This is a genomic window from Variovorax monticola (assembly GCF_051216855.1).
GTDB lineage: Bacteria > Pseudomonadota > Gammaproteobacteria > Burkholderiales > Burkholderiaceae_C > Variovorax.
Genome location: NZ_JBPJZP010000004.1, coordinates 559,950 through 616,728 on the forward strand (window position 1 = coordinate 559,950; position 56,779 = coordinate 616,728).

Annotated in this window: 50 protein-coding genes and 2 riboswitches (1 of these 52 running past the window's edge); of the genes, 15 read left to right on the forward strand and 35 right to left on the reverse strand. The window is 65.5% G+C overall.

What is annotated here, in order from left to right; genetic code table 11:
• The first annotated feature begins 606 nt into the window (after positions 1–606).
• Positions 607–2,211: a hypothetical protein gene (locus ACSFA5_RS17205; RefSeq protein ID WP_435445252.1), complete on the forward strand. Its 1,605-nt coding sequence runs from the start codon at positions 607–609 to the stop codon at positions 2,209–2,211.
• A gap of 155 nt (positions 2,212–2,366) precedes the next feature.
• Here ACSFA5_RS17205 and ACSFA5_RS17210 read toward each other — a convergent pair whose 3' ends face one another.
• The 4 genes from ACSFA5_RS17210 to ACSFA5_RS17225 all read right to left on the reverse strand — a co-directional run bounded on the left by ACSFA5_RS17210 (position 2,367) and on the right by ACSFA5_RS17225 (position 6,233).
• Positions 2,367–3,272: a class I SAM-dependent methyltransferase gene (locus tag ACSFA5_RS17210; protein WP_435445253.1), complete on the reverse strand. Its 906-nt coding sequence runs from the start codon at positions 3,270–3,272 to the stop codon at positions 2,367–2,369.
• Between the two features lie 172 nt (positions 3,273–3,444).
• Entirely contained in the window at positions 3,445–4,095 is a 651-nt protein-coding gene (slmA, locus tag ACSFA5_RS17215) for a nucleoid occlusion factor SlmA (RefSeq protein WP_435445254.1), read from the reverse strand.
• An 87-nt stretch (positions 4,096–4,182) separates the two neighbouring features.
• Positions 4,183–5,076 (reverse strand): acetylglutamate kinase, encoded by an 894-nt coding sequence (gene argB / locus ACSFA5_RS17220; protein ID WP_435445255.1) that lies wholly within the window; start codon positions 5,074–5,076, stop codon positions 4,183–4,185.
• Between the two features lie 59 nt (positions 5,077–5,135).
• Complete coding sequence (locus ACSFA5_RS17225) at positions 5,136–6,233, reverse strand: glycosyltransferase family 4 protein (RefSeq protein WP_435445256.1); 1,098 nt, start codon at positions 6,231–6,233, stop codon at positions 5,136–5,138.
• Positions 6,234–6,278: 45 nt separating this feature from the next.
• Between ACSFA5_RS17225 and ACSFA5_RS17230 the strand changes: the two genes are divergently transcribed.
• Positions 6,279–7,037: a galactosyltransferase-related protein gene (locus ACSFA5_RS17230; protein ID WP_435445257.1), complete on the forward strand. Its 759-nt coding sequence runs from the start codon at positions 6,279–6,281 to the stop codon at positions 7,035–7,037.
• On the opposite strand, the gene ACSFA5_RS17235 is transcribed toward ACSFA5_RS17230, so the two are convergent.
• Positions 7,038–8,021 (reverse strand): glycosyltransferase family 2 protein, encoded by a 984-nt coding sequence (locus ACSFA5_RS17235; RefSeq protein ID WP_435445258.1) that lies wholly within the window; start codon positions 8,019–8,021, stop codon positions 7,038–7,040.
• The gene (locus tag ACSFA5_RS17240) at positions 8,021–9,883 is read right to left on the reverse strand and encodes a glycosyltransferase family 2 protein (protein ID WP_435445259.1); all 1,863 of its coding nucleotides are present in this window, start codon (positions 9,881–9,883) and stop codon (positions 8,021–8,023) included. The genes ACSFA5_RS17235 and ACSFA5_RS17240 overlap by 1 nt, the downstream gene beginning before the upstream one ends.
• Before the next feature lie 207 nt (positions 9,884–10,090).
• Between ACSFA5_RS17240 and ACSFA5_RS17245 the strand changes: the two genes are divergently transcribed.
• From ACSFA5_RS17245 to ACSFA5_RS17255, 3 genes are read left to right on the forward strand one after another with little or no spacing between them, the layout of a single operon-like run.
• Entirely contained in the window at positions 10,091–11,509 is a 1,419-nt protein-coding gene (locus ACSFA5_RS17245) for a mannose-1-phosphate guanylyltransferase/mannose-6-phosphate isomerase (RefSeq protein WP_435445260.1), read from the forward strand.
• Positions 11,506–12,309, forward strand: a complete 804-nt coding sequence (locus tag ACSFA5_RS17250; RefSeq protein WP_435445261.1) for an ABC transporter permease — start codon at positions 11,506–11,508, stop codon at positions 12,307–12,309. Before ACSFA5_RS17245 ends, ACSFA5_RS17250 begins: the two co-directional genes overlap by 4 nt.
• Positions 12,310–12,312: 3 nt before the next feature.
• On the forward strand, positions 12,313–13,017 hold the full coding sequence (locus ACSFA5_RS17255; RefSeq protein ID WP_435445262.1) for an ABC transporter ATP-binding protein: 705 nt from the start codon (positions 12,313–12,315) through the stop codon (positions 13,015–13,017).
• 15 nt (positions 13,018–13,032) lie between these two features.
• On the opposite strand, the gene ACSFA5_RS17260 is transcribed toward ACSFA5_RS17255, so the two are convergent.
• From ACSFA5_RS17260 to ACSFA5_RS17315, 12 genes are all read right to left on the reverse strand, one after another.
• Positions 13,033–16,923: a glycosyltransferase gene (locus ACSFA5_RS17260; protein WP_435445263.1), complete on the reverse strand. Its 3,891-nt coding sequence runs from the start codon at positions 16,921–16,923 to the stop codon at positions 13,033–13,035.
• A gap of 145 nt (positions 16,924–17,068) precedes the next feature.
• Positions 17,069–19,609: a glycosyltransferase gene (locus ACSFA5_RS17265; RefSeq protein ID WP_435445264.1), complete on the reverse strand. Its 2,541-nt coding sequence runs from the start codon at positions 19,607–19,609 to the stop codon at positions 17,069–17,071.
• Positions 19,610–19,688: 79 nt separating this feature from the next.
• The gene (gene gmd, locus ACSFA5_RS17270) at positions 19,689–20,726 is read right to left on the reverse strand and encodes a GDP-mannose 4,6-dehydratase (protein WP_435445265.1); all 1,038 of its coding nucleotides are present in this window, start codon (positions 20,724–20,726) and stop codon (positions 19,689–19,691) included.
• Positions 20,727–20,867: 141 nt separating this feature from the next.
• Positions 20,868–22,010, reverse strand: a complete 1,143-nt coding sequence (rffA, locus tag ACSFA5_RS17275) for a dTDP-4-amino-4,6-dideoxygalactose transaminase (protein ID WP_435445266.1) — start codon at positions 22,008–22,010, stop codon at positions 20,868–20,870.
• 28 nt (positions 22,011–22,038) lie between these two features.
• Complete coding sequence (locus ACSFA5_RS17280) at positions 22,039–22,494, reverse strand: GtrA family protein (RefSeq protein WP_435445267.1); 456 nt, start codon at positions 22,492–22,494, stop codon at positions 22,039–22,041.
• Positions 22,445–23,368 carry a hypothetical protein gene (locus tag ACSFA5_RS17285; RefSeq protein ID WP_435445268.1) on the reverse strand — a complete coding sequence of 308 codons (924 nt, stop codon included), beginning with the start codon at positions 23,366–23,368 and terminating at the stop codon, positions 22,445–22,447. The genes ACSFA5_RS17280 and ACSFA5_RS17285 overlap by 50 nt, the downstream gene beginning before the upstream one ends.
• Positions 23,365–24,036 carry an acetyltransferase gene (locus ACSFA5_RS17290; RefSeq protein ID WP_435445269.1) on the reverse strand — a complete coding sequence of 224 codons (672 nt, stop codon included), beginning with the start codon at positions 24,034–24,036 and terminating at the stop codon, positions 23,365–23,367. Before ACSFA5_RS17290 ends, ACSFA5_RS17285 begins: the two co-directional genes overlap by 4 nt.
• A complete protein-coding gene (locus ACSFA5_RS17295; RefSeq protein ID WP_435445270.1) occupies positions 24,033–24,671 on the reverse strand; it encodes a class I SAM-dependent methyltransferase in 639 nt (212 codons plus the stop codon). The genes ACSFA5_RS17290 and ACSFA5_RS17295 overlap by 4 nt, the downstream gene beginning before the upstream one ends.
• Positions 24,668–25,465 (reverse strand): class I SAM-dependent methyltransferase, encoded by a 798-nt coding sequence (locus ACSFA5_RS17300; protein WP_435445271.1) that lies wholly within the window; start codon positions 25,463–25,465, stop codon positions 24,668–24,670. The genes ACSFA5_RS17295 and ACSFA5_RS17300 overlap by 4 nt, the downstream gene beginning before the upstream one ends.
• Positions 25,466–25,487: 22 nt before the next feature.
• On the reverse strand, positions 25,488–26,324 hold the full coding sequence (locus ACSFA5_RS17305; RefSeq protein ID WP_435445272.1) for a phytanoyl-CoA dioxygenase family protein: 837 nt from the start codon (positions 26,322–26,324) through the stop codon (positions 25,488–25,490).
• The gene (locus tag ACSFA5_RS17310) at positions 26,321–27,265 is read right to left on the reverse strand and encodes a glycosyltransferase family 2 protein (protein ID WP_435445273.1); all 945 of its coding nucleotides are present in this window, start codon (positions 27,263–27,265) and stop codon (positions 26,321–26,323) included. The genes ACSFA5_RS17305 and ACSFA5_RS17310 overlap by 4 nt, the downstream gene beginning before the upstream one ends.
• Positions 27,262–27,957 (reverse strand): WbqC family protein, encoded by a 696-nt coding sequence (locus tag ACSFA5_RS17315; RefSeq protein ID WP_435445274.1) that lies wholly within the window; start codon positions 27,955–27,957, stop codon positions 27,262–27,264. The genes ACSFA5_RS17310 and ACSFA5_RS17315 overlap by 4 nt, the downstream gene beginning before the upstream one ends.
• Here ACSFA5_RS17315 and ACSFA5_RS17320 point away from each other — a divergent pair.
• The 4 genes from ACSFA5_RS17320 (at position 27,957) to ACSFA5_RS17335 (ending at position 33,674) form a co-directional block, all read left to right on the forward strand.
• Entirely contained in the window at positions 27,957–30,044 is a 2,088-nt protein-coding gene (locus tag ACSFA5_RS17320) for a hypothetical protein (protein ID WP_435445275.1), read from the forward strand. The two genes, ACSFA5_RS17315 and ACSFA5_RS17320, sit on opposite strands and share 1 nt — an antisense overlap.
• Positions 30,045–30,107: 63 nt before the next feature.
• Positions 30,108–31,091 carry a class I SAM-dependent methyltransferase gene (locus ACSFA5_RS17325; RefSeq protein ID WP_435445276.1) on the forward strand — a complete coding sequence of 328 codons (984 nt, stop codon included), beginning with the start codon at positions 30,108–30,110 and terminating at the stop codon, positions 31,089–31,091.
• Positions 31,092–31,099: 8 nt separating this feature from the next.
• Positions 31,100–32,518 carry an MBOAT family O-acyltransferase gene (locus ACSFA5_RS17330; RefSeq protein WP_435445277.1) on the forward strand — a complete coding sequence of 473 codons (1,419 nt, stop codon included), beginning with the start codon at positions 31,100–31,102 and terminating at the stop codon, positions 32,516–32,518.
• Between the two features lies 1 nt (position 32,519).
• Positions 32,520–33,674, forward strand: a complete 1,155-nt coding sequence (locus ACSFA5_RS17335; protein WP_435445278.1) for an alginate O-acetyltransferase AlgX-related protein — start codon at positions 32,520–32,522, stop codon at positions 33,672–33,674.
• 9 nt (positions 33,675–33,683) lie between these two features.
• Here the strand turns inward: ACSFA5_RS17335 and ACSFA5_RS17340 are convergent, their stop codons facing one another.
• The 14 genes from ACSFA5_RS17340 to rfbB all read right to left on the reverse strand — a co-directional run bounded on the left by ACSFA5_RS17340 (position 33,684) and on the right by rfbB (position 47,008).
• A complete protein-coding gene (locus ACSFA5_RS17340) occupies positions 33,684–34,451 on the reverse strand; it encodes a PIG-L deacetylase family protein (RefSeq protein ID WP_435445279.1) in 768 nt (255 codons plus the stop codon).
• Positions 34,452–34,468: 17 nt separating this feature from the next.
• Positions 34,469–35,815, reverse strand: coding sequence for an ANL family adenylate-forming protein (locus ACSFA5_RS17345; protein ID WP_435445280.1), 1,347 nt, complete (start codon positions 35,813–35,815; stop codon positions 34,469–34,471).
• A gap of 10 nt (positions 35,816–35,825) precedes the next feature.
• Complete coding sequence (locus ACSFA5_RS17350) at positions 35,826–36,848, reverse strand: 3-oxoacyl-ACP synthase III family protein (protein WP_435445281.1); 1,023 nt, start codon at positions 36,846–36,848, stop codon at positions 35,826–35,828.
• The gene (locus ACSFA5_RS17355; protein WP_435445282.1) at positions 36,838–37,500 is read right to left on the reverse strand and encodes an MBL fold metallo-hydrolase; all 663 of its coding nucleotides are present in this window, start codon (positions 37,498–37,500) and stop codon (positions 36,838–36,840) included. The genes ACSFA5_RS17350 and ACSFA5_RS17355 overlap by 11 nt, the downstream gene beginning before the upstream one ends.
• Positions 37,500–38,201: an SDR family NAD(P)-dependent oxidoreductase gene (locus ACSFA5_RS17360; RefSeq protein WP_435445364.1), complete on the reverse strand. Its 702-nt coding sequence runs from the start codon at positions 38,199–38,201 to the stop codon at positions 37,500–37,502. The genes ACSFA5_RS17355 and ACSFA5_RS17360 overlap by 1 nt, the downstream gene beginning before the upstream one ends.
• Before the next feature lie 2 nt (positions 38,202–38,203).
• Entirely contained in the window at positions 38,204–38,491 is a 288-nt protein-coding gene (locus tag ACSFA5_RS17365) for a hypothetical protein (protein WP_126469368.1), read from the reverse strand.
• Positions 38,492–38,506: 15 nt separating this feature from the next.
• On the reverse strand, positions 38,507–39,664 hold the full coding sequence (locus ACSFA5_RS17370) for a hypothetical protein (protein ID WP_435445283.1): 1,158 nt from the start codon (positions 39,662–39,664) through the stop codon (positions 38,507–38,509).
• The gene (locus ACSFA5_RS17375; RefSeq protein ID WP_435445284.1) at positions 39,601–39,945 is read right to left on the reverse strand and encodes a hypothetical protein; all 345 of its coding nucleotides are present in this window, start codon (positions 39,943–39,945) and stop codon (positions 39,601–39,603) included. Before ACSFA5_RS17375 ends, ACSFA5_RS17370 begins: the two co-directional genes overlap by 64 nt.
• Positions 39,946–40,004: 59 nt before the next feature.
• Positions 40,005–41,003: a glycosyltransferase family 2 protein gene (locus ACSFA5_RS17380; protein ID WP_435445285.1), complete on the reverse strand. Its 999-nt coding sequence runs from the start codon at positions 41,001–41,003 to the stop codon at positions 40,005–40,007.
• Positions 41,000–43,423 carry a hypothetical protein gene (locus ACSFA5_RS17385; protein ID WP_435445286.1) on the reverse strand — a complete coding sequence of 808 codons (2,424 nt, stop codon included), beginning with the start codon at positions 43,421–43,423 and terminating at the stop codon, positions 41,000–41,002. The genes ACSFA5_RS17380 and ACSFA5_RS17385 overlap by 4 nt, the downstream gene beginning before the upstream one ends.
• Positions 43,424–43,581: 158 nt before the next feature.
• Positions 43,582–44,130, reverse strand: a complete 549-nt coding sequence (gene rfbC, locus ACSFA5_RS17390; RefSeq protein ID WP_435445287.1) for a dTDP-4-dehydrorhamnose 3,5-epimerase — start codon at positions 44,128–44,130, stop codon at positions 43,582–43,584.
• A complete protein-coding gene (gene rfbA, locus ACSFA5_RS17395; protein ID WP_435445288.1) occupies positions 44,127–45,023 on the reverse strand; it encodes a glucose-1-phosphate thymidylyltransferase RfbA in 897 nt (298 codons plus the stop codon). Before rfbA ends, rfbC begins: the two co-directional genes overlap by 4 nt.
• Before the next feature lie 27 nt (positions 45,024–45,050).
• The gene (gene rfbD, locus ACSFA5_RS17400) at positions 45,051–45,941 is read right to left on the reverse strand and encodes a dTDP-4-dehydrorhamnose reductase (protein ID WP_435445289.1); all 891 of its coding nucleotides are present in this window, start codon (positions 45,939–45,941) and stop codon (positions 45,051–45,053) included.
• Positions 45,938–47,008 carry a dTDP-glucose 4,6-dehydratase gene (gene rfbB / locus ACSFA5_RS17405; RefSeq protein WP_435445290.1) on the reverse strand — a complete coding sequence of 357 codons (1,071 nt, stop codon included), beginning with the start codon at positions 47,006–47,008 and terminating at the stop codon, positions 45,938–45,940. The genes rfbD and rfbB overlap by 4 nt, the downstream gene beginning before the upstream one ends.
• 117 nt (positions 47,009–47,125) lie before the next feature.
• A riboswitch (glycine riboswitch) is annotated at positions 47,126–47,223 on the forward strand.
• Between the two features lie 30 nt (positions 47,224–47,253).
• Positions 47,254–47,370, forward strand: a riboswitch (glycine riboswitch).
• 92 nt (positions 47,371–47,462) lie between these two features.
• Here rfbB and ACSFA5_RS17410 point away from each other — a divergent pair.
• Positions 47,463–48,767, forward strand: a complete 1,305-nt coding sequence (locus ACSFA5_RS17410) for a D-amino acid dehydrogenase (protein ID WP_435445291.1) — start codon at positions 47,463–47,465, stop codon at positions 48,765–48,767.
• Positions 48,768–48,776: 9 nt separating this feature from the next.
• Here ACSFA5_RS17410 and ACSFA5_RS17415 read toward each other — a convergent pair whose 3' ends face one another.
• The 3 genes from ACSFA5_RS17415 to ACSFA5_RS17425 all read right to left on the reverse strand — a co-directional run bounded on the left by ACSFA5_RS17415 (position 48,777) and on the right by ACSFA5_RS17425 (position 52,375).
• Entirely contained in the window at positions 48,777–50,057 is a 1,281-nt protein-coding gene (locus ACSFA5_RS17415) for an FIST signal transduction protein (RefSeq protein ID WP_435445292.1), read from the reverse strand.
• A gap of 45 nt (positions 50,058–50,102) precedes the next feature.
• Complete coding sequence (locus tag ACSFA5_RS17420; RefSeq protein ID WP_435445293.1) at positions 50,103–50,861, reverse strand: PhaM family polyhydroxyalkanoate granule multifunctional regulatory protein; 759 nt, start codon at positions 50,859–50,861, stop codon at positions 50,103–50,105.
• A 68-nt stretch (positions 50,862–50,929) separates the two neighbouring features.
• Positions 50,930–52,375 (reverse strand): aminotransferase-like domain-containing protein, encoded by a 1,446-nt coding sequence (locus ACSFA5_RS17425; protein ID WP_435445294.1) that lies wholly within the window; start codon positions 52,373–52,375, stop codon positions 50,930–50,932.
• Positions 52,376–52,509: 134 nt separating this feature from the next.
• On the opposite strand from ACSFA5_RS17425, the gene ACSFA5_RS17430 reads away from it, so the two are divergent.
• The 5 genes in view from ACSFA5_RS17430 to ACSFA5_RS17450 are tightly spaced (at most 51 nt apart) and all read left to right on the forward strand, a layout consistent with a single transcriptional unit that may run on beyond the window.
• Complete coding sequence (locus ACSFA5_RS17430) at positions 52,510–53,109, forward strand: LysE family translocator (RefSeq protein WP_435445295.1); 600 nt, start codon at positions 52,510–52,512, stop codon at positions 53,107–53,109.
• Positions 53,106–54,089 (forward strand): DMT family transporter, encoded by a 984-nt coding sequence (locus tag ACSFA5_RS17435; RefSeq protein WP_435445296.1) that lies wholly within the window; start codon positions 53,106–53,108, stop codon positions 54,087–54,089. The genes ACSFA5_RS17430 and ACSFA5_RS17435 overlap by 4 nt, the downstream gene beginning before the upstream one ends.
• Positions 54,090–54,140: 51 nt before the next feature.
• Entirely contained in the window at positions 54,141–55,370 is a 1,230-nt protein-coding gene (locus ACSFA5_RS17440) for an aminotransferase-like domain-containing protein (RefSeq protein ID WP_435445297.1), read from the forward strand.
• 34 nt (positions 55,371–55,404) lie between these two features.
• Entirely contained in the window at positions 55,405–56,043 is a 639-nt protein-coding gene (locus tag ACSFA5_RS17445) for a LysE family translocator (RefSeq protein WP_435445298.1), read from the forward strand.
• A gap of 13 nt (positions 56,044–56,056) precedes the next feature.
• A protein-coding gene (locus ACSFA5_RS17450; protein ID WP_435445299.1) for a PhzF family phenazine biosynthesis protein crosses the window boundary here: on the forward strand, positions 56,057–56,779 show its 5' portion. Its footprint extends 111 nt past the window's final position; 723 of the gene's 834 nt are visible here — the first part of the coding sequence; it begins with the start codon at positions 56,057–56,059; the stop codon falls past the right edge of the window.

Consider the following 56,779-nt stretch of genomic DNA (forward strand, 5'->3'; position numbering starts at 1 on the left):
CCACGCTCCTCGGTCAAAGCGTCGAGCAACTTATTTCAGGAATCCCACACTCGCCCAGCCGGAGTCTGCTGCACCAGCTTTGGGACGGGCGGCAGCGCCACCTGGAGAATCTTCGGGATCGACCCGGGCATCACGACGCGAAGTATCCAGTGACCGCGGGTCAGGACGCCTCTGTCTCTGCCTGATCCGTCGAGAGACACGTGGTACAGCACCACCACAAGCGCACCCCATCCGCGCAGGCCATCGAGGAAGTGCAGTCGGGACGTCTGGAGCGGCTTTCATTCACGTATTGTGCGCGGCCCGCGGTGGCCCGAATCACAGCCTCCAGCGAGAACGCGGAGGGTGATGGCTAGCAGTAGCAGGACGTTGCGACGGTAGATGACCCCCAAGCGGCAGCCCGTGGTCGACCGGACCCGACCATCTCTTCATGGAAGGCTTCGCCGCACCTCGGCTTCGGGCGGACCCGGCGCTTGGCGCGTTTGGACGGTTACCATCCCCCCGCGCCCAACCTCGGCGGATTGCTCGCAACCGCCCCTCGATGCGCGCGCTGCATGGCGTCAACCCATGCCATTCTGTTTTTTGACTACATCACTGCGGAAATTTTTCATGGCTAGTTCAGCTCGGAATGACAGCGACGATTCGAGCTGGAAGGATCTTGCGATCGCGCTGATCACAGCCGGGACAACGCTCATCCTGTTGTGCTGGCTCGCCGCCCCACGGTGGCAGACGAACGACGACGCATTCATGTCCATGGTGGCGCACGGCTATGGCGTCGTCTCTGGTGGCTCACCACCCAACCTCATGTTCTCAAACCTGCTGTGGGGCTACTTCGTCCGCAGCTTGCCGACACTGAACGGCACACCGGGATACTCACTTGCTACGATGGCAGCGCTGCTGGTTTCAGGTTCGGCGATCGGCTTCGCGTTGCTGCGATTGCGAGTGAGCCTTGCGGTTTGCGCCGCAGTGGTCGTTTTCGTTTTCACGGGACCAATCCTGTTTCCGCAGTTCACGGTGAACGCTGGCTTGCTCATGGTCGCGTCCATCATGCTCTTGCGCGTGTATGCCAGAGACGGAAAGGCCAGTCTCTTGGCCGCCGCTTGCCTGCTTGCCTTTGCCAGCTACCTCATCCGCTCGCAGGAGTTTTTGTTTGTCTGCGCAGCGGGCTTGCCCTTCCTTCCAGTCGGCCAATTTCTCAGGGACCGACGGGCGCTGGTTGGGGCCGGCGCTCTGGCTTGCGCCGTCGTCGCAAGTGCCGTTGTCGACTACCAGGCCTACCGAACACCGGAATGGCGCGATTTCAACGCCCTCAATCCCGTCCGTGCGCTGATGACGGATTTCGGCGCCGCTGAGCCCGTCAAAGCGCGTCCCGACGTGCTGTCCAGGCACAGCTTCAGCCTGAATGACGTCACGTTGATCGAAGGTTGGTTCTTCGTCGATCCGAAAGTGGCGAATCCTCCAGCACTTCAAGCGATGATCTTGGAAGCAGGCGGAAGCCCGATACAAGAGCACAAGTTCATCAACGCAGTGCTTGGCATCAAAGCTTTGGGTCAGCCATCCATCTGGCTGCTCACCTTGGTCGCGCTTGGGGTTTCCGCGATTGGTGCCAGACGCTCAACACTATGTGCTTGGGCGATTTTTCTCGTTGGCATCGCCGCGATGGGATACCTCGGCCGACCTGGCGTTCTTCGCGTTTACGTTCCCGTGCTCGCCTTGCTCATCGTCGCGCCGTTGCCGGAATTCCGTTGGCGCCAACGATACAACGCCCTGTTCGCCATCGTGCTCGGCGTCGCAGCCGTGGTCAATATGGTCAACCTCGTTACTGAATCAAGAGCGTTCAGGAGCGCCGATGCGCAAGTTCGCGAACAGGTCAGCGGCGTTGACGGTCAACCCGTCGTCCTGTGGGCCTCCAGCTTCCCGTTCGAAGCGGTCTACCCCGTGCTCGGAATTTCCGAGCGCGCAATGACGTACAGGCTGTACGGGCTTGGCGTGTCGACGTTGGCACCTTTCGCGGTATCGCGATCGGAGAGCCTTGCCGGGCGCGACATGATTGTTCGCTTGCGCAGTCCGGAAGGCGTGCCCATCTTTGCCACCAGCGTTCAGATCAAGCTGCTGGAGGCCTACTGCCGTGAACACTTCGCTGGGCGGCTCGAGGAGATCTCCACGCCACCCGCCGGATCGATCGCACCATCGTCGTATCGATGCAGCGCCTGACAGCATCGCAGGCCGAACGATAAACCTCCCCAGCCCGACCGACGGCTTCGCTTGGTCAGCCGATCCATCCGGATGTCTCGGTTAATTCGGTCGAAGAATTTTCAGATCAAGGTCAGCTACCACGCGCAGCTCAATGCTGCGACGGCTGTGCCTGATCACGCCCGCGTGGAAGGCTTCCTGGCCTCGAAGATCAGCGCGCCGGGGCCGATGATGCCGTGCGTCGGCTGGTCCAGGTCCCATTGCGTGGCCTCGAAACCGAGCGCTCGCAGGCGGTCGAGCATGTTCAGGCCGAAGATCGTCCAGACCAGCACGCCTTCGTCGGGCCGCACCGGGTCGCCGTGGAAAGCCTTCTCTTCGAGATAGACGATTTCGCCGTCGACGATCTTGGCGCGGACCTGGTCCTCGGCCAGCAGCGGGCTGTAGGGGACCGTGAAGATGTGGCGCCCGCCAGGCTTGAGCACGCGAAAGATTTCCGCATGCGCGGCGTAGGGCTCGGGCATGTGCTCCATCACGTCGCTCGACATCACGAGGTCGAGCGAAGCGTCGGCGAAAGACAGTGCCTGAAGGTCTTCATGGCGACGCCCGTCGACCATCTCGCCGGAGGCGTACTGGTCGCCGAAGTACTCCGAGCACACATAGCCGGGCAGTTCGACCAGCTGCAGGTGCAGCGCGCCCGTGGTCTCGGTGTTGTAGGTCACGAAGCCGGAGGGAAAGTGCCAGCTGCCGTCGTTCGGCAAGCCGCACTGCTGCCGAATCAGATAGGCCATCTGCCGCTGGCGGTTGAACGACTGGCAATTCGAGCACCGGCCCGATTCGCGCGGGTTGTCGGTGAAGCCGGCAAACCGGCTCTGCGTGCCGCAGACAGGGCAGACGCCTGAAAACACGGGGCCTTCATCCACGGGCTCGGCCATGACGGGCGACTCTATCGGCTCGATGACCGGTGCCGGCGTTGCGGAAGGTGGCGGCACTGCCGACAGCGTCGGTGTCGGCGACTCGCGTCGCGTGTGCCAACTCGATGCGGCCAGGCGCAATTTGCGCAAAGCCCTTTTCACGATGCTCATGTCCCTCGCTCCAAATTTTTATGTGAGAACAGCGCAGTTTAAGTCGCAGCGCGCAGCTTCGGTACGGGGAAAAAGCGCGTCGTTGCCCTCGACGCTCTCCGGGTGGGCATGCCATCACGGCCCGGCTGCCGGTTGGTCTTAAGCAGGCCGGCGACGCCCTGCGAGAAACCGCTCAGACGAGCAGCGCGATCGTCGCTTCGAGGTGTTCTGAAGGCGCGCGTCGGAAGCCCGAACGCGCAAAGCGCTGCAGCTGCCCCACCACGAACGCTGTGAGCGCTGCGGCGCGCACCTGCGCATCGACGCTGGGCGTGGCCGAGCCTTCGGCGGCGGCCGCGCCGCGCAGCACCTGGCGCAAGGTGGCTTCGATCTTGTCGAAGAACTGGTTCATGCGCTGCTGCAGGCGCTCGTTCTCGTAGACCAGCGCGTCGCCCACCATGACGCGGGTCATGCCGGGGTTGCGCTCGGCGAACTGGACCAGCAGCGTGAGAATGCGGCCGGCCTGCTGGGCGCCGGTGGCACCCTCGCGCTCGAGGATCTGGTTGACCAGCGTGAAGACGCTCTGCTCGATGAAGTCGATGAGCCCCTCGAACATCTGGGCCTTGCTGGCGAAATGGCGGTACAGCGCCGCCTCGCTCACCTCGAGCCGCGCGGCCAGGGCCGCGGTGGTGACACGCTCGGCGCCGGGCTGCTCGAGCATGGCGGCCAGCGCCTGCAGGATCTGCACGCGCCGCTCACCCGGCTTCGGGCGCTTGCGCGCCGGGGGGGTGGGCGGGTCTGCAGGGGTCTCTACGCCGGAAGCACTGGTCGTCTCTTCGTTCTGCATGGGAGCGCGTGCAAAGATGTAATCAATTGATTCTCGCACAGCGCAGTGAGCACGCGCCCTCTACGCTGCTTGCACGCGGCCTGGGGGTCAGCGGGCGCGGATCATCGTGCCGTAGGCCTGGTCGGTCAGGATCTCGAGCAGCATCGCGTGCGGCACGCGGCCGTCGATGATGTGCACCGCGTTCACGCCGCTCTTGGCCGCGTCCAGGGCGCCTTCGATCTTGGGCAGCATGCCGCCCGAGATGGTGCCGTCGGCGAACAGGTCGTCGATTTCGCGCGCGCTCAGGTTGGTGAGCAGCTTGCCGGTCTTGTCGAGCACGCCGGGCGTGTTGGTCAGCAGCATGAGCTTCTCGGCCTTGAGCACGATGGCCAGCTTGCCGGCCACGACGTCGGCATTGATGTTGTAGCTCTCGTTGTCCTCGCCGAAGCCGATGGGGCTGACGACGGGAATGAAGGCGTCGTCCTGCAGCGCCTTCACCACGCTGGGGTCGATGGAGACGATGTCGCCGACCTGGCCCACGTCGTGGTGCACGCTGGGGTCGTTGCGGTCGGCCAGCTTGAGCTTCTGCGCGCGAATGAGGCCGCCGTCGCGCCCTGTCAGGCCCACGGCCTTGCCGCCGGCCTGGTTGATCAGGCCCACGATGTCCTGCTGCACCTCGCCGGCCAGCACCCATTCGACGACCTCCATGGTCTCGGCGTCGGTCACGCGCATGCCCTGGATGAAGCTGCCCTTCTTGCCCAGCTTGTTCAGCGCCGCCTCGATCTGCGGGCCGCCGCCGTGCACCACCACCGGGTTCATGCCGACCAGCTTGAGCAGCACCACGTCTTCGGCGAAGTCGGCCTGCAGCGCGGGGTCGGTCATGGCATTGCCGCCGTACTTGATGACGATGGTCTTGCCGTGGAACTTGCGGATGTACGGCAGCGCCTGGGCCAGGATCTCGGCCTTGTCGCGCGGGGGAATGTTGAGGACGGGGTCGGTCATGGGCGGTCAGGCTCCGAAGCGTTGGACGATGAGGGGAAATTCTCGCAAGACAGTGGCTGTCACGGACGCAGCCAGCGGGGCACCTTGAAGCGCACGATCATGAGGTACGCACCCACATAAGTCGTGACGAACAGCAGGCAGAAGAACATCAGCACGGGTGTGTTGTTCCAGAACAGCACGGCCGGCACCACCGACATGGCGGCGAACATCCAGAGGTACGGCGATGTGCGGTTGTTGCGCGCCAGCAGCTGGCGGGCCTCGTCGTCGGCCAGCGCCACGCGCACGATGCGCCGGAAGATCAGCTGGTGGAAATGCAGCGCGTCGGCCGTGCCGGGCGACTGGCCGCGCGCCAGCTTGCGGTAGATGGAGAACAGCGTCTCCCACACCGGGTAAATGAGCAGCAGCATCGGGAACCAGGGCGAGACCACGCGGTGGCGCTGCACCAGCATGACCACGGCCACGGCGATCACCATGCCCCAGACGTAGGCGCCGCCGTCGCCGGCGAAGATCTTGCCGCGCGGGTAGTTCCACACCAGGAACCCCATGGTGGCGCCGACCAGGCAGACCATCATGGCCGCCAGTTGCCGGTCGCCCACCTGCAGCGCCACGTGCGAGATGGCCAGGCACACCAGCACGGCGACCGTGCCCGCCAGGCCGTTGTAGCCGTCGATGATGTTGAAGGCGTGCGGCAGGCCGCCGATGGCGAGCACCGCGAACAGCACGGTGGCGAAGGGAATCATCACCAGCCAGCCGTCGACGATCTCGAAGCCGGTGCGCGCGACGCCCAGCCCCAGCAGCCAGCACACCAGCAGCGCCGAGCCGATGGTCAGCCCGAGCCGGTAGCGGACCTTGACCTTCTGGGTGACGTCTTCGACGATGCCGCCCAGCACGGCCGGCAGGATGCACAGCAGCGTGAGCATCGAGGTCTTCGCGGGCCACGACACGTTGAACGGGTCGGTGCCGGTGATGCCGGCCGCCAGCCAGGCCACCCCCATGCCCAGCAGGATGCCCGCACCGCCCAGGCGCGGCACATGGCCCTTGTGGAAGCGTTGGGGCATGTCGGCGCCGTAGACACGGGCATGCCTGCGCGCGCGGCGCATGAACACCTGGACCGAGAAGGCGGCGACGAAGAAACTGATGACGATCAGAGCAATCATGTGTGGGGGTTGGGGAACCCTAGAATTCCCGAGCGAAATTAGACCATGTCCACGCCCCCCTCCCCCTTCCCCCGTCCGTTTCCCCCGATCACGATTTCAATCGTCAGCCACGGCCAGCTCGCGCTGGTGCTGCCGCTGCTCGATCAACTGGACCGGCACTGCCGCGCCGCGATCGCCAAGGTCTTGCTCACGCTGAACATTCCGGAGCCTGACCTGCTCTCGGGGCGGAACTGGGGCTTCGAGGTGGAGCGCATCACGAACGCAAGCCCCAAGGGCTTCGGCGCCAATCACAACCAGGCCTTCGAGCGCTGCGCCAGCCCGTGGTTTTTGGTGCTCAACCCCGACATCCGCCTCGACGGCGACGTGCTGACGCCGCTGCTCGCGCAGGCCGCGGCCGACGCCGGGCTGCTGACGCCGCGCATCCTGGAGCCCGGCAAGGCCGAGCCGGAGCCGCACCGGGCGCTGCTCACGCCGTTCGAGATCGTCGAGCGCAAGAAGCCCGGCTACGTGCGGCCCCGGGTGCCGGCATGGATTCCGGGGCTGTTCATGCTGTTTCGCAGCGAAGCCTACCGGCAGGTCGGCGGCTTCGACGAGCGCTTCTTCATGTACGGCGAAGATTTCGACATCTGCGCGCGCACCCGGCTCGCGGGCTGGAAACTGCAGGTCGGCGAAGACCTGGTGGCCCGGCACGATGCGCAACGCGACAGCCACCGGAGCAAGAAATACCTGTACTGGCACGTGACCAGTCTGCTGAAGGTGTGGCTGTCGGGGACGTTCTGGCGGTACTGGCGGCTGCGCAGATAGCTAGCCGCGTTCGAGCAGGTCCTGCGCAATCGCATGGCCGCCGCGGCCGAAGCGCGCATACCGACCGCTGGCCGCCTCACGCAGGATGGACAGCAGGCGCAAGGGCCGTGCCGCCGGAAGCTGCGCCCTGAAGCGCTGGTGCGCGACCTTGGCTTGCTGTGCGTCCAGGTACCTGGCCGGCACACGCGCACCGAGCTGCCGCAGGCGCTGCAGCAGGGCCTCGGCCCGGCGCAGGCGAGCCACATGCTTGTCGCCGCGTTCGGCAAAGGCCTTGGCCACCTTCTCGGACAGCGTGAGCCGCCGCGCACCGATCTGGTTGCTGGCGTGCTGCCGGTAGTCGATGGTCGGCTCGGGCAGCACGTCGATGTGCCCGATGGCCGACGCCACCGCGGCCAGCCATTCGTCGTGCACCCACTCGGGCGCGAACGGCAGCGCCGCTTCGAGCAAGGTCTTGCGAAACACCGTGGTGGCGCCCGTCACGAGGTTGCGCCGCAGCAGCACGCCGAAGGCCTCTCCGCCGGCGATGGCCGCCAGCTCGGCGGGTTGCACCTCCAGCGCATGGAACAGCGTGGAGCCCAGCGGTTTCAGTTCGGCGTCGACCAGGCGCGCATCGGTGTGCAGCAGCAACAGGTCGGGCCGCGCCTCGAACTGCGCCACCATGCGCGCGAGCCGGCCGGGGTGCCAGACGTCGTCCTGGTCGCACAGGGCGATGAGTTCATGGCTGCAGGCGCTCACGGCCTGCTCGAAATTGCGCGTGACGCCCAGCGGCGGCACGTTGCTGAACACGCGCAGCGCGACCTGGTCGGCCACGCCGCACTGCGCGAGGGTGTGGCGCACCACGTCCACGGTGCCGTCGGTGGAGCCGTCGTCGGACAGCACGATCTCCCGCGGCAGCGGCGTCTGCGCGCAGATGCTGCGAACCTGCTCGGGGAGGTAGCGCGCGCCGTTGCGGGTGCACAGCGCGACGGACACGTCCAGGGCCATCAGACCGGCGCGAGGCGGGGCGGCCAGGCGTAGCTGAAGTCCTCGCGCGCCAGCATGAGGTTGGGGCTGTAGGCGGGGTCGTTCTGCAGGAGGTCGCCCCAGCGCTTGTGCATGTAGGCGGACTCTTCCTGGAACTGCGCCTGCCGCTTCGGGGACATGTTCTTCGAACGCGTGGCCGACTCGTAGTGGAAGAGTTCGGCGTACGGCGTCCAGACATTGCGCAGGCCGGCCTCGCGCAGGCGCAGGCAGAAATCGATGTCGTTGAAGGATTCCCTGAGGTTCACTTCGTCCAGGCCGCCCACCGCCAGGTAGTGCTGCTTCCGGATCACCAGGCAGGCCGCGGTGACGGCCGAGAACGACTGGATCAGCGCGGCACGGCCCGCGTAGCCTTCGCGGCCGACCGGCATGCCACGGTGCGCATGCGCGGCAATACCGCCGATGCCCAGGATCACGCCAGCGTGCTGGAGCGTCTTGTTGGGGTACCACAGCCGCGCGCCCACCGCGCCCACGCCCGGCTGCACGGCCAGGCTCACCATTTCGCTCAGCCAGTCCGGCGTGATGACCTCGATGTCGTTGTTGACCAGCGCCAGCAGTTCGCCGTTGGCAGAGGGAATGGCGCCGTTGTTCAGCGCCGAATAGTTGAAATCGCGGTCGTCGCGCAGCACGCGCACATTCGGCTTTTCGGCGGCGATGTGCTTGAACCAGGCCAGCGTGGCCGGGTCGTCGGAGCCGTTGTCGACGATGATGATTTCGTAGTTCGAGTAGGTGGTCTTGGAAAGGATCGACTCGACGCACTGGCGCGTGAGCTGCAGGGCGTTGCGCGTGGGAATGATCACCGACACCAGCGGCAAGGCATCGGGCAAGGCGTAGCGCACGCGATAGCCGAAATCGAGGTGCTCGGCCGTGGCGCGCACGCCGGTGCGCTGGAAGTGCTCGTTCAGCGCCCGCTCGCCCGCGAGGGCCGCATACGGCTTGGCGCTCATCGAGCGCGCCGTGCTCTCGCTGTGCACGCGCCAGTGGTACAGCACGCGCGGAATGTGGCGGATCTGAGCGGCATCGATGCGCTCGATGCAGCGCAACACCAGGTCCCAGTCCTGCGAGCCTTCCATGCCCACGCGAAAGCCGCCGACGGAACGCATCAGCTCGGTCGACAGCACGCCCAGGTGGCTGAACATGTTCTGCGAGCGGAAGAGATCGACGTTCCAGTCGGGCTTGAAGTAGGGGCCGAAACGGAAGCCGCTTTCGTCGGCCTTGTCCTCGTCCGAGTAGATCAGCTGCACGCCCGGGTTGGCGGCGATGCAGTCGGCCACCCAGAACAGCGCGTCGGCGGGCAACAGGTCGTCGTGGTCCATGAGCGCCACCCAGGGGCCGGACACCAGTTCCAGCGCGCTGTTGGAAGCGGCCGAGATGTGGCCGTTCTGAGGTCGGAACACGACCTTGATGCGCGGGTCGCTCTCGCTGTACGACTTGAGGATGGCGCGCACCTCGGCCGAGGGCGACGCGTCGTCGGCGATGCAGAGCTCCCAATTCGGGTAGATCTGGGCGCGCACCGACTCGATGGCCTCGCGCAGCCACCCGGGGTTGGGGTTGTACGTGGGCATGACGACCGAGATGAGCGGCTGGTCTTTCAGGGCAGCCGCGCGCTGCACGATGCGGTTGCGAATCTCGGGGGTCAGCGTGTCGTAGCGGCGCACCCACGTCGTGTAGTTGTTGTAGCCGCCGATGCGCCGCCCCATCTCCCAGCGGATGCCGGGCCAGCCCGACTTCTTGAACATGCGCCAGGCCCGCTGCAAGCGCCCCATCAGTCCGGGGCCTCGGCCGAAGGCGGCCAGTGCAAGAAGAAATCGGTAGAGAGCATGCATGGATTGCAGACCCGCGAGGCGGGTGGAACGAAACTTTGGGTCGGGAAAAGAAACAGACAGCGGCAATGCCGGGGAGATGGCGCCGCCCGGCGATTATCTTCGCAACAGCCAGGGGCCAAGCCGCGTCGCCGCCGGCGCCGGGTGCCGCGCCGGCCGCGCAAGGGGCTGCCCGTAAAATTGGCCGGGTCAAAAAGCAAAAGGAAAACAATGAGGTTGCTCTCAGTGGTGCTCTCGGGAGGCGCCGGCTCCAGGCTCTGGCCTGCGTCGCGTCAGGCGTTTCCCAAGCCGTTCATGAAGATCGGAGACTCCACGCTGCTCCAGCAAGCCATCGAACGCGGCCAGGCCTGCGGTACGGGCGACCTGATGATCGTGACCAACAAGGACCACCTGTTCCTGACCCGCGACGTGCTCCAACAGATGCCCGACCCGCCGGCCACGTCCTTCCTGCTCGAGCCCAAGGGACGCAACACGGGCCCGGCGATCGCGCTGGCCGCCCTTCAATGCGCGCGCCAGTTCAGCGGCGACACGGTGATGCTGGTTCTCTCCGCCGACCACCTCGTGCCGGACGTGCACGCCTTCGTGGCCAGCGCGAGCGAAGCTTTCCGCCTGGCGCAGGAGGGCAAGCTCGTGGTGTTCGGCGTGAGCCCCACCAGTCCCGACACGGGATTCGGCTACATCGAAGTCGAGCACGTCTCGCGCGAAAGCCAGGGCGTGAAGCGCTTCGTCGAGAAGCCCGATCTCGAAACGGCCCAGAGCTATCTGGCAACAGGTCGTTACTACTGGAACAGCGGCATGTTCGCCTTCACGGCGGACACCATCATCGCGGCGCTCGAAGAGCACGCGCCGGAGGTGATCCGCTCGGCAAGGGCCGCGCTGGAAACATCCAAGGCCTCCGGCAACTGCGTCAATTTCGAACTGCACGCGTTCGGCCTGCAGCCGGACATCAGCATCGACTACGCAGTCATGGAGCGTGCCTCGAACGTTCACGTGGTCCCGGCCAAGTTCAGCTGGAGCGACGTAGGTTCGTGGCCCGCCGTGTCCAACGCGCTGATTCCCGACGCCAGCGGCAACACGCTGCCCGACGACGTGGTGGCGCTCGATACCACGGGCACGCACGTGCAGGTCGAGAGCTTCGGGCCCAAGGTGGTGGCGGTCGTCGGTGTGCACGACCTGGTCGTCGTCGACACGCCGGACGCGCTGCTGGTGCTGCACAAGGACAGCGCGCAAAGGGTGAAGCAGGTCGTGAACGCACTCAAAGCCCGCAAGCACGATACGGTTCATCAGCCCACGCTGGTTCACCGCCCCTGGGGCACGTACACTTCCCTCAAGCAGGAAGAAGGCTACAAGGTCAAGCGCATCACGGTCAGGCCCGGTGAGGCGCTCTCCCTGCAGTACCACCACGAACGTGCCGAGCATTGGGTGGTGGTACAGGGTCAAGGCCTCGTGCAGATCGGAGAGGTCGAGTACGAAACCTTCCCCGGGCAGTACCGCTACATTCCCTTGAAAGAAAAGCACCGTCTCACCAACACCGGCGAAGATGAGCTCGTGCTCATCGAAGTCCAGTGCGGCGGCTATCTGGGCGAAGACGACATCGTCCGCCTTGCAGACACCTACGGGCGCACATGAGCCAAGTCCATTCCAATCTACATCGAAGCGCCCTGGCCGACTGGTGGCAAGGCACACGCCGCACCGACATCTGGCTGACCCTCGCATGGTTCGACATCGTGCTGCGCTACCGGCGCTCGATGCTCGGCCCCCTGTGGCTCACCCTGAGCATGGGCGTGATGATCGCCGGCATGGGGCCGCTGTACAGCTCGCTGTTCGGCACCGAACTGTCCCGGTTCTTTCCGCATCTGGCGCTGGGCATCATCTTCTGGGCGTTCTTCTCCAGCGTGGTGACCGACGCCTGCAACGCATTCGTGGGGTCGTCCAACTACCTCAAGCAGGGTTACTTCCCGATCAGCCTGTTCGTCTGGCGCAGCCTGGCGCGCAACCTGATCCAGTTCGCCCACCAGATCGTGCTCTACATCCCGGTGGCGCTCTGGGCCGGAATTTCGCTGTCGTGGTCGGTGCTGCTCATCGTGCCCGCCTTCCTCATCCTCATCATCAACGCGCATGCGCTGGGGCTCCTGCTGGGGCTCATCTGCACGCGCTACCGAGACGTCACGCAGATCGTCACCAGCGTGATGCAGATGCTGATGTTCCTGACCCCCGTGTTCTGGCTGCCCGAAAGCCTGCCGGGCCGCGCCAAGTACGTGCTGTGGAATCCGTTCGCGCAGATGCTGGACCTGCTTCGCACGCCGCTGATGGGCGGCGTCGCTCACCTGCACAGCTGGATCGGCATCATGGTCTGGACCGCGCTGTGCCTGGTCGCCGCCACCCTCCTGTTCTCGAAGTACCGCCGCCGCGTCGTCTACTGGCTCTGATCCATGGCATCCATTTCACTCAAAAACGTCGCCGTCAACTTTCCGATCTACGGTGCGGGCGCGGCCTCGCTGAAGAAGACGCTGGCGGCTTCCGTGACCGGCGGACGCTTCGGCAAGGAAACCGGCGTGACCGTCGTGCAGGCGCTCAGCGACATCAACCTCGAACTGAAGAGCGGCGACCGGCTCGGCCTGATCGGACACAACGGCGCGGGCAAGTCGACATTGCTGCGCACGCTGGCGGGCGTGTATGAACCGTCGTCGGGCGAATTCATGCGGCAAGGCTCGGTGGCCAGCCTGATCGATCCCTCGCTGGGCATCGAGATGGATGCGACGGGCATCGAGAACATCATGCTGCGCGGACTCGTGATGGGCATGAGCAAGAAGGATCTCGACCGCCTCACGCCCGAGATCTGCGATTTCAGCGGACTGGGCGAGTACGTCAACATGCCGGTGCGCACCTACTCGACCGGCATGATGATGCGCCTGGCGTTCTCGATCTCGACCAGCGTCGAAGCCGACATCCTGCTCATGGACGAATGGCTCTCGGTGGGCGACGCCGAGTTCACGGAGAAGGCCGAGCAACGCATGCGCGACGTGGTGTCCAAGTCGGGCATCCTGGTGCTGGCCTCGCACTCGCCGGAACTCATCGCCAAGGAGTGCAACCGGGTGATCCATCTCGAGCACGGACGGATCGTCGAAGTCTCCTGACCGGGCGCGCGCCGGTCAGCGGCGCAGGCTGCGCCGCAGCGCCTGAATCTCGGCAAGCCGCCGCGCGACCTTCTCGCCCGCCACATCGACCGACAGCGCGGCCTGCGCGCTGGCCTTGGCCCTGTGCCCCAGTTCCGCGGCCCAGGCCTGGTTGTCGAACACGCGCCGCATCAGTTCGGCCGCATGCGCCTCGGAGGGCTCGGCCCATTCGAAATGCGCGTCGTAGGGCGGAATTGCCTTGCCGAGCTTGACGATCTCGTAGCGCACCGGAAGGCTGTTGCCTTCGTCCATGAAGTCGACGTTGCCCGAGAAGTCGGTGGCAATGACCGGCTTACCCATCAGCATGGCTTCCGCCATCGTCAGGCCCAGGCCTTCGCTGCGATGCAGCGACACGTAGGCATCGCAGGCCTCCATCAGCGCCAGCACGTCGCCGGGGCTGTAGACCTCGTTGATGATCTTCACGTTCCCGACCTTCGCTGCCGCGTCCTTCAGCGCCTGGAACTGCTCCGGGTGCCGCTCCGCGAACGAGGTCTTGAGTACGAGCTGCACCGGCTCGCCGGGCCGGAAAGCGCTTGCGAAAGCGCGGATCAGGCCGAGCGGATTCTTCCGCTCCATGACGCTCATCATGTGGAAGGTGAACAGGAACGTGTACGGCGCCGCCTCGAGGCCGAAATAGGCACGTGGGCGCCGCTCGAAGGGGCCGAGCTTCACGCCCGGGAAGAGCACGTGCACCGGCTTCGAAATCTTGGCACGCAGGCCACGCGCCACGAATTCGGTGGCGGCCCAGACCTCGTCGATCTCTTCGACATGCGGCAGCCAGGAATCCGGAATGACGTCGAACTCCCAATACCAGTAGGCGATGCGGTAGGTGCGCGGCGAGCGCTCGAAGAGGTCGCTGCGGCTGTAGGCCTCGCCGAAGAACGGCTCGGGCTGCACGTGGATCAGCGTGGTGTCGAAATCCTCGAAGCCCTGGAAGTCCGCATGCCGCGGGTCGTCCTTGCGGTCGGTCTTCAGGTCGCGCAGCGACGTCTGCACGCCCACGCTGTGCACCCCCTGGACCAATGCCTCGATCGACACCCGCAGACCCGAGGGGTAGGCGAAATGGCCGATCACGTTCAAGCCCGGCGCCACCAGCTCGGCCGCCACCTGCGCGACATCGAGCGACTTCGACCATTCGACGACCTCCGCGGGCTGCGCCGCCGCGGGAGTGGACAACCACTCGATCAGCGCCGAGGCGCGGCTTGCGTCGTCCAGCGCCTGAGGATGAAGCAGGCGCCAGTCTTCACGCGCCCAGTAGGCCCCGCGGATCTGGCGTGCGGGTGATGCGTCCACCGGCCAGCACGCGGGATCGATCCACCCCTCCTTCACGCGATAGGTCGCCGCCACCCACCCGGCGAACGCGCGACGGCCGAAGACCGTGAGCCCGTCCGGGTAGAGCGCCTGCCAGGCCGGCGAGAAGGCATAGGCGCGCAAGAGTTCGACGACCGGTTGTTCGGACGCCTCGCGAAACAGCCACCAGATCTCTTCGAGTCTCAGATTCGCAAGATGGCGACCGTCGCGCATGAACCAACCGAACAATGCGTGCTGCCCCATCGGCAGGAGGCCATGCGGCAGCTTGTTCTTGATGCCTTCGTCGAACAGATAGGCCTGCCGGGCCCGTGCGCCCAGGCCGGCCCCCAGGCAGTGGGCCACCCATGCCCTTGCGCTGCCGGACAACGCCAGCGCGGCACCGCCTTCACTCGCAATCCAGCGTCCGAAGCTGCCATCGGGTCCGTCCGACAGCGCCGTGGAGAAACGCCGCGCGATCTCGGGGCAGGTTCGCAGCAGGTCCAGGATCCAGCGCGCGGCCGACCATGCGTCGACCACGCCGTGCGCCGGTTGCGGCGCCCACAGCACGTCTTCGCGCGGCAAGCCCGCGGCGTCGAGGCAGGTGCGCTCCACCGAAAGATCCAATGTCGAGGACGGCAACATCATCGAGCCGAGCGCGCGTGTATCGATCAGGAGGCTTTCGCGCGGCGAGCGGGCAGCTCCCGCCCGCAGGGTGGGAATCGGCTGGTGCGCATCGAGCTCGGGATGCAGGTAAGGGTCTTCGTCGATGCCCAGGAGGCGCACGTCGTCGGCAAAACGCTGCAGGTCGGGGGTCGGGTTGACCGACCCCCGCGTGGCGCCCTCGTGGTGCACAAGGCGGGCATGCGGCGCATAGGCCGTGCGGTATCCCGCACGCCAGGCCCGAAGGCACAGCGCGACGTCGCTGAAGGCGAGCAGGTAGGACTCGTCGAAGCCCCCGATCCGGTCGAAGGCCTCGCGCGACACCATCTGGCATGCCCCCATCACGGCGATCCAGTTGCGCGGATGCGCTGCCGAGCCGAAGACGCCCCACGCATCGCTGTGGTCGGCGTAGTACATCAGCCCGCAGAGGGTCACGCCCAGCCCGACACCGCCGTGCTGGAGTTCGCCGTCCGGATAGCGCAGCTGGGTGCCGACCACGCCCACGCCCGGTCGCTGCGCGAACCGCACCAGCTCCTGAAGCCAGTCCGGTGCCACGACCTCGATGTCGTTGTTGAGAAACAGCAGGAGGTCGCCGTGCGCGAAGCCCGCGCCGAAATTGCAGGCCGATGAGTAATTGAATTTCTTGCTGAAGTGAACGATCGACACCTCGGGGTGGACACGAAGCTGCTCGTAGTACGCAAACGTGGCTTCTTCGCACGACCCGGTGTCGACAACGATGATTTGCTTGTTGCCGTAGTCGGTGCCTTGCAGCAGCCCGTCCAGGCACACCCGAAGCAGGTCGGCCTTGTCCCTGGTGGGAATGACGATCGACACCAGCGGCGGCGCCGCCAGCACCCAGGTGGCGCGCTGCGTGCCGTCAGGCTGGGTTTCGACGTTGGCCGCAATGCCCGCCCGCGCCCAGTGCGCCTGCAACGCCCTGCGATGGTCGGCGGCCGCCTCGGAGCCCGGCGCCGGCCTTTCGGGCCTGCTGTCCGCGCCGCGGTGGCACAGTACCTTCGGAATGCGCGTGACGATGCCGGCCCGGTCGCTCGCGCGAAGGTTGAGATCCCACTCCGCGCCTTCGCCCATGGCGGCGTCGATGCCGCCCGCGCCGACCACCAGGTCGCGCCGCAACAGCGTCAGGCGACCGAAGTAGTTGAAGGCATACAGCAGGTCGGGCGACCAGCCCGGCTTGAAGTACGGGCTCTGGCGCAACCCTTCCCGGGAGAGTCGATCTTCATCGCCGTAGAAGATGTCGCTGTTCGGCGCGCGCCGAAGCGCGTGCGCCAGTTCGTTCAATGCGCCGGCGGCCAGCATGTCGCCGGCGTCCAGCAGCGCGACGAGTTCGCCGCGAGCCGACGCAAGGCACGCTGCCAGGCCGTGCGCACGCGAGCCGCCCTGCACGGGCACGCGCACGATGCGTGCGTCCTTCGCCAGACCGTCGAGCACCGATTGAAGAGCAGCCGGCGCGTCGGGTGGCACCGCCACCAGGACTTCCCAATGACCGACGGACTGGGAACGCACCGACTTCAGTGTCTGCAGCAAAGCCTGCGGATTGGCGCCCGCGGCAAGCAGGAACGACACGCGCGTGGCGAGCGCATCGGTCACGGCGGGCGAGCGGCGCTCGCGGGTTGCAATCCACACGCTGTAGGCGTCGGAGGCGCCCAACGCACCGCGCAGCGAAACCTCGTTCGGCGTGCGAAAGCGCATGGCGCGAAGCCGTGTCGGCATGCGCCACGGTGTCATCGCCCACCATGCCGCCTTGGCGACGCGGCGCAGGTTGGCCCGCACACGCGGTGGCACGACGGAGGAAACCTTTCGCAGCGGCGCCGTGACGCGCCAGGACATCGATGCGCGCATGGCGCGTTCGCGGTCGAGCGCGGCTTGCGCGCGCTGGTTGGCCGCGTCCAGCAGCATTTCGAACGCGGAGGTGTGTCCGCCTTCCGAAACGCCGGACTGGCCTGCATGTGTCTCCGCGCGGGGCACGGGGCGATCCTGATCGGACCTGTCGTTATTCATGGGACTCACCGTGGGAGCGGCAGAGGGGCAGGCCTGGCGGCCCTCAGGTGGGCGTCACCCGATCGAACTCGCCGTTCTGCGCCATGATCTGCTCGAGCGAACGTCGGCACTGAAGCTCCTGCCGGGCCAGCCAGGTTGCGTCGGCCACGTCCATCGCGCGCAGGCAGATCTTCGAGGTCGCCAGGCGCGAATAGTTTTCCTCGACGTAGGACAGACCAGCTTCGCGCATCGCGTTCCACGCCGCCTCGTCACGGTACAGGCGCAAGACTTCGGCCGCGAACTGTTCGGGGTCGTCCGTGGTGGCCAGATGGCCCTCGCCCGGATGCGCGATGCCTTCGGCGGCAATGGCCGTCGCCACACTGGGCACCCCATGCGCCAGCGCGGTCACGAGCTTGCCCTTGATGCCCGCGCCGTAGCGCAGCGGCGCGACGAACACGCGCGACGTCTGGAAATACGGCGCCAGCTCTTCCACGAAGCCCGTGACCACGATGCGGTCCGACGCCAGCGCAAGCACCTCGGGCGGCGGCTTGTTGCCGACGACGAGCAGCTTTGCGCCGGCGGGCAGGTCCTTCTCCAGCGCAGGCCAGATCGACTTGACGAAGTACAGAACTGAATCGACGTTCGGCGCATGCGGGAAGTTGCCCAGGAACATGATGTCCGCGCGGCCGGCGAAGGCGGGTGTGTCGCGGTACACGTCGGCGATCCATGGCAGAACGACCATGTTGCCCAACGGCGCCGGCAACGACTGCTGGATCACGTCGCGCTCGATCTCGGTGTGGACGAACGAGGCATCTGCCTGCGCGAACATCTCGAGCTCCAGCTTCTTCGTGACCTTGGCGGAGAACAGGGCCTCCGGCGTGTTGGATGTTTCGGCGGCACGCGTCTCGCGCAGGAAGTGCAGGTCGACGTTGGCGAACAGGATGCGCGTGCTGGGCGCCTTTTTGCGCAGCATGGCGTAGACCGGATGCGCGACGTTGTAGCGGTACAGCAGCGCGTAGTCGAACTGGCTGTCGATGTCGAGCAGCGCGTTCATTTCCTCGGCATAGGGCTTGTAGTAGCAGCACACACCGCGGCGCTGCAATGCACCGGTGTACTTCTTCGACCAGCAGGGCGAATGCAGCGGGAAGAAGCTCTCGCCGAAGCCGCACTCCCGGTAGGCGCTCATGACCTCATCGGTCACGATGGAGCCGGAGTCCTGGTCGGGGGTCGGCGTGAGTGCGTCCACCACCAGGATATTGCGGCGCACGCGCCAGCTGGCGGCGCGCATCGAACTCGTGCCCGGCTGCGGGTGCGCCTTGAGTTCGGCGCTGAAACGCCTGGCGAACTTCTCGAGATTCGTCACCTGGTAGGCCTTGATGCCCTTGGTGGTGTCGCGCCCGTGGGTGATGCCTTCGTAGTGAATGGCACGCGAGGTCGGCACGAACCAGACCTCGTAGCCGACACGGCGCAAGCGAAACGCCAGGTCGGCGTCCTCGCAATAGGCCGGCTTGTATTCGGGGTCGAAGCCGCCGAGCTCGTTCCATACCGTCTTGCGCAACGCGATCGACGCACCCGAAATGAAATCGGCCTGGCGCGCGAAGCAGTACTGCGGCAGGTTCGGGTCCTGATTACGGCCGTAATTATGGGCCGAACCGTCGCGCCAGAAAATGCCGCCTGCTTCCTGCAACGTGCCGTCGTCGTTGAAGAGCTTGGAGCCGACCATGCCGGCCTTGGGGAACAGCGTGAAGGCGTCGACCAGTTCGTCGAGCCAGCCTTCGACCACGCGGGTGTCGCTGTTCAGGAGAATGACGATCTCGCCGTTCGCCAGTTGCACCGCGGAGTTGCAGCATTCGAGGAACCCGCCGTTCTCGGCGCGCCGCTCGTAGCGGATCCACGGAATGACCTTCAGCACGTCCACGCGCGACGCCACCGGCGAGGCGTCGTCGGCGACGATGATTTCGACCGAGTGCTTCGAACGCAGCTTGGCAAGCGAGTCCAGGCAATTGAGCACGAAGTGTGTTTGCCCGTAGACGGGAATGATGATCGACACCTTGGGCGCGGTGGTCGTCACCTGCAACAGCGGTGTCTTCGCTGCCATTGCCCTGGCGGCGGCCTCGACCGAATCTCCCGCCTCGCGCTGCGCAAAATCGAAACCCACGCCGGCGAAATAGGCCTTGCCGGCAATGAGTTCGTACTGCACGACGTCGTCGGGCAGCGGGAAGCGACGCCCCTCGTCATCGGACCACAGCGGCTCGGCACGTGGCGCGCCGGGCAACACGCGGCCTTCCAGGCGACCGAAACGCACCCAATGCACGAGCGGGTTCAGGTTCACCTTGCGCAGGTCGGGGTTCTCGGCCATGTAGGCCCGCACCGAAAAGTTGGGGGAAGGCTCGAGGCCGTCTTTCCAACCTTGCACCAAGTAATGCTTGAGCGGATCTTTTCCGCTCGACGCTACCGCCGGATATTCCTTGAGATAGAAGTCGGCATCGAAGAGGCCGCCCTCCTGGATCGCACGGACGTCCGCCGCGGAGTGCCGCGCGCTGATGCCGAGGACGCGCAGCGCCTTCTTGGAAAGCCGGACGGCCTGCTTGAGTTCGTTGATCAAATCTTCTCCACTGTGGGCGTCTTGGCGCCCCTGCTTCGCTCGATAAAAACTCGACGCGGCACGATCGGCAGCTACACCGTCAGAACGAGTAGCCCAGCTTGTTGCGGCGAAGGTCTGCCTCGACCATCATCGCGCACAGCTCCTCGAGCGTGGTCTTGGGTTCCCAGCCGAGCTTTTCCTTGGCACGTGCCGGATTGCCGATCAGCAACTCGACTTCAGCGGGTCGGTAGAACTTGGGGTTCACGCGCACCAGCGTCTTGCCGGTGGCGATGTCGATGCCGACTTCGTTGTGCTCCTCACCCTCGAAGCGCAGCTCGTAGCCCGCAGCCTTGAACGCCATGTCGACGAAGCTGCGCACCGTCTCGGTACGGTTCGTGGCAAGAATGAATGTATCGGCCACATCGGCCTGCAGCATGCGCCACATGCCTTCGACGTATTCCTGGGCAAAGCCCCAGTCGCGCTTGGCGCCCAGGTTGCCGAGCTCTAGCACGTCGAGCTTGCCGAGCCTGATCTTGGCGGCCGCATCGGTGATCTTGCGCGTGACGAACTCGCGTCCGCGCAGCGGGCTTTCGTGGTTGAACAGGATGCCGCTGGCGCCGAAGATGTCGTAGCTCTCGCGGTAGTTGATCGTCATCCAGTGCGCGAACAGCTTGGCGACGCCGTAGGGGCTGCGCGGGTAGAACGGCGTGTCCTCGACCTGCGGAATGGCCTGCACCTTGCCGAACATTTCGGAGGTCGAGGCCTGGTAGAAGCGAATGCTCCGGTCGGTCAGGCGAATGGCTTCCAGCAAGTGAAGCGCGCCCATGCCGGTGATCTGCGCCGTGGCATCGGGCTGGTTGAAGCTCACGCCGACAAAGCTCTGGGCGGCAAGGTTGTAGACCTCGTGCGGCTTGGCTTCCTTGATGAGGGTGAGCGAACTGCCGAGGTCGGTGAGGTCATGCTCGACCAGCTTCAGGTCGGGATGATCCTGAATGCCCAACTCTTCCATCCGCCAGAAGTTGACCGAACTGGTACGGCGGAACGTGCCGTGCACGACGTAGCCCTTGTTCAGCAGGAGCTGCGCCAGATAGGCGCCATCCTGACCAGTGACACCGGTGACAACTGCGATTTTCTTCATGGGTAGTTGGAGATTTCTCTATATGGAAACGTGCCGCGTAATTGTGCCGCAATGATTCGACCGACTTTTTAGGGCAAGCGCCTAAAAATCCTGCAATCCCGTTTTAGCCACAGTTCCTGAGAGCCACCCCAACAGGCGGCGCTACTTCAGCATGCTTTCCAAAACGGCGACCACCCGGTCCTGCTGCTGCTCGGTCAACCCCACCCACAGGGGAAGGCGGACCAGCCGCTCCGACTGCGAATCCGTGACGCTCAACGTGTCGCCATGGGCCCGCCCATAGCGTCGGCCGGCGGGCGAAGAGTGCAGCGGAACGTAGTGGAACACCGAATTGATGTCGTTCGCCTTGAATTCGTCGAGAAGTCGCTGCCGGTCGAAACCGTCTGCAAGCAGCACGTAATACATGTGTCCGTTGTGGACGCAATCCTCAGGAACGACCGGCCGGCGCAGCACGCCGCGGCGCTCCAGCGGCTCGAGCATCGTGTTGTAGCGGTCCCATGCGGCGAGGCGCGCCTGGGTGACGCGGTCGGCCTCTTCGAACTGTGCCCACAAAAATGCGGCGATCAGTTCCCCCGGCAGGAACGACGAACCCACCTCCTGCCACGTGTACTTGTCGACCTCGCCGCGGAAGAAGCGGCTGCGATCGGTGCCCTTTTCACGGATGACCTCGGCCCGTAGCGCCGCCGCCGGATCGTTCACGAGCAGCGCACCGCCCTCGCCCGCAATCACGTTCTTGGTCTCGTGGAAGCTGTAGGCGCCGAAGTGCCCGATGGAACCCAGCGCGCGGCCCTTGTAGGTCGACATCACGCCCTGGGCAGCGTCCTCGACGACCTTGAGGTCGTGCCGTGCGGCGATCGCCATGATCTCGTCCATTTCGCAGGCGACGCCCGCGTAGTGCACCGGTGCGATCGCTTTCGTGCGCGGCGTGATGGCCGACTCGATGAGCTTCTCGTCGAGGTTCAGCGTGTCCTCGCGGATGTCTACGAACACCGGCACACCGCCGCGCAGCACGAACGCATTGGCCGTCGACACGAAGGTGTAGGACGGCATGATGACTTCGTCGCCGGGCTTGATGTCCAGCAGCAACGCACCCATTTCCAACGCCGCGGTGCACGAGTGCGTGAGCAGCGCTTTCGAGCAGCCGGTGCGCTCTTCGAGCCAGGCGTGGCAACGCTTGGTGAAAGGGCCGTCTCCCGCGAGGCGGCCGTTGAAGTGGGCCTCCGCGATGTAGAAGAGTTCCTTGCCGGTCATGTGCGGCCAGTTGAAGGGGATGCGTTGGTCGTTCATACGGTCGATTTCCTTGCTGCCCCGCGCGTCATTCGCGCTCCGGGTTCTTGAAAACAAAAAACTTGAATGCGAGAAACAGGTAGCCGGCGACGATCAGGATCGCCGCTCCCTGAACCCATTGATGCGGGTAGCCCAGCTTGCCGACAAAGACCAGAAGCAGCGACAGATTCAGGCAGTAGCCCACCGCATGCGCAAGCACATAGCGCATGCCGCTCGCCAGAACACCGCCCCGGTGCGCGAACGTCAGGCGCTTGTTGCCCCAAAACCCCAGGATCGCGCCGATCACATAGAAGAAGCTCATGGTGGCCGCTGGCGGCGCCCCCAGATGCGTCACGAGCAAATAGACAAGGAAGCCCGCAATGTTCGTGGCCAACCCCAGCAAGCCGTAGCGCAACAACTGCCCCGCCGATGTTCGGATCGCGGCCCACCGAAATTCATTCACGGCCTGCAACCGCAAGACCGAAGCCGCTGCGGCCATATCCATTGCCGTTGTAGAGCATGTAGCGCAGCCCGTCATGCTCGAACACGAAGGGATATTCGATCATTTCGCAATCCCAGCCGTCGCTCGAAACGTCGATGCCCGTGTCCGCAAGCCGAAGCTCCCAACCGCCGCCCGCCGGGCAGAAGGCATACCCGATGCGATACGTCTGGCCGACCTTGCCGCGATAAGAAAACCACATGTGCAGCCCTTGCGCATCGCGGACCACGGTCGGCCTCGAGTAGGCCTGCGCCACGCCGATCTCAAAAGGCACCGCCAGCCCATCCTTTTTCCAGCGCTCGCCATCGGCCGAACTGGCATGTTGAATGACGTGAAGCATCTCGCCATTGCCAGCGTCCCAGTTCAGGGTAGAGCCGTACCACATGTCGAAACGCGCATCCTGGCCGGCTTGCATCACCCACGGGTAGGAGAGGCTCAGCGGATCGGTCGCGTCGGACGCCAGCAAAGGCGCCGCATCGACCATCGTCAGGGCGAGGTCTTCGCCGACCTGCAACCGCCCGATATCGCCGCGCCAATGAGCGTCCGACGGGTTTTGCCAGCCCATGAAAAGCATGTGCTTGCGGCCAGCGGTGTCGTAGCAGTTGCCAACGCTGACACCGTCCGCATAGAAACTTCCCGCAGGCCCGTGTTCGAAAAACGGTTCCTCGTGCTCTTTCACCACCCGGCGCTGGACGATGTCGACATCCACCGCGCCCACAGAGGAACGCTGGAGCGCATCGCGGCCGCTGAAATAGACACGGTAGACATCTCCCTCCATGTGCACCGGCAGCGGATTGGCTGCGTGCGAAAGGAGCTTGGGATGGCGCCGGTCGCCGGACGGGCAGTAGAGCAGGCCGAGCTTTTGCCAGTGATGCGTCATATACCCCGCAGCCTCGTGCTGGGCACCTTCGAGCGCTCGGTCGCCGCGCCGATGTACACGCCCTCCGGCTCCGCGTCGGCCAGCAGCAGCGCGCCGGCGCCGATCACGCAACGCGCACCGACCTTGACGTGATCGCGCAGCGTCGCATTCACGCCGATGAAGCACTGCTCAGCGATCTCGACGCCGCCCGACACCACCACATGGGAAGCGATGAAGCAGTGATCGCCGATCACCGAGTGGTGGCCGATGTGATTGCCGCTCCACAGCGTCACGTTGTTGCCAACCGTGACGAAGGGCTGGATCGTGTTGTCCTCGAAGATGAAGCAGTTCTCGCCGATACGGCCCTCATTGAGCACCGTCGCGCGTGAACTGATGAAGCTCGCCAACGGATATCCGAGCGCCTTGACCGCCAGGTACTTCTCTTTTCGCACTGCGTTGAGCTTCGAGTAGCTGAGCGCCACGAACACGTCGACATCGCCCGGCGAATGACGCTCGGTCAGTTCTTCGAACGGGACGACCGGGAGGCCGCAAAACTCCGGCCCGGGCACGAAGGCCGCGTCGACGGTGAAAGCCACGACCTCATACCCGGAGTCCGAGCTGAAGTAGTAGTGCGCGAGCTGCCCGATATCGCCGCAACCGAAGATGACGAGCTTCTTCGTTTTTTTCATGGTGTCTTCCGCACGATCATCGTGAATTCGTACAGGCCGTAGTCGTGCATCAATGCGACGTTGCGCGAATACCGGCGCTTGCACAGGTCGAACAATGCAAGCGGATCTGCGTAGTAGAGATCGGCGCGCATCCTGTCCTTGTCCGAATAGGAAGTCAGGCAGTTGAATGCGAAGCCCTTGGCGCTCGATCGATCCAGCGTATCGAGCATCGCTTCCGCATAAGCCTGCCACTCGGCATCGGACCGGCCCATTCGCACGTTGAAAATGCCGCTGGCCACGCTGTAGTCGGCCACCCGGTCGGCTTCGCTTGCGACGACAAAGCGCGCGTTCGGCTTGCCCTGGTGCCGCTGCTCGGCCGCACGCACCATGGCTTCGGACACATCGATGCCTGTGTACTCGAACGCCTTGTAACGGGGCGCCAGAAAGTCGCACAGGGCGCCGTATCCGCAGCCCAGATCGTTGAGAGAAAACGACCCCTCTGCGGCGATGACCTTGCACAGTTGTTCGAAGCGAAGCACCTGGCCTTCTTCACCGTTCCAGTCAACACCACGCGGGCTTTCACCGTGCTCGGCCAGCTTGCCGGTGTAATAGTCGGCGACTTCGGAGAGCAGAGCTTGGCGGGAGTCGGACGTCATTTGTCTTGCGCCCGTGTTACAGGGCTGGCTTCGAAGTAAAGCACCAGCGCGCGTTCGGAGCGGGCGAAGAGCTTTTGGATGAGAAAGGCCGGGAACATGGTGACGGGGTTCAGCACCACGCCGAGCAACGAGGGAAAGTGCGTCTTGAACGCGACCTGTCGGCGACCCGACGCCTTGGTGCGGTCGACCAGCGAGAGATTCAGCTTGGCGCGCTCCGCCCTGTTGACCAGGTAGTTGGACACAGGCAAAAGAAAATTGGAAATCGGAAAGGTGAGGCCCGCAACATGCTTGAGCTTCCAGCCGCTCTCGGAAACCAGTTCCTTGATGGCCGTGCGGGTGTAGCGCCGGCAATGTCCCGCAATGTCATCCTCGATGCCCCAGTGCGCCGGCGATCCCGGCACGATGCCGATCATTGCGCCCTGCGGCTGGAGCACCTGCAGGGCCTTGTGCATGAACGCGTGCTGCCCCTGATCGTCCATGTGTTCCATCACCATGCATGAAATGACGAGGTCGGCCTTTCCGACCTGGTCCGCCGGAGCCTGCAGGAAGTCATGGTTGACGGGCATGAAACGCCCGCCTGATATCTCCGAAGAAAAGCGTTGCTTCAGGCTGTCGATCGTGCGGCTCTCGAGGTCGTACGACGAACCCGTCCATCCATGATCGAGCAACAGCCGCGTGATCTCGCCGCTGCCAGGGCCGATCTCGATGAATCGACCTGCCGGAACACTGCGCAAGCGTTCTTTCAGATACATCAATTGCAAAAGTGTTCCGGGAGGCAAGACGGCCATTTTCATAGCCCTCCGACAAGAAATTGGATCATGATTTTTTGGACTCGCGGCTGGAGAGATAGGCACTCACCGAGGCGGGCTCCACGTAGCCGAACCCGAGAATGTCCCGTGCCTCGGCAGACAGGTTCGCTCCGTCGATGTTCGACGGGAGATTGATCTGCTGCTTGAAATACGGAATGTTGAAGACGTGATTCACAGCCCGGCGCGCAACATTCGTCTTGTTGAAGCCACCCGCGTGAAACATCATGCAGTCGAGCAGGATGAACGAGCCCGCCTTGGCCTCGATCTGCGCGGCATTGCTCTCCACATGGGAGCGAGAAGGAAAGGGCTCTGCCTTATGCGACGCGGGAAGCACGAATGTGGCGCCGTTGTCGAAGGTGAAGTCGTCGACACAGAAGAGCGCATTGATCGCCAATGGCCTCGACGAAACGAAGTGCTGGTAAGGCAGGTCGCGGTGCCATGCGCTCTGGTTGTAGCCCTCTTGCGGAGGGTTCACGATACCGTTCTGCTGGTTGAGGATGAACTTCCCCTGTATCAGCTGCTTCAACACCGCCATGAGATTCGGGTTGAGCGCGAGTTCGAGAAAGGTCTTCTTTCCTGCGGGCTGGGTCAGCAACGACCGGACGGTGTAGAACTCGTCCAGGCTACGCAGCCGAGCCTCTCCGTGCGTTTCGATGTAAGCCTTGCGCGTGCTCTCGAACGCGTCGGAAATACCCCTGAGTTCTGCCGGCGCATAGCCCGCATCGAGCAGCGCATACCCGAGGTGGCGAACCTGCTCGGCCGCCTGGTCCACAGGGGCGCCTTCCGGTGTGCGGTCCAACAGCCCGTAAGAAGCAGAAGGGATGAAACGATCGACGTTGCTCATATCTGCTTGCCTGCCCTGTCGGGGTGAGCGAAGACCTGCCGCACGATCGTGTAGGGCCGGCGCTTCACTTCGGAGAATATCTTCGCGATGTAGATGCCCTGCACCCCAAGGAAGAAAACGATGAGGCCCGAAAACAGCCAGATCGATGCAACGATCGAGGTGTAGCCGCTGGGCGGCGCAGCGCCGAAGACAAAGCGCAACAACAGATAGACGATGAAGAGCAGCGCCGAAGCAGAAATCAGCAACCCCGAATAGAACGTGAAGACCAGCGGCAGGCTGCTGAACGACGTGATCGCGTTGACGAGGTGGCTGAACTTGCGCGACAGCGAGTAGGTCGTCGGGCTGGTCGCGTGCTTGCGAACCACCTGCTGCGACTGCCGGAAACCGGTGATCACCCACAGGCCCCCGATGTTCAGCTCGCGCTCTTCGTGCATCAGCAGTCCGTCGACATAGCGGCGCGTCATCAACCGCGCCGTGACGATGTTGCTCGGCTGCACGATGCCGGTCAGCGTGCGAAAAAGCTTGTAGAACAGCGTGCCGGTCATCTGCTCGACGAATCCGCCGCGGCGCTCGGCCTGCACGCCATAGACCACGTCGGACGCGTCGGCCTCCATCTGGTCCGCGAACGAGGTCAGCCATTCCGGCTCTTCCTCGAGATCGCTGTCGATCAGGAACACGCGCTCGCCGCGTGCCGCGGACAAGCCGGTCATCATGGCCTTGTGGTGCCCGAAGTTGCGCGACAGGTCGACCACCACCACGTGGCTGTCGCGCTGCGTGAGTTGCACCGCGACATTGAGGCTGTTGTCCGGCGAACCGTCGTTCACGAGCACGATCTCGTAGTCGTCGCCGGCGAGTTGCGTCGCGGCCGCTCCCGCGCGGCGGCAGAACTCGTCGATGTAGGCCGCGGATTGGTACAGGGTTGCAACGATCGAGAGCTTCATAGGCCGGCATGTCTCATGAAGCGACCCGCATCCTTGCCGCAGTTGAACAGCAGATCGAGCACGGTCACGCCGTGCGCGAACTCGCCCCACAGTTGGGGGTACTCGGGATAGCCGGCGTAGTCGAACCAGGTGAGTTGGATGCCGCTGCGCTCGAAGACGCTTTCGTCTACGTAGTCGCGGGCGGACGGGCCCGATACGTACTCGGTGCCGCCGGCCTGCGCGCACAGGTCGGCCAGGCGTTCGGTCTTGCCTTCGACCAGCGTGTAGTCGCGCGAATCGCCGATGACCGTGTCGATCTGCATATACGCGCAAACCGCTTCGATGAACCGGCGATTGAGCTCCGACAGGTGGGTGTACGAAGCGGCCAGGTAGAGAGGTTCGAGCCAGGCGGCGATCTCGGCGAAGTGCGGCGCGCGCGCGTAATTCTGCGCGAGCGCCTTCCAGTGCGTAACGGCCCAGTCGCCGCCGTCGATCTCGGTGTCCCTGATCTTCTGGTCGTACTTGCCCTTGACGCGCACCGGCACCGTGAGCCACTGCACGCCCTGCGGCGTCTTGATCTGGTTGCGGTTGCGCCAGTCGCGGCGTGTGTACTGCATGTCGTCGTACAGGATGAACTCATCGACTGAGCCGATCAGGTCGAAGTAGCCTTTCCACGGGATGTAGTTCGACTGCAGGATCGCTACTTTTTTCAATGCTCTGGCCCTTCTGCGTTGTTGCCCCGACACGGGGCCGCACGTCGGAAGATTCAGCCCCGAAGTTCCCCCAGGGATTATCGGACACAATTTGGAGACAATTTAAACCTCGGGAGGCGCCTCGCCTCCACGCGGTTCCACGACCCAGCCAGCCGCCACAGATGCACGCGTCCATTCCTTCCGCCAAAGCCCGGCTGCTCCCGATCTTCGCCATCTCCGTCTTGACGGTGCTCGCCCTTTTTCTCTGGGAAGGCGCCAAGGGGCTGAACCTCTGGGACGAAGGTTTCTTCTGGTACGGCGTGCAGCGCGTCATGCATGGCGAAGTTCCGCTACGCGATTTCCAGGCCTATGACCCGTTCCGCTACTACTGGTCCGCCGCGCTGATGGGACTCTGGGGCGGCGACACGGGCATGCTCGGGTTGCGCGCCTCGGGCGCCGTGCTGCAGGTGGCAGGGCTCTTCTGCGGCTTGCTGGTCATTGCCGCCGGTGCCCGGCAGGACCGAAATCGCCTGTATCTCGCCATCGCATCCATCACCCTGGCCGTCTGGATGATTCCGCACTTCAAGATGGCGGACATGTGCGCGTCGATCCTGCTGATCGGCGCACTGACGATGCTGATCGAAGCACCCACCGCGCGCCGCTACCTTCTGGCGGGCGTGTGTGTGGGCTTTTCGGCCTTCATGGGACGCAACCACGGCATGTACGGGCTGGCCGCGGCGGGCGCGGCCATCCTTTGGCTGAATCTCCATCGCACGCAGGGCCCCGCGTTCGTGCGCGCAGCGCTGCTGTTCGCGGCCGGCGTCGCGCTCGGGTTTTTGCCCGTTGTCGCGATGCTGCTGCTGATTCCCGGATTCGCGTCGGCGTATTGGGAGGGCATTCGCTTTCTGTTCGAAATCAAGGCGACCAACATCGGCCTGCCCGTGCCCTGGCCTTGGCGCGCCGACTTTTCAGGGCCGCTGGTGGCCATCGTGCGCGACGTGATGCTCGGCGTGTTCTTCCTCGGGACGCTCGTGTTCGGCGTCGTTTCGCTGATCTGGGTGGTCTGGAAGCGCTGGCAGCGCAAGCCAGTGGTGTCTGCGTTCGCGGCATCCGCGTTCCTTGCACTGCCCTATGCGCACTACGCCTTCTCGCGCGCGGACTTCTATCACCTGGCTTTCGGGATTTTTCCGATGCTTGTCGGCTGCCTCGCGCTCGCGCTTGCACGGCCGTGCACAAGAACCCGCTGGGGGGTCGCGGGCGCGCTGTTCGCGGCCAGTGTCCTGACGATGTACGGCTATCACGCAGGCTGGCAATGCCGCTCGAGCGAGCGCTGCGTGGACGTCGAGGTGTCAGCCAGCCACATGCGCGTGGACCCGGCCACTGCAAAGGAATTGGACGCCTTCCGCCGGATTGCCAAACAGTACGCGGTGGGGGGCCGAAACTTCGTCGCTGCGCCGCTATGGCCGGGGGCCTACGCGCTGCTGGACCAGAAATCGCCGGTGTGGGAGATCTATGCGCTGTTCCCCCGCCCCGCCGCGTTCGAGGAGATGGAGATCGCGCGAATCAAGGCCGCCGATCCGGGCTTTGCGCTGATCTACGACCTGGCACTCGATGGCGACGAACAGTCGCGCTTCAAGAACTCGCATCCGCTGACCTACAGGTACTTTTCCGACAACTTCCAGCGCGTGCCCAATCCGCTGAAGCCCGAACTCGAGCTCTTCGTCGCCAAGGGCAACCCCGGGCTCGCCAGCAAGCCCGAATTCCTGCAGAAAAGTGCCGAGGAGCTCGCCAAGCTGGCCGCCGGCGCTGCAAAGATGCGCGTCCTGAACTGGGGACCGCGCTCGGCACCTGCCGGCACGGTGCCGAACGCGCAGCCGGACGGCAGCGCCGGTATCTGGGTGCAGGTCGCCGACGCGGGCGACATCGGTGACGTCCGGATGACGCTGGACGGCAAACCCGCGTCATCGACCGGCGTCTCCCCGGCCGCCATCACGGCAGCCTTTGCACCGGCGCTTTTCAGCGCTGAAGGCGACCATGAAATCGCCATCGAGCAGCTGTTCACGGGCACCGTGATCAAGGTCGGCAGCTACTCGGTGACGCCGAAATAGCGCTTGCCGGGCCTGCTGCACAATCGAGCGCGCTTTTTCCAGCCACACAACAGCCAGAAACCCATGATCTTCGACGCCGTCCAGCCCAACCTGGCCATGTTCATCCGCCCGCTTCGCCTGGTCTCCAGCGGCTGGACCGGGCATGTGCCCTTCGGCGCATGGCTCACCGCCGTGCAGCAGCCTCGCATCCTGGTCGAGTTGGGTTCGCACTTCGGCATGTCGTACGCGGCCTTCTGCCAGACCGTGCAGAACGAGGGCCTCAACACCAAGTGCTACGCGGTCGACACCTGGCAGGGCGACGAGCACGCGGGCTTCTATGGCGACAGCGTCTACAACGATCTGGCTGCGTTCAACGACAAGCATTTCGCGGGCTTCTCGCGCCTCATGCGCATGACCTTCGACGAGGCCACGACCTACTTCGAGGACGGCTCGGTCGACCTGCTGCACATCGACGGGCTCCATACCTACGAAGCCGTGAAGCATGACTTCGAGAGCTGGCTGCCCAAGCTGTCGGACCGCGCCATCGTGCTGTTCCACGACACCAACGTGCGCGAGCGCGACTTCGGCGTCTGGCAATACTGGGCCGAGGTCACGAAGCAATATCCCGGCTTCGAGTTCGACCACTCGGCGGGCCTGGGCGTGCTGGCCGTCGGCCCCAACCAGCCGTCGGAAGTGCGCAAGCTGCTTGACCTGCCCAAGGACCAGGCCGGCGCCAAAGCGGTCAAGGAAGTCTTCTCCAGTCTGGGCGAATCCACGCTGCGCCGCTGGGAACTCGAGAGCACGCGCCAGGAACTGGCTTCCAAGGCATCGGACGTCGAGCGCGTGCTCACCCAACTGACCAATGTCGGCCAGGAACTGAGCACGCTGCAGAAGGACCACCGTCACGCGGCCAGCGTGCTTTCGGAGCGCGACGTGCTGTTGAAGGAAAGCCAGCAGCGGGTCGCCGCGCTGGCCCAGGTCGAAGAGGCCCATCGCCAGATGACCGGCTCGCTGTCATGGCGCATCACCAAGCCGCTGCGCGCCGCGCGCCGCATGTTCAAGGGCTAGAACGCAAAGTGACTTTCAGCTCGCCCGGCTTCCTGTTCGGCTTCATGCCGATCGTGTTCCTGCTGTATTTCGTTCTTCCCGCACGCTCGCGCAACGCGTTCCTGATGCTGGCGAGCTTCGCGTTCTATTTCGTGGACGCCGGGCTGGTGTCGGTGGTGCTGCTGGGGTCGGTGGTCCTCAACGCGATCATCGGCAACGCGCTGTACCGCATGCCGGCCGATGGCCGCGCCCGCGCCTTGCTGGCCGTGGGCGTGGTCGTCAATCTGGTACCGCTGATTTACTACAAGTACTGGAACTTCATGCAGCGCGCGGCACTGGACGCGGCCGCCGCGCTCCAGATGCCCGCGTCATGGACGCTCAGCGACATCGCGCTGCCAGCGGGCATTTCGTTTTTCACGTTCCAGGGGATTTCATACATCGTCGACATCTACCGGCGCGACGCGCCGCCCGCGCCCACGCTGGTCGACTTCGGCATGTACCACACGCTGTTCCCCCAGCTCATCGCCGGGCCGATCGTGCGCTACAGCGAGCTGGTGAGCCGCATCCAGCACCGCCCCGTTCGCCTGGAGGACGTGCATGCCGGGCTGCTGCGCTTCTGCCTCGGCCTGGCCAAGAAGATCGTCATTGCGGACAACGTGGGCGTGGTCGCCGACCGCATGTTCGGGCTGCCGGCCGACCAGCTCGGCACCGCCGCCGCCTGGATCGGCATCCTGGCGTACACGCTGCAGATCCTGTTCGACTTTTCGGGCTACTCCGACATGGCGATCGGCATGGGCCGGATGCTGGGGTTCAAGTTTCCGGAAAACTTCAACCAGCCCTATCGGTCGCACAGCATCACCGAGTTCTGGCGGCGCTGGCACATGACGCTGTCGCGCTGGTTCCGCGACTACCTGTACATCCCGCTGGGCGGCAACCGCGCGGGGCCGGTGCGCACGTACCTCAACCTGCTCATCGTGTTCGTGCTGTGCGGCCTGTGGCATGGAGCGGCCTACACCTTCTTGCTGTGGGGGCTGTTCCACGGCGTGCTGCTGGTCATCGAGCGGCTGGCGCTGAACCGGTTCGGCTGGACGCCTCGCGGCTTCAGCGGCTGGCTGACCACGCTGCTGCTGGTGATGGTCGGCTGGGTGCTGTTCAGGGCGCCGTCGGCCGGCGTGGCAGGGCACTACCTGATGGCCATGGCGGGCGTGACGGGGGGCGAGACGCCCGCGGCCGCATGGTCTGTGTTGACATCCGACAAGCTGCTGTTTCTGGTGATCGGCAGCGTGGCGGTGCTGGTGCCCGAAAACTGGCGGCTCGCCGCCTGGCAACGCGCAGGCGACTCGATCGCCGCGCCTGTGCTCTCGCTGGGTGCTCTAGTGCTCTTCGCCTACTCGGCCATGCTGATCGCAGCCAACGGATTCAATCCGTTCATCTATTTCCGCTTCTGAGATGCGCTCCACTGCCACCCGCCGGATCTTCATCGCGGCCTTCCTCGTCCTGACGCTGCTGCCGGGCCTGCAGATGGCCACGCGATGGCTGCCGGAGATGACCATCGACGAGCAGCGCACGCTGGCGGCGCCGCCGAGCATGGCGTACCCCGACCGCTACCTGCAGCAGGCCAACAGCTGGTTCTCGGACCACTTCGGGTTTCGGGCGCTGCTGATCCGGCTCAAGGCCACGGTCGACTACCGCCTGTTCCGCGTGTCCGACAAGGTTCACGTGGGCCGGGACGGCTACCTGTTCTACCGCAGTACGCTCGACGTCGAGAAGCCGGCCGTCGACGCCTACCTCGGCACGCACGAGGCCGCCGTGGTCGAAGGCGTGCGGCGCTATGCCGAAGCCCTGCAGCAAAAGGGCATCGGCATGGTGATGGTCGTCAACCTGCTGGGCGACAGGTTCCTGCCCGACAAGTTGCCGGCCTCGGTTGCCGAGCGGCCACCGCTGCGGCGCATCGACAGCCTGCTCGACAAGCTGAAACACGTGCCCAACGTGACCTTCATCGACAGCACGTCCATCCTGAAGGAAGTCGAGAAAACGCGGCCGATCTTCCATCGCACCGACTTCCACTGGAACGACCCCGCGGCCTACCCGGTGGCCAAGGGCGTCGTGGACGCGATGAGCCATGCCGAAGGCATTTCGGCCAGCGCGTGGACGCATCCGCTGCGCTACGAAACGCAGTCCTACAGCGGCGGCATCGCGCGCTTCATGCCGCTGCTGCGTTCGCCAAGCGAAAAATCCATTTTCGTGATGCCATCATGGCAGTGGCCTGGCGGGTTCACCAGCGTGACGGGCCCGGCGCCTTACACCGACGTGAGCCACGTTGCTCCGGGCAGCAAGGCGTTGTTGCACCCGGTGCTGTTCGTGGGCGACAGCTACATGGACGCCTGGATGCGCAACGGCATGGCGGCGTATTTCGAGTCGTCTTACCGCCTGCGCTGGGGCACGGGCTTGCGCCTGTCGGCGATCACTGCGGCCATACCTTCAGATGCCCGTTGGGTCACGGTGCAGTTCATCGAAGTGCAGCAGCCTGCGCTGTTGGCTTTCGCGGACGAGGCAGACGTCACGCGTGCGATCAAGCTGCTGGACCAGCGCTCGGCCCCCTGAGTCGCAAGGTCAAGTGTTCGAGCGCGTGAACGCGGCAACGCGCCCGCTGAGCGCAGCCCAAGTCGTGAACTGACGCCGCTCATAGTAAAGCGCCCCCTCATGCGGCCTCGAAGCCAGCCGCTCGGGAGCCACAGGCTGCATCGCATCCCGCCCGCCGAACACGTAGTGCAGCAGCACGAACGGAAACAGGCCGATCCAGGTCTTGCGCTGCGTCGGGTAGCTGAGGCAATGGCGCATGAACGCGATGCGGTGTCCCCAGGGCACCGCTATGGGCTCCACCGGCCCGTTCATGGGCAGCGGCCGCAACACGTTGAACAACTGCCCTGGACGCTTGTAGCCGTTGTACAGCGGCGATTGCCTTGCCAGGTGCAGCAGCCCCGCCTGCAGCGCGACGGTGACGCCCACGGCATGCAATGAATCGTGGTCGGGATGACCGCCCTCCCAGGCTGGCAGGTACAGCCCGCGCAGCGACGAGCAGGCGTCGATCCAGCCGCGCAACCAGGCCGCGGCATCGTCGAGGCGGTGCATCAACGCACCGTCGTCGATCTGCAGTTGCTGCCCCGCGAAGATCACGTCGCCCGCCCCGACGCCGAGCTTTTCCAGCACGGCGAGCGACTCGCGATTGCGCGCCTCGGGGGACGCACCGCCCACGGTGCCCGTGGTCATGAACGCGCAAACCACCCGCGCGCCGGCGGCCCGTTCATCGAGGATCTTCTGGAACACACCGAACTCGTCGTCCTGGTGCGCAAAGAGAAAAAGTGCGGTGCCTGCGGTCATGCCACGACGGTTCGCGTTCAAGACTTGGCGCGTACGCGCTTGAGCCGGTGCGACTGCGCGATTTCGGTCACAAACTTGATCTTGGCAGGGATCATGAACGGCTGAAGCCGCTCCTTGCCCAGCTTGCGGATGCCGCTGCGCGCCGCCGCCTCGTCGAAGCCCTCGCGCAGGATGACCTGAGCGCAGACGATCTTGCCCAGCAGCGGGTTGGGCTCGCCGTACACCACGGCATCGGCCACTTCGGGGCAATCGAGCAGCACGGCCTCGACTTCGGCCGGGTACACCTTCTGGCCGCCGACATTGATGATGTCGGACTGCCGCCCCAGCACGCGGATCCATTCGCCGTCGGTTTCGACCAGGTCGCCCGTCATGAGGAAGCCGTCTTCCGTGAACGGGCTCGGCGCATTGATGTAGCCCAGCATGGCCGAATCGGCGCGGATCTGCAGCATGCCGTCGACCACGCGCACGCTGTAGCCTTCGCCGCCGAGCTTGACCCACAGCGAATCGGGCGAGCGCGACTTGGCGCGCAGCACGCCGAGTTCGATCATTCCGTAGGTCTGGCGCAGCTCGATGCCGGGGAACACCTTGCGCAGGTTCCTCAGCGTCGTCTCGGGCATCGGCTCGGCGCCGTAGGTGATGAGCTTCAACGAACCGAGGTCGTGCCCCAGGTAGGCCTTGCTGATCAACAGCATGCTCAGGAAACTCGGCGTGGCGGGCAGCAGCTCGATGCGGTGCGCCGCCACCAGGGCGCACACCTGCTCGGGCGAGCGGCCGGCCGGCACGACGATGAGGCACAGGTTCGACAGGCAATGCAGCAGCGTGTTGAGGCCGCCCCAGTGGTCGAACAACAGGAAGTTCAGCGTGATCATCGCGGGGCGAACCGCGTGAAACTTCTCCATGAGCTTGGAGAAATCGTGCACCACGGCTTTCGGCTTGCCCGACGAGCCGGAGGTGAAGAGCACCAGGCCGGGCGCGGCGCGCTCGATCACGATCTTGTACAGCTCGGGCAACGGACCCGCGGCGAGCTTCTCGAAGCTGGCCTCGGTCTTCGACACGTCGATCAGCCATTCGGGCGCCACGTCGCCGATCGACGCGCCGAGGCTGTCGCAGGCCTCGGGCGTCAGCGGAATGATGATGCAGCAACGCTCGATGAGCGCGAGCAGCATGCTCACGGCCAGCGCCGAGTAGTCGCCGCGCAGGATCACCGGCACGCCGGGCTGCACGCCGGCGGCTTCGAGCGCTTGCTGCTGCTGCGCAATGGCGGCGGACAGTTCGCCATAGTTGACGGAAGCGCCACGGAACACCACCGCGGGGGCCTCTGGCTTCGACGCGAATCGGTCGAGAAGAAATTGGATCTGGCTCACGGTCTGGCCTTCAAACTTGAATGAGAACGGTGGCCCAGGACAAACCCACGCCGAAGCCGCAAAGAACGATGGTCTGGCCTTCGGCAACGACACCCTTGTCGATGAGCTTGGCCAGCACCACGGGAATGGAGGCCGAGACGAGATTGCCCGTGTCCTCCATGTCGACGACCATCTTCTGCTCGGGTATCTGCAGCGCACGCGAGATGCCGTCGAGCGCCAGCCGGCTGGCCTGGTGAAACACGAACAGCGAGATGTCGGAAACGGCGAGCGCATGCTTGCCGAGCATGTCGCGCACCGCCGTCGGCACGGCGTTGTTGAAGAAGCTCAGCAGGCCGATGCCGTCCATGCGGATGTGATCGTCGCTGTGAATGCGGCCGCTTCGGTCGGGTTCGGCCGGCGCACCGCCGGCGGTCGACGCATGGCGGGCGCCGCCGTTCTTCACGATGAAGCGCTCGGCGTTCTTTCCGGACGTGCCGAAGCTTGCGTCGATTACACGCAGCTTCGGCTGCTGTGCGGAAACGACCGTGGCTGCGGCGCCGTCGCCGAACAACGGCCGGATCGACCGGTCCAGCGGATGCACCAGGCGCGAATAGGTATCCGCGGTAACCACCAGCACCCGGCGTGCGGTGCCGCTGATCACGAGGCTGCGCGCGATGCCCAGCGCGTAGACGAATCCCGAGCAGGCATGCGTGATGTCGAAGGCCATGACCGAGGGCAGCATGCCGAGCCTGCCGTGCAGCAGCACCGAGTTCGGCGGCAGCACATGGTCGGGCGTCTGCGTGCAGAAGATCAGGGCGTCGATGTCGCCCGCGCCGATGTCGAGGCGCCGGAACACGTCGGCGCTCGCCTGCATCGCGAGGTCGAGCGCCGTTTCTCCTTCGGCTGCGATCGGCCTGGAGGACACACCGGTTCTCTCGATGGTCTTGGACATGTCCCAGTGCGGGTTCTCGGCCTGCAACTGGGCGTTGGTCACCGTCAGGGCGCCAAGGCTGTAGCCGATGCCCTCGATGCCGACACCGGCGTTATTTGTCATCGAACTTGCTCCAGAACTCGCCCAGGGCGAACGGCTTGCCGTGGCCCGGATGCACGAGATAACCAGCGTCCAGCTGGCGCAGGCTTTCCAGCGTTTGTGCCAGCTTTTTCTTGTCGCCGCCGGGCAGGTCGGTCCTGCCGGGGGCTCCCGGCAGCAGCGTGTCGCCGCTGAACAGGTTGTTGCCAACGATCAGGCAGGTGCTTCCGGGCGTGTGGCCCGGCGTGCGCACGATGCGCACGACGAACCCGTCGAGCACCAGTTCGTCGCCCTCCAATTCGGCCAGATTGCGGTCGAACTCCGGCACCTTGATGCTGGTCTTGCTCTCGAACAGGATCTTGTAGATGTTGGCCTGCTTCATCAGCTTGGCATCGTCACCGTGCAGGTAGAACGGAATGCCGAACTTTTCCTGCACCGCGGCCACCGCGCCGATGTGATCGTAGTGCGCGTGCGTGTTGACGATGGCCACCGGCGTCACGCCGAGCGTGTCGATGAGCGCGAGCAAGCCTTCGGCGTCGCTGCCCGGGTCGACGATCAGCGCCTTGCGTTGCGCGTTGCCGACCACATAGCAGTTCTGCCGCCATTTGCCGTTGGTGAAAGTCCAGACGCTGTCCGCGTCGGTGCCGCTGTGGGCGTGACTGGTGCTGGCGGTCATCACAGCCCCCCGAAATAAAGGGTCTGGCACGTCATGTTGCGCGCCAGCGGGGAAGCGAAGAAATTCACCGCGTGAAGAATCTCGTCCACCTCGAGCACCTTCGGCTTCAGCATGTTCGACTGCTTGGCGGACACGGCCTTTTCGCCGAGCGCCTCCAGCATGCCGGAGTTGTTGACCAGCGACAGGCCCAGCGTGTTGATGGTGATGTCCGTGTTGCCGCACTCCCTGGCGAGCACGTTCGAGAAAGCCTCCACCCCCGCCTTGCTGGCGTTGTAGAGGGAGCTGCCGGCACTGCCCAGCGGAACGTTGATGGACGAGAAGTTCACGATGCGGCCGTACTTCTGGCGCTGCATCAGTTTGAGCGCTTCCCGGGAAACAAAAAAGGTCCCGAGCAGGTTGGTGCGGATGATGGCCTCGGCATTGGCGGCCCGCGTCAGGATGCCCAGGCTGGCCTGCGAAACGCCCGCGTTGTTGACCAGCAGCGTCAACGGCACCTTGAGCGCCGCGATGTCCTTGAACATGGCGACGACGCCCGGCTCGTCGCTGATGTCGACGACGAAGTGCGTGTAGTTCGGGTGCTCGATGTCGGACGACTGCCGCGAGCAACCCGACACGATGGCACCGGCCGCGAGAAGCCGCTCGACCAGCCCACGGCCCAGGCCCCTGCTGGCACCGGTGATCAGAATGCGGCCGTCCTGCATGTTCAAGCCAGCAGGTGGGTCACGTGCTGCAGCAGCGTGCCGACGGTGGCGAAGGGGCTCTGCTCGGTTTCGAAGGCGGTGTCGTCCACCACCGTGATGGCCTTGCCGGTCTTCTCTTCGATGATCCGCTCGACGGCCAGCAGCAGGCGCACCAGCGCGAGCGAGTCGACGTTGCTGCCTTCGCTGAGCAGCGCGGTGTGCGGCTCGTTCGCGATCTGCGCATCGGCGTCCTGGTCCGCGTTCACTTCGAGGATCGCCTCGTCGACGATCTGTTTTGCCAAGTCACTCATGATGTTCCTTCCAGTTTAAAAATAGTCCAGGTCTGCCAGCGAAAAGAACAGATCCGCTCGCGCCATGGCGCCGCGCCTGCCCTCGACGGCATGAACGAATATCGGTGTCGGATGCGGCAGGTGGCGGTCGGGGATGCCGATGAACGGAAAGCCACGCATCCACTTCAAGGCCGGGTTGTGCAGGTTCGCAAGGGTGAACACCGCGTCGCAACCGGCGTCGGCCGCCACGCGCGCCGCCATCAGCTTCAGGTGCGCCGATTCTCCGCCCGACAGCGGCCGCGACAACACCGAGTCCATGATGACCATGATCTTCAGCCCGGCCAGTTCGACCTGCTTGAACGCCAGATAGCCCAGGCACTCCTGCTTTTTCCAGAGCCACTTCACATCGCCGCGGAACAAGGTGCCTTTGGAAAACCGCCAGTCGACGAATGCATCGTCGCGCGCGAGGTGAGGGCCGGCATAGTCCCGAAAGCGCCGGAACACCTCGGCCCTTTCGGCTTCTTGAGGGGCCATGCCGAACGCCAGGCCTGTGCCCCACGCGCCTGCACCCGCGGCCGCGCGGATCAGCAACCGCCAGGGTGACGCCAGGAAATTGCCGAACGCGATGAGCGCACGGTTCGACACGAAGCGCCCGATCGCACCGGCAACGCCGATCGGCAAGCCCGCGGCCTGCAAGGAAAACGCGACCGGGAACTTGAACAGCTTGCGATAGAAGATGTCGCTCACCTCGTTCGAGGTGTGAAACACGACGTCGATGCCTTCGGGCGCACGCACCGCGCGGGTCATCGAGATCATGGTGGCCGCGTTGCGCTCTTCGGGCTTCACCACGAGGTCGGTGACGGTGGCCCCTGCGCACGACTCCGCCGCGCCCAGCGACACGCGCCGCGGCTGCAGGAACGAACGCCCGACCAGTTCACCTTGCGGGTTTCGGGCGCTGATGCTCGTGGAGACGCCGCCCGGGTTGCCCAGGTGCTTCCAGCGAAGGTGCTCGCGGTCGGTGACTTCGGGGGTCGAATACACCGCGGCGCCAACGGCGATCTGTTCGTCGAGTCCGTCCGCCTGCAGCGCCTCCAGTCGAATCTTGTTCATCGGAATTGCGACGCCTGCACTCAGATTTTCTTGTCGATCGAAAGAACGACGAGGCCCACCACGACCAGCGCCAGCCCCAGCCAATAGCTCCCGCTGGGCATGTTGCGCTGAATGATCGCTTGGAAAATGGCGGTGAAGAAAATGGCAGTCGAAGAAATGGGGTAGGCGTATTTCACGTCGAAACGCGACAGGATATAAACCCAGAAGATCATGGCAAAGCCATAGATGAAAATTCCGAGCCAAAGCCATTTGCTGGTGAGCAAGGCATTGATCGACAAGCCTCCCAGCGCAAAAACTTCCTTCGATGCCTGGGACAGCACCAACTGCCCCGAGCCCATGATCATTGCAAACAGCAATGTCAGCATGACATTAATCATTTGACCGCTTCGTCCATTGTTGGAGTAGATATGTTCCGGTGAATCGGTCACAGGACGCGTCGTGAAATCTTCTTGTGCAGGGGCGTGCGCGGAACCGCGGCAATGTCCTGGCCAAAGAATGAAAGAATCAATTGAATTCCCATCAGGATGGGAAGCGCCGCGAGCATCACCGTGCCCGACGATGTTTCAACGCCGGCGCGCATGGAATTGATCCAGTGGTAAATACCGAATACGCCACCACCAAAAAACAGCAAAAGGCCGACCGGCAATTCCAGCGAGCCGAGTGACATGTCGCGCAGGTAGTAGTTGTAGCCAATTCGCTTCATGAAATTTCTCGCGTGCTTGAAAAGAAATTCAGTCACGATCTTCGAAATTTTCAGATTGCTGACTTCGTCGCCGTACTGTGCCTCCATCGGCACGTCCATGACCACCGCGCGCAGCGTGTTGAGCCGAAACAGCACATCGGTTTCAAAGAAATAGCGACGGCTCAGCTTTTCCATGGGCAGGTGTTCGGCCACCCGCGCATGAATGGCCGTGTAACCGTTGGTCGGGTCAAACAGGTCCCAATAGCCGGACGAAAGCTTGGTCATCAGCGAAAGAACCGCGTTGCCGATGAGGCGAACCTTGGGCATGGCGCGGACCTTTTCCAGGTCGAAGAACCGGTTCCCCTTGGTGTAGTCGGCCTCGCCCGAAAGAATGGGGTCTACAAAGTTGGGAATGAGCGTCGGGTCCATCTGGCCGTCGCCGTCGATTTTCACGATGACCTGGGCGCCGTCCTTGATGGCCTCGCGGTAGCCGGTCATGACCGCACCGCCGACGCCCTGGTTGACCTCATGAAAAACGATGGTGATTCGCGGATCGGTGCAATTCGCCTTGACGAAGTTGCCCGACTGGTCGGGACAGGCATCGTCCACCACGTAGATTTTCCAGACGTACGAAGGGATCGATGCAATCAGCGGCGCGATGTGCCGGGTGACCTTGTAGGACGGGATCACGACCGCGATCCGGGCGCTCGACATCTGCGTTTCGTAGCTGGTGGAGGTCATTGTTTGAAAGATACTTCACTGAAGGTGACGGGGACGGCGGTCTGGCCCGAGGCATAGACGACGGCAGTGGCTGCTTTTCGGGGCGCCCTGACTTCCATGGAATAGGTCGTGGCCTCGGCGGTGCATTCGAACACCTGGATGTTCGTTGCGATGAACCGGCCCTTGGCATCCATCCAGTTCACCTGCAGGCGACCCTGGGTCGGTTGCGTGTCGCAGACGCTCTTCGCGCTGTTCTTGTAGCGGCGTCCGGCGACCACGGGAACCTGCTGCGTCGCCACGGCCGTCACGTTGACCGAGATGCGGCCCGCGCGCCTGTCCAAATTGCCAGGTGGCAGGTACCAGCCGTCGTCCGCGGCGAATTCGGGGTTGCGCAGCAGTTCCTGCGCGAACCGATATTGATCCTTGACGCGCCGCACGGCAATGGGCACGAACGCAGCCACCGGGTCGCTCGAGTCCTCGATCAGTTTTCTCAGCACGGGCGTGCCCCAGCCGCTGTCGAGAACGAGGTAGTCGCCGCCCGCCAGCACCAGCGCCCTGGCCATCGCGTCGGTCGAATCGGCAGCGGTCACGGCGCGCTCGAAATTCGGGTTGTACCAACTGGGGTACAGCGCATCGGCATGAAGGCCGGCACCCAGCGGCGAGGAGAACACCGCCACTGGCGAGTCGTCGAGGTTGAGCTTGTTCACCACGTCGACCGCGCTGCGAATGGGCAGCCGCTCGCGCAGGAAGGCTTCCCTGCCGGTCTGGCTGAGCAGCGGCTGCGCCACGATGTCGCCGTAGTGGGTTGCCGATTTCAGGAAGACGAGGTTCAGCAGCACGACGACGGCGCCGGCGATCCAGAGCGCCCGCTTGCCGGTCGGCGAGGTGTTTTCCGGCTGCGAGAACGCGGCGGCGATCAACGCGACCATCAACACGAAGGCCGGGAAGATGTAGCGAAGGTAGGCGATGGACTGGAACGTCACCACCGCCGAAGCCGCACCCACGAAGAGAATCGCCAGCGCGCGCTGCTTTCCTTTGCGAGCCACCAGCACGACCGCGGGCAGCAGGAGCAGCACCCACTGGAAACCGCTCGCGCCCGGCCAGCTTTCCAGAAAGGTTTCGGTGTGGAAGGTCGCCTGGTAGAGCGTGTCCCACTTGAAGCCCTTGGTCCAGCGGGAGTCCTGGAAGTTGGCCAGAGGCCAGAGCTTCGAACGGAAGATCTCGTTGAAATAGGGGAACAACGGATTTTTGGTGAGCACCCATGCGGTGAGGTAGGGAACGCAGCCTACCAGCGCGAACAGCCCAAGTGCACGCGCGAAGCGCCCCGCCGATGCCTTGATGGCCCACACGCGAAAACGCACCAGGAACACGATGAACAACCCGGGAAGGATCGCCAGCGTGATCGCTTTCGCGGCCAGTGCGCCGCCGAGCAGGATGGCGGCCGAGCGGATGTCGGCGGGCCGCTGCCCGTCGCGCTGCAGCGCCCTGAAAAGCGACAGCGCGCCGGCGACCGCGAAGGCCGCCCAGACGGATTCGATGTAGAGGCTGCTGCTTTCGAGCAGCGCCAGCGGCGTGGTGAGCAACAGCAGCGCGCCCCACTTCGCACCGGCCCGGCTGCCGCCGGCCCACAGCACGAGTTCGCGCACCAGGCAGCAGGTGGCCAGCACGAAGCCGACATTGACCAGGCGAGCGCCTGTTTCGCCCGCCAGCATGTAGCCCAGCGAGAACAGCCAGTCGCCCATCATCGGCATCACCGCCCACGCATACAGGCTGACGTCGAAGCCCCAGGCGTGGCGCGCCGCGAGGTGCGCGGGAATGAACAGGTGCGAGGCCAGGGCGTCGTGCCCGGTTTCCGGCATCAACGCCACGATGAAGTGAGCCAGCGCCACGCCGACGATCAGCAGGTCCAGCCAGGACGTCGACTTGCTGCGGGCGAAGGTCTTCATCGACAGCAGCGCCGTGCGAACCTGCCGCCAGCCGAAAACGATCGGCAAGGCCAGCGCGATGGCGTACAAGCCCGGGTAGTTGATGGGCCAGTGCGCGGCAAGGCCGATCAGCGACCCATACACGACAGCGCCCACGAGCACCGAGATCAGGGCCGAGGGCGCTTCGCTGCGCTTGCTCCACACCGTCAGCACCGTCGAGCCCACCACGTGGCTCGCGAGCGCGATCCACGCCACGACCAGCAAGGCGCCCGCCGCGCCCGTGGCCAATGCAATGGCGGCTGCCACGGCCGCGCCGGCCGCCAGCCGATGGATGCCGAGCCAGCGCGAACAGATTTCGGCGACGAACATGCCGCTCGCCATCACCACGGCGTATGGCTTGAGCGCGTCCCACCGGAGGGCGGCGATCGAATGCCAACTCAGCTGGTGCAAGCCTGTCGCCGTTGCCACGCCGCCCAGGAGGAGCAGGGCAAGCACGGTGGTCCATCTGAAATTCATTGGCGGCGCTTAGAAAAAATGCGAGACGGTGAGTTGTTCATTTTCGCCGTCGTCAGGAACCGGCCGAATGAATGTGGGCCGCAACGTGCGGCCGCATGAGAGAAGAAAACTGAAGGGTGCGCCCGAAAAGCGCCCGTGCTGGCGCGCCGCGCACGGCGTCATTCAAATACTTCGGCGTCGGCCAGACGTCTGCCGGTCTGGTCCTTGGCGGACAACACGAAATCGCTCTGCAGGTCGGGCCAAACGATGGCGATGGCCGGGTCGTTCCAGGCAATGCAGCGTTCGTTGGCCGGGGCGTAGTAGTCCGTTGTCTTGTACAGGAAGTCAGCGGTATCGCTCAGCACCAGGAATCCGTGCGCGAAGCCCGCGGGCACCCACAATTGCTTGTGGTTTTCTTCGCTCAGTTCCTGTGAAACCCATTTGCCGAAAGTCGGCGACTTGCGCCGGATGTCCACCGCCACGTCGAGCACCGTGCCGCGCACCACCCTCACCAGCTTGCCCTGCGGCTGCTGAATTTGGTAGTGCAAGCCACGTAGCACGCCCTTGACCGAGCGCGAGTGGTTGTCCTGAACGAAATCGACATGATGGCCGACCGCTTCGTCGAAGGCCTTCTGGTTGAAGCTTTCGAAGAAGAAGCCCCGCGCGTCGCCGAACACCTTGGGCTCGATCACCAGCACATCGGGAATGGCTGTCGGCGTGGCCTTCATGAGCGCACCTCGTCGTTCAGCAGGTGCCGCAGGTATTTGCCGTAGCCGCTCTTCTCCAGCGGCGCCGCGAGCTTCTCGAGCTGTTCACTGGAGATGAATCCGTTGCGCCACGAAATCTCTTCCGGACAAGCAATCTTCAACCCCTGCCGATGCTCCAGCGTCGCAATGAACTGGCCCGCTTCCAGCAGGCTGTCGTGCGTGCCTGTGTCCAGCCAGGCGTAGCCGCGCTGCATGATCTGCACGTTCAGCTGGTCCAGTTCGAGGTACGCCTGGTTGACGGCGGTGATCTCCAGCTCGCCGCGCGCGCTCGGCTTCACGGCCTTGGCAATGTCCACCACCTGGTTGTCGTAGAAGTAGAGGCCGGTGACGGCGTAGCTGCTCTTGGGCTTCAAGGGCTTCTCTTCGATGCTGCTGGCCTTGCCCTTCGCGTCGAACGCGACCACGCCATAGCGCTCCGGGTCTTGCACGTGGTATGCGAACACGGTGGCCCCGGACGGCTTCTTGTCGGCGTCGGCGAGCAGGTTCACGAGATCGTGGCCGTAGAAGATGTTGTCGCCCAGCACCAGCGCGCTCGGCGAATTGCCCACGAACTTGTCGCCGATGAGAAAGGCCTGCGCCAGGCCGTCCGGGCTCGGCTGCACCGCGTACTGCAGGTTGATGCCCCACTGGCTGCCGTCATCCAGGAGTTGCTGGAAGCGCGGCGTGTCCTGCGGCGTGCTGATGATCAGGATGTCGCGCATGCCACCCAGCATCAGCGTGCTGAGCGGGTAGTAGATCATCGGCTTGTCATACACGGGCAGCAGCTGCTTGCTGAGCGCCAGGGTCGCCGGATGCAGGCGGGTGCCCGAGCCGCCGGCCAGGATGATGCCCTTGCGTTGAGTCGTCGTGGTCATGCTTTTCTTCTCGTGTGAATTCACGCGTCAGAGCGTTTCGCGCAGCATGCGCGCAACGCCGTCCTGCCACGGGGGCAGGCGCAGGCCGAAGGTGGTCTGCAGCTTGGTGGTGTCCAGGCGCGAGTTGTGCGGGCGCTTCGCCGGGGTCGGGAAGGCGCTGGTCGGCACGGCCTCGACGGCATCGGGTCCGGCCTTGAGCTCGACGCCGGCCTGCTGCGCCAGCCCGAGCACATACCGCGCGTAGCCGTGCCATGTGGTTTCGCCGCCGGCAATCGCGTGATAGAGGCCGGCTTTCTTGGGGTCTTGCAGCGTCGCCCGGATGGCGTGCGCCGTGATGTCGGCCAGCAGCTCGGCGCCCGTGGGCGCGCCGAACTGGTCGTCGATGACGGTGAGCTTGTCGCGCTCCTTCGCCAGCCGCAGCATGGTCTTGGCGAAGTTGCCGCCGCGCGCCGCATACACCCAGCTCGTGCGAAAGATGAGGTGCTTTGCGCAATGCTGCGCCACCAGCTGCTCGCCCTCGAGCTTGGTCTGGCCGTACACACTCAGCGGGCCGGTCGCGTCGTCTTCCTTCCAGGGCGCGGTGCCGCTGCCGTCGAAGACGTAGTCGGTCGAGTAATGCACCATCAGCGCGCCAATCTGCTGCGCCGCCTCGGCCACCACGCCGGGCGAAGTGGCGTTGAGCTTGCGCGCGAACTCGGGCTCGCTCTCGGCCTTGTCGACGGCGGTGTGCGCCGCCGCATTGACGATGACGTCGGGGCGCACCTTCAGCACGGTCTCTGCCAGTTGCTCGGGGCGGCTGAAGTCGGCATGGAAATCGGTGCTGTCGAAATCGAGCGCCACCAGCTCACCCAGCGGCGCCAGGCTGCGCTGCAATTCCCAACCCACCTGCCCGCCCTTGCCAAGCAGCAGCAGCTTCATGCAGCAGCCTTCGCGTCGTACTGTTTTTCGACCCACTCGCGGTAGGCGCCGCTTTGCACGTTACGCACCCACTCGCTGTTCGCGAGGTACCACTCGACGGTCTTGCGAATGCCGGAGTCGAAGGTCTCGGCGGGCTTCCAGCCGAGCTCGGCTTCGAGCTTGCGCGCGTCGATGGCGTAGCGGCGGTCGTGGCCGGGGCGGTCGGTGACGTAGGTGATCTGTTCCTTGTACGGCTTGCCGCCGGCCTTGGGGCTGAGTTCGTCGAGCAGCGCACACACGGTGTTGACGATCTCGATGTTGGGCTTCTCGTTCCAGCCGCCCACGTTGTACGTTTCACCGAGCTTGCCGGCTTCGAGCACACGGCGGATGGCGCTGCAGTGGTCCTTCACGTAGAGCCAGTCGCGCACCTGCATGCCGTCGCCGTACACGGGCAGCGGCTTGCCGGCCAGCGCGTTGACGATCATCAGTGGAATGAGCTTTTCGGGAAAGTGAAACGGCCCGTAGTTGTTCGAGCAGTTGGTGGTAACCACCGGCAGGCCGTAGGTGTGGTGCCAGGCGCGCACGAGGTGGTCGCTGGCGGCCTTGCTGGCCGAGTACGGGCTGTTGGGCTCGTACTTGTGCTCTTCGGTGAAGGCGGGGTCGGTCTTGGAAAGCGAGCCGTAGACCTCGTCGGTCGACACGTGCAGAAAGCGGAAGGCTGCCTTTTGCTCGGCCGGCAGCGCACTCCAGAAGCCGCGCACGGATTCGAGCAGGCGGAAGGTGCCGAGCACGTTGGTCTGCACGAAGTCTTCGGGGCCGTGAATGGAGCGGTCGACGTGCGATTCGGCTGCAAAGTTGACCACGGCGCGCGGCTTGTGCTCTGCCAGCAGGCGGTCGAGCAGCGCGCTGTCGCCGATGTCGCCCTGCACGAAGATGTGGTTGGGGTTGCCCTTGAGCGACGCGAGGGTCTCGAGGTTGCCCGCGTAGGTCAGTTTGTCGAGGTTCACGACCGGCTCGTCGCTGTTCGCGATCCAGTCGAGTACGAAATTGGCGCCAATGAAGCCAGCGCCGCCGGTAACCAAGATCATGGGGTCCCCTGTTATATGAAGCATTTGCCCTGCGGCAAACGAACTGGCGATTATCCCATTGGGTCGGTGTGCCGAAACACAAGGCTTGTCTCGCGGGCGCAACCGGTGTTTACAATCGGCCACACTGCAGGAGAGCGGGCCACCCAGGTGGCCCTACCGAAGGCGCAAACTCCCATGAACGCTCAGGTCGGCCCGACGAGGTCTTCGAAGAAGATTTCGGCAAGGGGTCAGTACTGCACCAACTGACAACGCCGTCTGGAGAGCCATCGCACCACGCACAGTGGCAACGATGCACCGAAGGAGCAAACCCGCTGCGGGCGCAACGGGTGAATCTCTCAGGTACCGAGGACAGGGGGAGCGGCAACTTGGACCACGGTCGTCCGGTTGCCTGCTATTGATTCAATAGCACACCACGCCCGTCGTTCAAGCGCTTCAACCTCAAAAGGTATTTGAAATGCGCGTGATCGTTCTTGGCGCCGGCCTGCTCGGCGTGACCTCGGCTTACTACCTCCAGCAACTCGGCCACGAAGTGACCGTGATCGACCGGCAGGCCACCCCGGCCGCCGAAACCAGCTTTGCCAACGGCGGGCAAATTTCCGTGAGCCATGCCGAACCGTGGGCCAACCCGGGCGCACCGCTCAAGGTGCTGCAGTGGCTGGGCAAGGAAGACGCCCCGCTGCTGTTTCGCATTCGCGCCGACATGCGCCAGTGGCTCTGGGGCCTGCAGTTCCTGCGCGAATGCACGCCAGCGCGCACCCGCCACAACATCGAACAGATCGTGCAACTGGGCACCTACAGCCGCGACGTGTTGCAACAGTTGCGCCGTGACACGCACATCGACTACGACCAGCGCACCCAGGGCATCCTGCACTTCTACACGACGCAAAAGGAGTTCGACGGCGCCCTCGCCCCCGCCGAGCAGATGCGCGCGCTGGGCTGCGAACGCCAGGTCATCTCAGCCGACGAGGCGGTGAAGATCGAGCCCGCCCTCGCCCACATCCGCCCCAAGCTCGCGGGCGCCACCTTCACGGCGGAAGACGAATCGGGCGACGCCAACCGCTTCGCGCGCGAGCTCTCGAAACTGGCGGCCGCGGCCGGCGTGAAGTTCTTGATGAGCCACACCGTCACCGCCCTGCGCGAAGCCGGCGGCAAAGTCGACCACGTCGAGGTGACCGACGCCGAGGGCCGCTTCCAGCGCATTCGCGGCGACGCGTTCGTCATGGCGATGGGCTCGCTGAGCCCGCTGCTGGCCGCGCCGCTGGGCATCCGGCTGCCGATCTACCCGGCCAAGGGCTACTCGGTGACGCTGCCCGTGAAGGACGCCTCCAAGGCCTACCAGGTCTCGCTGACCGACGACGAGTTCAAGCTGGTGTTCTCGCGCTACACCTCGGCGTCGGGCGACCGCCTGCGCATCGCCGGCACGGCCGAACTCAACGGCTACGACCGCGACCTGAACCCGGTGCGCTGCGAAGCCATCGTGCGCCGCGTCGAAGCGCTGTTTCCGGGCGCCGGCGACACCACGCAGGCGCAGTTCTGGACCGGCCTGCGCCCCGCCACGCCGAGCAACGTGCCGCTGATCGGCAAGACCAGGTTGGCGAACCTGTTCTTGAACACCGGCCACGGCACGCTCGGCTGGACGCACGCCTGCGGCTCGGGCAAGTCGATCGCGCGCATCGTGAGCGGGCTGGCGCCCGAGGTCGATTTCGCGTTCACCGGCGGCATGCCTGCGCCGCAGTCGCGCGTGCTGCAGCCGGCGTGATCGCCAGGGTCAGTCGTTGCTGGTGAACACCGTCAGGACGCCGGTGTAGCCATACAGATGGTGGCGGGCAATTTCGCCCGCCGCGAAGAAGCCGACCAGCGGCACGTCGCCCAGCGCATGCCGCACGATCTGCAGCTCCGCGCCCGGCGCGCCGAAGTGCGGCCCGCCGCGCCCCGAGCAGCTCACGTACACCGCCCCGGCAATGCGCCGCGCCGGGTGCGGCGCGGCCTCGGCCTCACCCGCGGCCACGGCGCGCGCGGTGGCCAGCGTCTGCTCTTCGGGCTCCAGTTCTTCGCGAATTTCGGCGCAGATGCGCATCAGGTCGGCCCGCGCGGCCTGCGCGTTGCGGCGGCAGAAGGTCAGCCGCATGCCGGCCTCGGCCGTGTCGGCAATGGCGATGCCGCGACGCGTGGGGTCCAGGCCGATGATGTGGCGCACCAGCACATCGGCGCCCAGGTCGCCGGTGCGGCGGATGCCGTCGCTGCCCGCGTCGGCCAGCCCCACCAGCGTGTTGCGCACCGCGTCGATGGCCTCCTGCGGCCGCTCGAGCGACACCTGCAGGTCGGCCAGCAGCACGTCGAGCGCCGGTTCGCCGTCGAGCTTGAGCAGCAGGTTGCCGTCGGCCTCGGTGATCTCGCGCTCGCGCACCGCGCCCGAGCGCAGCGGCTGGCAGCCCTGCGTGACGCGCGACACCACCCGCACGCCCTCGCCGAACACCACACCCGACATGCCGCCCGAAAACACGCCGCCCGCCGCGCCATGTCCGCGGATGTTGCCGTTGCCGCCGATGGCGAACTGCAGCGAGCCGTGGCGGCCCGACGACAACCCGCCGAACAGGTAGCCCGTGTCGGTGCGCCCGGCCATCTCGCCGATCAGCTCGGCCAGGTCGGGCGTCGCGGGGTCGGCATGCACCAGCGCCGTGTGCGCCTCGAAGCCGCTCATTTCGGAGTTGCCCAGCGGCGCCACGCCCGAGAACACGCGGTACTGGTCGCTCGGCAACGCGCACAGCATCAGGCTGATGCCGGGCTCGTCGAAGTACTCCGCGTTGTTGGCCGACACGCCGATGCCGACCGTGCCCGACCAGTCGGTCACCTCGGACAGCTCGGCGCTCAGGTGGTCGAGGATGTCCTGCGCGTCGCTGGCGTAGTGGTCGGTGATGTAGAGCAGCCCCAGGGTGGGCGCCGACGCGTAGTCGGGCAGGGCCATTTGCGCGCGCAACTGGGCCAGCACGAGGCCGGCCGCCATGCGCCACTGCGGATGGGTGGCATGACCGGAGGGAAACAACTTCATGATGCGTGCCGACCCGTTCTCTTCAAAAAATATCTGTGTATGACGTCAGCGCCGGGCGGAGGTTCGCTTGCGCGCGGCGGTGGCGGTCTTCTTTTTGGCGGCCGGCGCGGCAGGGGCCTTGCGTGCGGCGGCCTGCTTTGCGGCGGCTGGCTTGCGCGCGGCCGGCGTGCCCATCGCCTTGACGGCATCGGCCAGCGGCTGCGCCATGGCCGGCACCTTGAGCTGGGCCGCGTCCTGCAGCGCGGTGCTGGCGATCTGCTGGAACTGTTCGGTGAGCGCGCCCCACCACTGCATGGGGTCGACCACGCCCGCGCCGCCGGCCTTCGACCCGGCCGAAGCGGGCTTGCCGCGCGACTTCGCCGGTGCCGAGGTTTCTTCCTCGGGCGATTCGTCTTCGACCTCTTCGGGCTCGGGCGCGGGGGCCGGCGCGGTCGCGGCCGCCGCAGCCGCCGGCGCCATCGCGGCGGCCTGCTTGGTGAACGCGCTGGCGATGTCTTCCATGCGCACGTTCATGCCGCGCAGTGTGGACAGGGTCATTTTCTGCACCTCGAGCGCCTGGATCGTGGCCTTGAGCGCATGGCCGTTCTGCTCGAGCCAGTACTGCACCGTCTTGAGTTCCTGGATGCGCTTGTCGACCTCTTCCACGCTCAGCGTGGGCGCCACCCAGCTCGCCAGGCTCGGAATGCCGGGCACCGCGCCGGCCCCGGTACCGGCCCCTGCGGCCGCGCCGCCGGCGAGGTTCTTCAGGAAGTCGAATCCGGGGACGAACTGGCTGAAGTCGAAGGGCTTGTCGGCGTTGCTCATGGGGGGTCTCCAGGCTGGGTTTTCTTGTGCCGGCAGCTTACTCCAAGGCCCCGGGCTTTTCGCAGGCCTCAGAGCTCGCCGCGCACCTTGCTGAACACCTTCCAGAAGGCCGCGTCCTGCGAGGTCGCGAAGTTGATGCGCATCAGGGTGCTCGGCGGCCGGCGCGCATGGAACAGCGACCCCGGCGCCAGCAGGTAGCCCTGGTCGAGCATGCGCTGGGTGAGCGCGTCGGTGTCCACGCCGGTATCGACCCAGCCGAACAGCCCCGCCGGCTCCGACGCGAAGGTGCAGCCGTGCGACATGGCCAGCTTCACCGACCGGCTGCGCGCGCCGTCCAGCCGGACGCGCATGCGCTCGGCGTGGCGGCGCAGCTGGCCCTGGTCGATGCACCACGACAACGCCCGCTCGAACAGCGTGGGCGAGGTCAGCGTGGCCAGCAGCTTGGTCTCCAGCAGCCGCTCCTTGAGCGCGGGCGGCGCGGCCAGGAAGCCGATGCGCCAGTTGGGCGCCAATATCTTCGCGAAGCCGCTCACGTAGATGGTGCGCTGCAGCCCGTCGAGCGCGCTCAGGCGCGTGGCGTGCTCGGGCGCGAGGTGGCTGTAGGTGTCGTCCTCGACGATGTGAAAGTCGTGCGCGTTGGCCAGCTGCAGCACGCGGTGCGCGCTGCCGGGCGTGAGGCTGTAGCCCGTGGGGTTGTGCAGAACGCTCACGCTCACGAACAGCTTGGGCTTGTGCAGCAGGCAGTACTGCGCCATCACCTCCAGGTCGGGGCCGTCGGCGCGGCGCGGCACCGGCAGGATGCGCATGCCCAGCGCCTCCAGCCGCGCGAACTCCAGCGCCCAGCCCGGCTCCTCGACCATGACCGGGTCGCCCGCGCGCAGCAGCGTGCGGCTCACGATGTCCAGCGCATGGGTGGCACCGATGGTGGTCACGATCTGCTCGGGCGAGGCCGGCACGTTGATGCCCACCAGCTTCTGCGACAGGCTGCGGCGCAGCGCCATGTCGCCGGCGGGCTCGCCGTATTGCAGCGACAGCTCCTGCAGCACGGCCGTGCCGGTCATGCGCCGCACGGCGGTGGGCATGAAGGTCGACGCCATCCAGTCCGGCGGGAACACGCCCATGCCCGGCTGCGGCTTGTCGCTCGGGCGGTGGAACATGCTGCGGATCAGCGAGCTGGCGTCGGCCGGCACGCGCGAGGCCATCATCTGCACGGCCATCGCGGCGGGCATGCCGCTCACGGTGCCGGCGTCCGCGCCGTTGCTGGGGCGGCCGTCCTGTACCGGGGCCGAGTCGCGCACATAGAAGCCGCGTTGCCGGCGGGCCTCGACCAGCCCCTGCGCCAGCAACTGGTCGTAGGCCGCGACCACCGTGTACGGGCTCACGCCCTGCTGCCGCGCGCATTCGCGCACCGACGGCAGGCGCGCGCCGGGCGCCAGCAGCCGGGTGCGAATGCGCTCGGCCAGGCGGTCGGCCAGCTGGCTGGTGAGCGACTGGGTGGAGGTGCGTGTCAGCATGCGTGGTTCACTCGCGGCAGGAGCGCCCGCTCTCTTGAAGCGGCGCTGTGTCGAAGGATTGACCAATACAGATTCCGGGATTGTTCGATCATCTGTATTGGCACTGTAATGGTCTGAAGTTTAGAGTGTGTGCCATGAACTGGCAAGAATTCACCGCGCTGCTGGTGCTGGCCACGGCGATGAGTTTCTCGCCCGGACCCAACACCACGCTGTCCACCGCCCTGGCCGCCAACGGCGGCATGCCGCGCGCCATGCGCTTCGTCGTGGCGGTGCCCGTCGGCTGGACGCTGCTGCTGGCGCTGTGCGCCGCGGGCATCGGCGCGCTGGTGGTGGCGGTGCCCCCGCTGCGCGTGGCCATCAAGGTGCTGGGCATCGGCTACCTGCTGTGGCTGGCGTACAAGCTCAGCGGCAGCGCCACGCTGGGCAAGGCCGACGGCGACAAGCTGTCGGTCGGCTTCGGCCAGGGCGTGATGCTGCAGTTCGTGAACATAAAGGCCTGGCTGCTGGCGCTCACGCTGGTGGCGGGCTGGATCGCCGGCCAGCCCGACGCGCTGGGCCGGTTCGCCATCGTGGCGCCGGTGATGATGGTCTATGCCTTCGCGAGCAACCTTACCTATGCGCTGCTCGGCGCGCTGCTGCGCGACTGGCTGGCCAGGGGCAAGCGCCTCTTGTGGTTCAACCGCGCCATGGGCCTGGTGCTGGTGCTCACGGCCTGGTGGATGGTGCGCGTATGAAGCTCGACATCAGGGACGAGACGCTGGGCATGTGGCTCGGCGTGCTGGGGGTGGCGATGTTCGCCGTCACGCTGCCCATGACGCGCCTGGCCACCGGCACGCAGGACGCACCGCAGCTGTCGCCGTGGTTCGTCACGCTCGGGCGCGCGGCGCTGGCGGGCGTGCTGTCGGCCATCTTCCTGCTGGTCACGCGCTCGCGGCGCCCGGCCGCGCACCAGTGGAAGTCGCTGGGCATCGCGGTGCTGGGCAACTGCATCGGCTTTCCGCTGCTGCTGGCCTATGCACTGCGCGTGGTCACGGCCAGCCATGCGGCGGTGGTGACGGCGCTGCTGCCTCTGGTGACAGCCGCTGTCGCGGCCTGGGTGCTGCACCAGCGCGCGCGGCTCGGCTTCTGGCTGTGCGCCGTCGCGGGCAGCCTGCTGGTGGTGGTGTTCTCGGTGCTGCGCGCGAGCCAGACCGGGCATGGCTTCGGCTTCGAGTGGGCCGACCTGCTGCTGGTGGGCGCGGTCATCGCCGCATCGTTCGGCTACATCTACGGCGCGCAGGTCACGCCCTCGCTGGGCGCCGAGCGCGTGATCTGCTGGGTCTGCGTGATGGCGCTGCCCTTCACGCTGCCGGCCACGCTGGCGCTGTGGCCGACGCAGCCCATCGCCACGGCGTCGTGGCTGGGCTTCGTGTACGTGGGCATGTTCTCGATGTGGATCGGCTTCTTCGCCTGGTACCGCGGCCTGGCGCTGGGCGGCGCGCTGCGCGTGAGCCAGACGCAGCTGCTGCAGCCGTTCCTGTCGATCCTCGCGTCGATCCCGATCCTGGGCGAGCCGCTGGACCCGGTGACGCTGGGCTTCGCCGTCGCCGTGGTGGCCACGGTGGTGGTCGGCAAGCGGCTGTCGCAGCCGGTGAACGCGGGCAAGCCCATGAAGGCGGCCGCGCCGAAAATAGCGCCAGCCGCCGCCGGCAAGGCCGGCCCGCACGGGCGCTGATCCGCCTGTACTCTCTCCTTCGAATCTCACCTCACCGCCTGAAAGAAACCCATGAACTGGAAACTCGCCGCACGTGCCGCCAAGATGAACCCGTCGGTGCTGCGTGAAATCCTGAAGGTCACCGAGCGCCCCGGCATCATCAGCCTGGCCGGCGGCCTGCCCTCGCCCAAGACCTTCCCCATCCAGGCCTTCGCCGACGCCTGCGCCGAAGTGCTGCACACCGACGGCCAGGCCGCCCTGCAGTACGCCGCCAGCGAAGGCTATGCGCCGCTGCGCCAGGCCGTGGCCGACATGCTGCCGTGGGACGTCGACGCCTCGCAGGTGCTCATCACCACCGGCTCGCAGCAGGGCCTGGACCTGGTGGCCAAGGTGCTGATCGATCCGGGCAGCAAGGTGCTGGTCGAGACGCCCACCTACCTGGGCGCGCTGCAGGCCTTCGGCCCGATGGAGCCGAACCCCGTGGGCGTGGCCAGCGACGACGACGGCGTGATCGTCGAAGACCTGGTCGCCAAGGCACGCGGGACCGGAGGGCGCGCTTCGGAAGACGCCGCGCGCTTCGTCTATTTGCTGCCCAACTTCCAGAACCCCACCGGCCGCACCATGACCGAAGCGCGCCGCGCCGCCGTGTCCGCCGCCGCCGCCGAAGCGAACCTGCCGATCATCGAAGACAACCCCTACGGCGAACTCTGGTTCGACGAAGCCCCGCCGCTGCCGCTGGCCGCGCGCAACCCCGAAGGCGTGATCTACCTGGGCTCGTTCTCCAAGGTGCTGGCACCCGGCCTGCGCCTGGGCTTCCTGGTGGCGCCCAAGTCCATCTACCCGAAGCTGCTGCAGGCCAAGCAGGCGGTCGACCTGCACACGCCGATCTTCACGCAGCGCATGGTGTCCTCGGTGATGAAAGACAACTTTCTGGACCGCCACGTGCCCACCATCCGCGCGCTGTACAAGCGCCAGCGCGACGCGATGGTCGCCGCGCTGAAGCGCGAGATGGCCGGGCTGGACGTGCAGTTCAACGTGCCCAAGGGCGGCATGTTCCTGTGGGCGCGCCTGCCCGAGGGCATCGACACCGTCACGCTGCTGCCCAAGGCGGTGGAGCGCAACGTGGCCTTCGTGCCCGGCGCGCCGTTCTACGCGGGCGAAGGCGATCCGCGCACGCTGCGCCTGTCGTTCGTGACGGCCAGCGTCGAGCAGATCGACATCGCCATCGCCGCGCTGGCGCAAACGCTGCGCGAAGAGCTGGTGCTGCTCGGCGACAAGACGCTGGCGGCCGCGCAGATCTGAGGCAGCCACCCACCCCACCCACCAGGAGCCTTCCTTGATCGGCCTCGCCACGCTCTCGCTCTTTTTGCTCGCCGTGCTGGCGCTGTTCTTGTCGCCGGGCCCGAACATGGCCTTCGTGCTCTCGCACGGCGTGGCCCATGGCCCGCGCGGCGGCTTCGCGGCGGCGCTGGGCATCACGGCGGCCGACCTGGTGCACACGCTGTTCGCGGCGACCGGCGTCACCGCGCTGGTGGCCGCGTGGCCGCCCTCGTTCGACGTGCTGCGCTATGCGGGCGCGCTGTACCTGGTGTGGCTGGCGGTGCAGGCCTTGCGAAGCGGCGGCGGTCTTCGCATGGGTGCGCAGGCGCAGCCCGCGGGGTTCGGCCGCATCGTGCGCATGGCGCTGCTGAACAACCTGGTCAACCCGAAGGCGCTGCTGTTCTTCATGGTCTTCCTGCCGCAGTTCGTCGACCCCGCGCGCGGCAGCGTGCCGCTGCAGCTGGTGCAGCTCGGCGTGGTGCTGTCGCTGGCCGCGCTGGCGTTCAACACCTTGCTGGGCGCGTGCAGCGGCCAGGTTGGCCGCTGGCTGCAGCGCCGCCCCGGCGCGGCGCGCCTGCAAAGCCGCCTGCTGGCCGCCGTGATGCTGGGCCTGGCCGTGCGCCTGCTGTTCCTCGACCGGCCCACGCCGCGCTGAGAAAGACACCCCCATGAATGTCCTGAAAATCGCAGCCTTCTCCGACGGCGAGACGGGCGGCAACCCCGCCGGCGTCGTCATCGGCGACGCATTGCCCGACGCGGCGCGGATGCAGGCCGTCGCCGCGCAAGTCGGCTTCTCTGAGACCGCGTTCGCGGCCCGCACCGCCGACGGCTGGCGCGTGCGCTACTTCTCGCCGCAGTCCGAAGTGCCGTTCTGCGGGCACGCGACGATCGGTTTGGGCGCCGCGCTCACGCTGCAGCACGGCGACGGCGTGTTCGCGCTGGCGCTCAACCATGCGCGGATCACAGTCGAAGGCCGGCGCGACGGCCGCCTCGTGGCCGCGGCGTTGCAGTCGCCCCCCACGCGCAGCGCGGGTGCGGCACCCGCGCTGGTGTCCGACGCGCTGGCCCTGTTCGGCTACACGGTCGGCGACCTCGACCCGCGCATTGCGCCGGCCGTCGCGCACGCGGGGGCCGATCATCTGGTGCTGGCCCTGAAAAGCCGGGCCCTGCTGTCGGCCATGCACTACGAACTGGAGGCCGGGCGCGCCCTGATGAACGGCGCCGGCCTCACGACCATCCTGCTGCTCCACGCCGAGACCGCGCAGCGGTTCCACACCCGCAACCCCTTCGCGTCCGGCGGCGTCTACGAAGACCCCGCGACCGGCGCGGCCACCGCCGCGCTGGCAGGCTGTCTGCGCGACATCGCCTGGCCGCACGGCGGCGCCATCGAC

Coding starts and splice junctions, on each gene's coding strand:
- ACSFA5_RS17435 (WP_435445296.1), top strand. CDS start 53,106: ATGAAGCTCGACATCAGGGACGAGACGCTGGGCATGTGGCTCGGCGTG.
- ACSFA5_RS17295 (WP_435445270.1), bottom strand. CDS start 24,671: ATGACGTCCGACTCCCGCCAAGCTCTGCTCTCCGAAGTCGCCGACTAT.
- ACSFA5_RS17300 (WP_435445271.1), bottom strand. CDS start 25,465: ATGAAAATGGCCGTCTTGCCTCCCGGAACACTTTTGCAATTGATGTAT.
- ACSFA5_RS17355 (WP_435445282.1), bottom strand. CDS start 37,500: ATGACCGCCAGCACCAGTCACGCCCACAGCGGCACCGACGCGGACAGC.
- ACSFA5_RS17250 (WP_435445261.1), top strand. CDS start 11,506: ATGAGCCAAGTCCATTCCAATCTACATCGAAGCGCCCTGGCCGACTGG.
- slmA (WP_435445254.1), bottom strand. CDS start 4,095: ATGCAGAACGAAGAGACGACCAGTGCTTCCGGCGTAGAGACCCCTGCA.
- ACSFA5_RS17230 (WP_435445257.1), top strand. CDS start 6,279: ATGTCCACGCCCCCCTCCCCCTTCCCCCGTCCGTTTCCCCCGATCACG.
- ACSFA5_RS17320 (WP_435445275.1), top strand. CDS start 27,957: ATGCTCTGGCCCTTCTGCGTTGTTGCCCCGACACGGGGCCGCACGTCG.
- ACSFA5_RS17420 (WP_435445293.1), bottom strand. CDS start 50,861: ATGAGCAACGCCGACAAGCCCTTCGACTTCAGCCAGTTCGTCCCCGGA.
- ACSFA5_RS17430 (WP_435445295.1), top strand. CDS start 52,510: ATGAACTGGCAAGAATTCACCGCGCTGCTGGTGCTGGCCACGGCGATG.
- ACSFA5_RS17335 (WP_435445278.1), top strand. CDS start 32,520: ATGCGCTCCACTGCCACCCGCCGGATCTTCATCGCGGCCTTCCTCGTC.
- ACSFA5_RS17255 (WP_435445262.1), top strand. CDS start 12,313: ATGGCATCCATTTCACTCAAAAACGTCGCCGTCAACTTTCCGATCTAC.
- ACSFA5_RS17350 (WP_435445281.1), bottom strand. CDS start 36,848: ATGACAAATAACGCCGGTGTCGGCATCGAGGGCATCGGCTACAGCCTT.
- ACSFA5_RS17205 (WP_435445252.1), top strand. CDS start 607: ATGGCTAGTTCAGCTCGGAATGACAGCGACGATTCGAGCTGGAAGGAT.
- ACSFA5_RS17305 (WP_435445272.1), bottom strand. CDS start 26,324: ATGAGCAACGTCGATCGTTTCATCCCTTCTGCTTCTTACGGGCTGTTG.
- ACSFA5_RS17375 (WP_435445284.1), bottom strand. CDS start 39,945: ATGCTGACATTGCTGTTTGCAATGATCATGGGCTCGGGGCAGTTGGTG.
- ACSFA5_RS17260 (WP_435445263.1), bottom strand. CDS start 16,923: ATGCTGCTGGACGCGGCCAACCAGCGCGCGCAAGCCGCGCTCGACCGC.
- ACSFA5_RS17360 (WP_435445364.1), bottom strand. CDS start 38,201: ATGCAGGACGGCCGCATTCTGATCACCGGTGCCAGCAGGGGCCTGGGC.
- ACSFA5_RS17285 (WP_435445268.1), bottom strand. CDS start 23,368: ATGACGCATCACTGGCAAAAGCTCGGCCTGCTCTACTGCCCGTCCGGC.
- rfbC (WP_435445287.1), bottom strand. CDS start 44,130: ATGAAGGCCACGCCGACAGCCATTCCCGATGTGCTGGTGATCGAGCCC.
- ACSFA5_RS17310 (WP_435445273.1), bottom strand. CDS start 27,265: ATGAAGCTCTCGATCGTTGCAACCCTGTACCAATCCGCGGCCTACATC.
- ACSFA5_RS17235 (WP_435445258.1), bottom strand. CDS start 8,021: ATGGCCCTGGACGTGTCCGTCGCGCTGTGCACCCGCAACGGCGCGCGC.
- ACSFA5_RS17210 (WP_435445253.1), bottom strand. CDS start 3,272: ATGAGCATCGTGAAAAGGGCTTTGCGCAAATTGCGCCTGGCCGCATCG.
- ACSFA5_RS17440 (WP_435445297.1), top strand. CDS start 54,141: ATGAACTGGAAACTCGCCGCACGTGCCGCCAAGATGAACCCGTCGGTG.
- ACSFA5_RS17385 (WP_435445286.1), bottom strand. CDS start 43,423: ATGAATTTCAGATGGACCACCGTGCTTGCCCTGCTCCTCCTGGGCGGC.
- ACSFA5_RS17415 (WP_435445292.1), bottom strand. CDS start 50,057: ATGAAGTTGTTTCCCTCCGGTCATGCCACCCATCCGCAGTGGCGCATG.
- ACSFA5_RS17340 (WP_435445279.1), bottom strand. CDS start 34,451: ATGACCGCAGGCACCGCACTTTTTCTCTTTGCGCACCAGGACGACGAG.
- ACSFA5_RS17240 (WP_435445259.1), bottom strand. CDS start 9,883: ATGCATGCTCTCTACCGATTTCTTCTTGCACTGGCCGCCTTCGGCCGA.
- argB (WP_435445255.1), bottom strand. CDS start 5,076: ATGACCGACCCCGTCCTCAACATTCCCCCGCGCGACAAGGCCGAGATC.
- ACSFA5_RS17280 (WP_435445267.1), bottom strand. CDS start 22,494: ATGGATATGGCCGCAGCGGCTTCGGTCTTGCGGTTGCAGGCCGTGAAT.
- rfbB (WP_435445290.1), bottom strand. CDS start 47,008: ATGATCTTGGTTACCGGCGGCGCTGGCTTCATTGGCGCCAATTTCGTA.
- ACSFA5_RS17245 (WP_435445260.1), top strand. CDS start 10,091: ATGAGGTTGCTCTCAGTGGTGCTCTCGGGAGGCGCCGGCTCCAGGCTC.
- ACSFA5_RS17365 (WP_126469368.1), bottom strand. CDS start 38,491: ATGAGTGACTTGGCAAAACAGATCGTCGACGAGGCGATCCTCGAAGTG.
- ACSFA5_RS17290 (WP_435445269.1), bottom strand. CDS start 24,036: ATGAAAAAAACGAAGAAGCTCGTCATCTTCGGTTGCGGCGATATCGGG.
- rfbD (WP_435445289.1), bottom strand. CDS start 45,941: ATGAAGCTGCTGCTGCTTGGCAAGGGCGGGCAGGTGGGTTGGGAATTG.
- rffA (WP_435445266.1), bottom strand. CDS start 22,010: ATGAACGACCAACGCATCCCCTTCAACTGGCCGCACATGACCGGCAAG.
- ACSFA5_RS17410 (WP_435445291.1), top strand. CDS start 47,463: ATGCGCGTGATCGTTCTTGGCGCCGGCCTGCTCGGCGTGACCTCGGCT.
- ACSFA5_RS17380 (WP_435445285.1), bottom strand. CDS start 41,003: ATGACCTCCACCAGCTACGAAACGCAGATGTCGAGCGCCCGGATCGCG.
- gmd (WP_435445265.1), bottom strand. CDS start 20,726: ATGAAGAAAATCGCAGTTGTCACCGGTGTCACTGGTCAGGATGGCGCC.
- rfbA (WP_435445288.1), bottom strand. CDS start 45,023: ATGACCACGACGACTCAACGCAAGGGCATCATCCTGGCCGGCGGCTCG.
- ACSFA5_RS17425 (WP_435445294.1), bottom strand. CDS start 52,375: ATGCTGACACGCACCTCCACCCAGTCGCTCACCAGCCAGCTGGCCGAC.
- ACSFA5_RS17225 (WP_435445256.1), bottom strand. CDS start 6,233: ATGATTGCTCTGATCGTCATCAGTTTCTTCGTCGCCGCCTTCTCGGTC.
- ACSFA5_RS17325 (WP_435445276.1), top strand. CDS start 30,108: ATGATCTTCGACGCCGTCCAGCCCAACCTGGCCATGTTCATCCGCCCG.